Source organism: Streptomyces sp. NPDC088124 (genome assembly GCF_040685895.1).
GTDB lineage: Bacteria > Actinomycetota > Actinomycetes > Streptomycetales > Streptomycetaceae > Streptomyces.
In genome coordinates this window covers 57,672-114,187 of record NZ_JBFBJB010000030.1, presented here as the reverse complement: position 1 = coordinate 114,187, position 56,516 = coordinate 57,672, and the positions used below count along the sequence as shown (strand labels likewise).

Below are 56,516 nucleotides of genomic sequence, written 5' to 3'. Positions count from 1 at the left end.
GCCGTGCCGCGTCAGCTCGAAGCGTCGACGAGGTAGGCCGACTCCAGCAAGATCAATCTCAACGGCACTTTCTGTACCGCAACTACTCACACCCGGAGAACGGCTCTCAGCCCGCGGGTGATTCCTGCACTCGTGGCAAGGCCGGCGAGGACCGCGCCGGTCCGCTCGAAGGCGTCCACCCATCGGGTATGTCCGGCGATCGGGCCCCCGGGGTGGCACAGGGTCATGGTGCTGGCGGTCATGAGCGTGCGCATCGCCGGGACCAGAGTGGCGGTCCCATCCGGGGAGATCGGTCCCGTGGCAGGGCGGAGGGCGGCGTACTTTGCCCAGACGTCGCCCTGCTCGAACCAGTCCAGACCAGCGGCCCGCATCATCGCACTTGCCAGGAGAACGGCAGTCTCCCGGCGGCCGAGGCGACCCGGGCCAGGCGAATATGTGAGCAGGTGCCAGCAGTCGGCGTGAAACAGCTCATGTGCCGCTTCCATGGCGTACTGGCCGCCGAACGCTTCCGTCTCGGGCTCGTAGATGCCGGGCAGCCAGGAGCAGACGACGCCGTCGCCGACCAGATCACTCAGGAGCTGTTCGACGAGCGGTGACGGCTCGGGCGCGCGGTAACGCAGGGGCCAAGGTTGCTTGTTCATGAACCACCAGCCGCTGACCTGTCCAGCTTGTTCGGCCGCGAACAGCGCAGGGCCGAGACGGTCGGTGATGGCGCGCTGTGCGCTCTTGCGGTCCGTGAAGACGACGTTGTGCTGGTGCCAGTCCTGGGGCATGACGCGTCCTTCGGTCGGCGGTGGTCAGTTAATGAGGAGGCAGGCGTCCCATGCGGTGCGCGGCGAAGTCGGGGTAGCGGGCGCCAGGAGCGCAAGGGCGATGCCCGCGGCGCCGTCGAGGAACCCCGGCCCGGGTTCGGTCACCACGGTGGCCGCGGCGGCTGCCGGGTCGGTGCCTGGTGGGCAGATTGCGGCGAGAAGCGCTGGGATGACGGCTTGGAACCGTCCGACGGTTGAGGGGTGGGCGGCGTCGGCGGTCCGGGCGGCGATGTGCGCAAGGCCAGCGAAACCGTGGCACAGGCCCTTGTCCGTGGTGGCCTTGAGCTGTGCGGAGTCGGTGAGGGCGGCTATGAGCCCGTTCTCCGCGGCGATACGACGGGGGCTGTCGCCCAGGGCGAGGGCGGCGAGTTGCTGGGCACGGGCCAGGCCAGCGGTGCCGTAGCACCACGACGGTCTCCGGGGCGCGGACGGGGTGAGTCGGTCGCCGCGAAGTTCAGTCCGGGTGACCCAGTACGGCCAGGCCGGGCCGTGATCGGTCTCCTTCTGCCAGCGGTCCAGCCACGCGAGGATGGTGCGCATCGCGTCGTGGTGTCCGTCAACAACGGTCCCGTGCCGGGCAGCGAGTGCCAGCAGGGCGAGGACGCCGCCGATTATCTTAGGTGCTTGAAAGAGTCTCTGGCACATGAGGCATGTAGGGTGAAGACCAACGTGCCTCACAGATATCATCGGGGTTCAAGTGACGTATGGAGCCATCAGCCCGCCGCCTCGGCCGTTCCGTTCCGAGAAGGCGCTGTCCCCGGACGACGGCTCGCCAATGTGGGTCGTGGTCGATGCCGCCTATGAGTTACACCGGTACTCGTCGGCGTATCTGGCCTCCCTGCGCAGTGCGGAGGACGCGTCGGTGAACACCGAGCGGGCCTACGCTGGCCGTATCGCCCTGTACCTCTGCTACTGCGTGGATCACGGCGTCGACTGGGCTGCGCCTTCGATGCGGCACCTGGCCGGCTTCCTGAACTGGCTGGTGGATGAGCCGCTGCCGCCCAGGGGGCGGGAAGTACGAGTGGAGCCCAAGTACCGGTCCAAGGGCACCGCCAACGCCATCGTGGGCACGGTGTTCCGCTTCCTTCGGTACTGCGCGCTGCTCGACGACAGCCCGGTGTCCGCCGACCTGGCCACGAAGCTGTACGAGCCGAAGCAGCTGCGGTACGCGCCGCCGGGGTACGACCGGGGCGAGGAGGGCCAGTTCTCGACAGTCAACGTCAAGACCATCAAGTTCAAGATCGTGGTCCCTGGCTACGAGTATCTGACGGATGAGGAGATCCGGCAGGTCCTCGACTGCACGGTGCACTCTCGCGACCGCCTGCTGATCGCCCTCCTGGCAGTTACCGGCATCCGCATCGGCGAGGCCCTGGGGCTGCGCCGGGAGGACATGCATCTGCTGGCCAGTTCGAAGGTGCTGGGCTGCGCGGTTGCCGGGCCGCACATCCATGTCAGGCGTCGGCAGAACGCCAACGGAGCCCTGTCCAAGACCCGCAAGACCCGCTGGGTCCCGGTGGGCGAGGACATCGGCAGTCTGTACGCGGACTACCAGTGGGAACGCGACCGGGTGCCGGAAGCGGCGGACTGCGACATGGTGTTCGTCAACCTCTTCGCCGCACCGCTCGGGCAACCGATGAAGTACCCCAGCACGTATGAGCTGTTCCAGCGCCTGGCGAAGAAGGCCGGGTTCACCGCCCGCCCCCACATGCTTCGCCACTCCGCCATCACGCGCTGGCGCCGTGAGGGCAAACCCGACTACCTGATCATGGATATGGCGGGGCACGTGTCGCGGCAGTCCTTGGACCAGTACACGCACGCGAGCGACCAGGAGAAACGCGACGCCGTGAACCACGTCGCCACCCCCGGGAAGGTTCGCCCGTGACCGTCGCAGTCGTTCCGGCCCAGCCCCGGAAACTGAACCGCCGTCCCGACGATGCCCAGGCCGTTGCCGCATGGGCCGAGTGGCTCCGTGGAGGACTCGACCCCGGCTGGCGTCCCGGCGAATGGAATGCGGACGTGCTGCTGTTCGTCGGTGACCCGCACAACCCGCGGACAAGCGTCGCAGTCTGCCGGATCGTCGGCTGCGGGGCGACCATGATGAATCCGGGCTACTGCAAGCCCTGCCGCGACGCCTACCGCGAGAGCGGCATGACCAAAGAGGAGTTCGAGGCGACCTACACACGGACGATCCGTCGCGTCGCCGCGCATCGCAGTCTCGCCACGTGCGCGGTATCCGCGTGCCCCAGGGACGCCTTCGCCCTGGGGTTGTGTCTGACCCACTACCGCGGATGGGCGAAGGCCAAGAAGCGGTCCGAAGCCGACATGCCGGAGTGGGTGGCGCGTCAGAAGCCGTTGGGTGCCGCAGAACGGTGCCGAGTTCCGGGATGTTCAAGGGAGAGGTCCCAGAACAACGGCCTGTGTCGCACACACCACAGGCAGTGGCGGCTCCAGGCCAGCCAGGCCGACCTCGTCGGAGACGGGAGCGCGGCTGCCGCGCGGTGGGCCGAGCGTCAGTCGCCGTTTCTGGCCGCCCACATGTTCTCGCTCGCTCCGCTGTCTGCGGTGGCGCGGCTGGAGATTCTCTACGTTCTCCAGCAGCGTGACGCACGCGGGCAGAATCTCTCTCCGCAGGCGGTAAGGGGCGTCGTCGGCTTGTTGGCCGGCCTGCCGAGCATCGCCCTGGCGGGAGAGACATTCCCGGATCCCTCCCAAGCAGGTTACGAGGGGACAGCGTCGCTCCTGAGCGGGGTGCGGTGGGACATCGCGACCGGCTTCGACCAGTTCCGGGGGGTTGACCCCGCCCGGAAACTGGTCTGGGATCTGCGTACCGTCAGCCAGGCGATCCCCTCCCTCAAGAAGACCCAGAGCGCTCTTCGCAATCCCAGTTCCCTCGACTTCGGTGAGATCCGCCAGGCGTGGTTGCGGGAACTCGTGATGCACTGGGCCCGCACCGCGAACCCCAACAGCAAGGATCTCCGAGAACACCACTGGGCGTGCGTCATCGCCTCACGCGCCCTGGAACTGCGACCGGGCGGCGGCGACGATCCGGGCAAGCTCCAGTTCTCGGACGTGACCGCGATCGTCGACGCGTTCCGGACGGCCCGGGGCAGGCAGGGCAACGTCTATGCCTCCACCACGCTGATCAAGAGAGCCGCCCAGTTCTTCGACCTCCTGGACTTCGGGCGCCGCGAGGGGGTACTGGATGACCTGTCCTCGCGCTTCGTCCGTCATCCGGACCATCACACGATCAAGAAGGTCGACGAGAACGACGAGGAGATCGGCAAGGCCATCCCCGAACCGGTGATCCGCCAGCTCGACCAGCACGTCAACCTGCTCGGCAAGGACTTCCCCTACGGGGAGCTTCCTCCCGAGGCCGTTAACGCGATGCTTCGCACGGCCTATGTGGTCCTGCGGGACACCGGTCGGCGCCCCGCCGAGGTCGCCGGACTCGACCTGGACTGCCTGGAGTTCGACAACGGCGAGTACCAGCTCATCTGGCACAACATGAAAGGCCGACGACGGCGACGGCGCCTGCCGGTCCACCAGCAGACCGTGGACGCCATCAAGGACTGGCAGGAGATCCGGGCCGGGCTGGACCTGCCGGACAACAGCGCGGAACATCTCTTCCCGGCCATCACCAACCGCTACCATCACCTCGACACGGGATACCTCTCGCGGTTCATCCGGTCGTGGGCCGACTCGATTCCGGCGCTGGACTCCGAGGAACTGGGGCGTGACGGTACGCCGTTGCCGTTCGACCGGACCAAGATCTTCCCCTACGCCTTCCGGCATACCTTCTGCCAGCGCTACGCGGACGCCGGTGTCCCCCTTCACGTCCTGCAAGCGCTCATGGACCACAGATCGGCAGATACCACGGCCGCGTATTACCAGGTGTCGAAGAAGATGAAGCGCGAGGCGGTGGACACCCTGCGGGTCCTCGCGATCGACCGGCAGGGCAACTCCGAGCCCATGGGCTCGGCGACAGCATACGAGCTGCGGTCGGTCGCCGTGCTCTGGGGCAACTGCGTCGAGCCGTCCAACGTGAAGGCCGGAGGCAATGCCTGCCCGATCCGCTTCCAGTGCTCCGGCTGCGGCTCCTACCGCCCCGACCCCTCACACCTGCCCGCCATCGAGGACCAGGTCCGCAGCCTGAAGGCCAATCTGGAGCTGGCCCGCGCGATGGGCGCGGCCGACTACACGATCAAGGGCATGGAAGGCGAGATCGCGGACTACCTGAACGTGATCAAGAAGATGAAGGCGAAGATGGAGTCCATGCCCGACGAGGAACGCCACGAGGTCGAAGAGGCCAGCAAGATCTTGCGGCGCCTGCGCGCCGGCTCCGCTGCCTTGGGACCGGTCGCCCTGCCCATGCCCGTCGTCCGCCCTGCCGACGAGGCCGGGGCGTGACCGCCAAGCGCACCCCCGCCGACGTGCTCCGCGAGGCCAGGAAGAAGGACAGCCTGGCCAAACGGGCGAAGGTCCTCGCCGTCATGAACGACATGAAGGCCAAGGGCGAGCCCATCACGTTCCTCGGCGTCGCCAAGGCCGCCCAGGTGTCGAACTGGCTCGTCTACGCCGAGGGCGTGCGCGAGCACATCGAGGCCGCGCGCAAGGCCCAGACCGGAGGCAAGGTTCGGGAGCGCAAGACCGGTGCCGTCGCCAGCTCGGCGAGTATGGCGACCGACCTGGAACTGGCTCGCGCCGAGCTCCGGGCCCTGAGGGAGGAGCGGGACCGGCTCAAGGCCGCCGTTCAGCGCGGCCTTGGACAGCAAGTCGGACAAGCAGGCCAAGCTGAGCTCGTCTCCCGCATCAACGAACTCATTGCGGCCAACCAGGAGCTCGCCTACAAGCTGGCCCGCGCCGAAGCGGACCGAGACGGCCTGCAGTCCTCGCTCACCGAGGCCCAGGACGACCTGATCTCTGCCCGGCAGGCCCTGCGGAACATGATGCGCGAGCAGAACCGCCCCAGCGAGTGACGGCTCGATGCCGGGCGGCGATGGTCAGGATGAAAGTTGCGGCCGGTAGATGTCCTGCTATCCGGTTCTGGGCCGACGGAGCGCGCCAGCGGCGAGTGGCGTCTGCACCAGGGGCGGGATCTCACCTCTTTGCTATTACATCGAGCACGGCCTTAATCACGACACGGCGGGCAAGGAGCGCCTCGGCTGCTTCCGGAGCGCGTTCCCAGGAGTCGCGCCAGCCGATCTGAGGATCGAGTGCCTTGTTTTCGAGGAGGTCCACGAGGTAGGCGAGGTCTGGAACCGAGCTGCCGCAGCACCCGCAGCGCGGTGACACCTGCTGCCGGAAGTGCGCTCGCGGAGGCAAGGTCGACGGAGTCGGGAACAACGGCAAGCTCTGCGGTGCCAGCGGCGCGGCGACCTGGCCGAGTCCCGGGGGACCGGCTCAAGGCGGCCCTTCAGCTGCAGCTCGGCGAGCAACTCGACCAGGTCGGGGCAGCGGATTTGGTGGCGCGGGTGGACGAGCTGACCCGCCAGCACGCGGAACTGACCGCGGAGCGGGACACGCTGCAGCGGGAGAAGACCGAGCTGGAGGAACGTCTGGCCGAGGCTGAGGAAGATCTTGCCGCGGTTCGTTCCAGCCTCCGCAGAATGATCCGTGCGGAAAACGATGGAACGAAATCGACCGCCTGAACCTCAAGTGGGAAACCATGCTGGGGCCCATCCACGCGCCAGTTACTGGCTGCCATCGCCATCTTCGTCGTCAGCAGCTGCCGATCGAAGGAGGGAAATGAGACGCCGGATCTCAGCGTCGTCTTCCGCGCCTGTAATGGTGATTGAAGTGTCACCGACCTGCAGCCGAAATCCGCCCGCCCGCACCCCACCTCTGGAATCAATATAGTTGCGAATTACCTGAAATGTGGCAGGGAGCCCCAGGAGAGTGGTCACGGTCAGAGTCAGCCAGTCAAGGCCGTCCCCCAGCATTCCTTCATCCACTTTTCCATCCCGCCGAACACTCCCCACTTCTCGCATTTCAGGAGCACGCTTAAGGAAAACTCGAAGCCCATCGGGCACTTTTTCCCCGGATGCTCCATAGATTCTGATCTCGGTTGCCATTCTCAAATACCCCACGTCTCAGTCGATCCACGGATTTCGCATCAGCGGGAGTTCAGTGGCGCTCATGTTACTCCGACTGTGCGGAACTGGCTTGCATACCCTTTTAAGGTGTCGAACCAGGGAGTTCGCAGTAAGAAAATCAGGCCCATCGGGGATGCCCTCTGAAAGGGCCCGGATCAGCTGGCCGGTGAAAGTTGTGTACTTCTCGCCCGAGGGTGATCCCGATCCACTGAACGCACCAGACGACGTAATGACGTACGACCCCTCGATCGCCGCAGCCCCAGCCACGTCGCCCTCAGAGAGGTCCTGGATCGCGCTTCCGCTATAGCAGCTATCTAGAATCGCCAGCCGGACTGGGGTATCGGTATCCGCGATCTGGCCACGGATTGCGTCGAATGGAAACTGCGTCCACGAGCGATCCGGGATGGAGTTACTCAACGCAAGCATCAGGTCGAGGTTGCGCTCATGAGTCCATCCATGCCCTGCATAATAGAAGAATAGGCCACCCTTGGCATCGGCGGCCAAACTTGCCGCCCGTTCAATCGCGTCATGAATGATGCGCGGATTGTCTGGGTTTTCAACGGGCACGATGTTCTCGACGGGAACCCCGAAGCGCTCGTTTAGTAGCTGTGAAAGACGCGATACATTGTTGGCAACGGACGGCCTGTTGAGTTCTCGAAGAGTGTACTGAGACACCCCAACCAAGACCGCTGCCCCCCTCTGCCAGATTGGATCGAATCTCGGAACATCGAATCGGCTATGCAATGTCGATCGTGCCACGCTGTTCTGCCCGGGCATCGATTTTCCGAATTCGATTCGGGACCGCGCCTTAGCCTTCGAGCTAACATCGTCCGCCTCCTGCTGGAGGAATTCTTCCTCGGCCTTTTTGATGCGCTTCTTGATTTCTCTGCGCTTGGCGAGTTCCCATGGCAAGGTTCCTTCCAAGTCGGCTTTCAAATGGGCCAACGTATGGAAGGTAATTCTCGACTTGCGATCGTTCGCGTTAGTGGCTGACTCGCTCCGGTCCGCGTTACGTTCGCTCGGATCCGAGTCTTGATGCTCAGGCATGCCCCTCCCCGTCCTCGGTTCTGCCAGAATCATTTTGTCAGAAGTCAGTGGTCGAACGAGGGACGTTCGGCCCTGCGGTTGCGCACCCGCAAACAAGGACGGGGACAGCCGGTGACCGCCGCCAGGACTCCGGCCCAGGTCCGGCCAGAGTCTCGAACTGGCTGGTCTGCTCGGCCGGGATGCGCAAGCACATCGAGGAGGCCCGCAAGAGCCTGCGGGTGGATAGCAACTTTCAGCAGGACCCCACTTTCTACCTCCTCGGCCAGGAGGCGTCCTCCGACATCGGGTTCGTCCTCGCCCCCAAAATCGATCTCCTCAAGAGCCAGGCCAGCAGCGGCAAGGCGTTCCTCCGCGCTCATGCGCGCCGGCTCAGATGGCACAACTCCAACTACGTGCCTAATGTCCCTGTCAGCAATACAGCGCTCTCACCAGTACAGAGACTTGAGAACCCTAGATAACCGCGATGCCGTGGGCCATGCCGAAGTTCCCGTGGCCCCCGGGGTAGTCGGGGCTGACTTCGCCGTTGGGTGCCACACCGGTCCACCACGGCGGGAGTCCGTGCTCCTGGGGGCGGGGTTCGGTCAGGCGTACGAGGTAGGCGAGGACGTCTGCGGTGATCGGGTGGTCTGGGTGGCGTTTGAGGTGGTAGGCGCCCAGCCCCGCCAGGCCGCGGATCACGTCGAATTCCTTCATCGCCGGGGCCTCGCCGCTGTCGATGCGGGTGTGGGCCTGGGTCAGGCGTCGGCGGGTGACGGTGATCGTGGCGTCGTCCAGCTTCTTCAGGGCGCGCTGGTATCGGCCGGAGTCCCCTGCGGCGGCGTTCATGGCGAATGCCAGGGCCGGGGCTCCCATGTAGAGGCTGGCGTTCGCGGCTGCGGTCAGATCACCAGCAGCGGCCGCGGTCAGCCAGGTGTGCACGGTGTCCCAGTCGCCCCGGCCGCAGTGGGCGCGTTCGATGTGGAGCAGGGCGATGCCCGCGGCGCCGCCCGCCAGGGACTGCGGCCACGTCCGCCCGCCCGGCGGTGCCGCGTTCCAGGCGGTGCGCGGATCGGACAACTCTTCGGCCAGCGTATCGGCCAGGGCCAGAGCCTGCGGTATCGGCCGGTCAACGGTCATGTAGTGCCCCCCTGGTTGCGCGGGCGGTCCAGCTGAGGGCCGCGGCGCGGGCCAGGTGTACGCAGCGGCGTTCGGCCTCCATGTCGAGGCCGGCCATACGGGTGTGGTGCAGGTGCAGCAGCTCCGGCAGCACGACCGTTGCCGTGCCCTCTCCCGTGGCCGGGAGGGCACGGCGGTAGGCGGCCAGCGCGTCGCGCCGCCGCGTCCACCGGTCGATGACCTCCCCTCCCCCGGGCTGACTGGCCAGGGCGGCGCGGTCGTAGGGGTTGGCCAGGGTGATCGCCTGGTCGTACCGGCCGCGGCCTGGTGCGGTGCCGGTAGTCCGGGAGCAGTCGATGAGCCACCGCATGGCCTCACCCGGGGTGCTGAAGAAGCCGATGGTGAGATCGAGCATGCTGGCTGCGGTCAGGGCCCGTCGATCGGGCCCGTCCTTGGCCGCGCAGGCGGCCAGTTGTGCGACAGCGGTCTCGGAGTCAGCCTCGAAGTATGCCTCGGCGGCCTCCCACGCCTGGGTGCCTCCGAAGCGGGGGGTCTCGGGGAAGTCGGTGTCCCACTGCACCCGGGCCAGGAGCCCGGCCTGGCGCAGCCGCCTGGTCCAAGATCCCATCGCCGCGGCGGCGTCAGCGTACCGGCCGTCGGGGACGGTCAGGCGCAGACGCAGGTGATCGTCGGAGTCGCGGTAGGGCAGGAACCACCACCGCACCTCGCCGCCCGGCAGGTCGCGCAACCGGTCGAGCAGTTCCGGCAGATGGTGGGTGAGGATGCCGGCGTGGCGGTCGTGGTCCGCGTAGAGCTTGATGAAGAACCGCCCGTCGCAGCCGGGCAGGCGACCGTGCTCGCGCACCGCCACCGGGGCGGTGTGCAGCCAGTACGGCGCCTTGGCAGGGGGGATGGTGGTACTGAGGGGAATGACGACTTCGTGGGAGTGCCCGTCGGCCCACCCCGCGTCGGCTGCACTCTCGGCGCGCAGAACCGCCGTGGCGTCGCGCCGCATCTGAGTGTGCAGCAGGGCCCGGTGTGAGGGTTCGCTCAGATCCAGGCGGAGGCGCTGGTCACCGTCACCCAGGTAGACGGTGCTCGGAACTGCGGCCATCTCGCGCCATGCGGACAGGGACCGGTCCCAATGCCCCCAGTCGGCTGCGGGGTCGGGGAGGTCGGTTGCGGTGAGTCGCCAGCGGGCCGGGGACAGAATCGTGCGCCCGTAGCGCAGGGCAGGCACGAACGGCAGGCTGGCGGCTGCTCCCCAGTCGAAGGTGGTACACGGGACACTCAGCGCGTTGGTGGCTTCGGTGAGGAACCGCACCAGCGGACGGATGCGGCGGGTCGGCTCCACCGCGTTCATGGTCACGAACTGAAGCGGCCGGCGCCGCGAGATCGATATCAAGTACAGGCGGTGGGCGTCCGCAGTGACTGCGATGTCCTCCACGGGCACCAGATCCGTACCGCCGGGGTCGTGGCACTCGCCGAGGCGAACGGCGGCGGGCATCACCTGCGGGGTCCGGGCGACGTTCTCGGTGCTGACATACAGCGGAGGCGCACAGGCCTGGACATTCAGCGCGTTCTCGGTCGCGGTGGATACCGACGCGTACACCGCCGCCATCCGCTCCCGTTCTCCCGGGTCGAGCAGGCTCAGGAATCTGCCGCTCGTCGTCCCGGCGGACCGCGACACCCCGACAACCGCCAGCGTGAACTCCCCCGTGTCCAGAGCCCGTACGCTGCGGGACCCGATGCGTACAGTCAGTTCCGTCGTCGGCTGGATGCGTTTCTCCGGGCCGACCTTCTCGGCGAGGTCGGTGACCATGGTGTCGTCCAGCACGAGTTCGCGGCAGCGGCGCAGGGCCGCGTTCTGCGCGAGCGTCAAGAGCTTGGTGTCCCGCTCGCTCAGTGCGGCGGGGGCCGCGGCGGCTGGGCCGCCGAGGAAACCGGCCGGGTATCCCAGGCCCGTGCCGCTGTCCACAACGTGCATGAGCGGCACTACGGCGCGGGGACCGTAGCGCTCCAGGAAACGGCTGTGCCAGGCCGCCCAGCCGGGGGAGAGCGCGGGACGGCCCGAGAGCCGGACGAGCGCGGTGGCCGCCCGCGCGGCCTCCGCCGCGACCGCGGCGGGGAGCGTCACGTCCGCGTCAAGACGCAGATCGACCGACAGCAGCGGTCCGGCCGCCGGGCTGAAGTCGCGCATCACCGCAGTGATTTCAGCGCGTTCGGCCTGGGCGATCGTCGGGTCGGTGGTGGTGTCGTGCCGCGCCAGCGCGCGGGTGATCTCGCGCAGCTTCACCGCCGGCTCGGCGGCTTCGGCGGTGCCCTCGGTGCCGAGGACCGTCAGCACATGGGCGAGCGGGTCTGTCACCGACATCGCCGGGCGGAGGTTCGTGATGAGAAACCGCTGGGCGATCAGGCCCGCCAGGAGCCGGTTGACGGTCGGGGCGGGAACGTGGGGGAAGTCGGCGGCCAGTTTGGCCGCGAGATCCGCGGTGCCGATGGGGGCACGGGCCGCGTCCAGCGCCGCCTTGACGGGTGTAGTGAGGCGGACCTGCACGTGTGCCGGTGCACCGCCGCCGCTGCCCGCGGGCCGGTGTTCCAGCACCATCTGACCGTCCCGCTCCACCGCGAGCGGATGAGCCTGGACTGTTAAGCGGAGCTGGAGCACCCGGTCGGCTTCCAGCCGTTCGATCACCGTCGCCAGCCAGGTGGCATCCGCTCTGGCGACAGCCTGGTGCCCCGTGCCGACGCGCACTGCCGCCGCGCCGCCGATGCGGGCCGGCGCTACTCCGGCGAAGAGGCCGAAGGGAGTAGCCCGGCTCGAAGCGCGCAGCACATAGCGCATGAGGGCGACCACCACTTTGCGGACGGCCGGCTCCGGCAGCTGCCGTCCCTCACAGATCTGCTGGACGCGGTGTGCCAGCACTGGGCTGGCCTGCTCCACCGCAGCGGCGAAGCCGGGGACCTGCAGGGTCTCCTCCAGCCACGGCCGCCACGATGCCGGGCCGTCGCAGTCGCCGGTCAGGTCGGGCCAGAACCGGATGCGGCGATCCGGTGGCCAGACCGCTGCACGCAGCATGGCCGCATCGATGTACTCGTACACCAGCCACCCCTATCGCCTCGTGGTGCCCGGCCGCCCCGCAGCCGGGCACCACGGATTTCTGAAGCCGGACGGCCTACGGGCAGGTCGCCGGGCAGGCGGACTCGCAGGTCTGACCGCAGCCGTCATCGGTCATCTGAATGAGCCGGTCGGCCTCGGGGCCGGACTCGACGATGGAGACATCCAGGTCCCAGCCGTCGACGCTCCCTTCCAGGCCCTCTGCTGCCACGGGGCCCGTAGCCACTGCTTCCTCGGACTGCACGGACACAACAACCTCCATGAGAGTCGGGTGGTGCACACAGCCCGTCCCCGGGCGGTTTGCCAGGGGCGGGAGCCTATGACCAGGAGACTTCGACGGCCCCGAGCCGCTTCGCCACGACCTGCGCGGCCGGCTCGGCGCCTCCCTCGGACATCGGCACGTAGCGGATGCGGGCGGCACCGCGCCGCCGGTGATCGGACGCCCACCGCCGCAGCAGCTCCACGTATTGTGCGGCGACGGTCTCCGCCTCGGGCCCGTGCGCGAACACCCCGCTCTCGAAGCCGCCGGTCTCCTCATTAGCCCGCTTGGTCCGGTATGCGAAGCTGCCGCCCATCACCAGAGCAGGGACACCGCGCGTCACCGACGGCGCGAGCACACCTTGGTCGACCACGTGCTTGCCGCCGTGCAGCATCACCATCTGCGGTGTGCTGGTCGCCAGGAACAGCTCCAGCTCATCGGGCATGTCGAACGCGGCACCGGACCAGACCTCCAGACGCGGCGCGTGCACAGCGGCGCCCAGGGCCTCGGTGTCGAACTCCTGACGCTGATCGTCGAGCTGAAGAGCGACCCCGTCCGTGATCGGCAGGAGCCGCTCGGTGTAGGCGCCGCTGCCCTGCATCGGCACGAAGCCGCACAGCCGGTAGCTGGCGCTGACGAGCTCTTTGCCGTCGTGGTCGAACGCGAACGACCGGGTGATTCCCCGCATGCGCAGGGGGACGACGATCCTGCCCCGCTCGGACATCTGCTCCCGCCACGCCGGCGGGATATCCCATGCTCCCGCCGTGACGATGATCCGGTCGAACGGTGCGTGCTCGGGCACGCCGCCATCGGCGTCGGCCAGCACCACCTGGACCCGGCCGTAGCCGACCGCGTCCAGGCAAGCGCGGGCGCGCTCCACGATCTCCGCGTCGATGTCGGCGGTGACCACCATGCCCGCCTCCCCGACCAGCTCCGCGATCAGGGCCGCGTTGTAGCCGCCGGATCCCACTTCGAGCACGCGCATCCCCGGCTCAATCTCGGCCTGCTCCAGCATCACCGCCTGGATGTGCGTGGCCGACAGCGAGCTCAGCGCCTGGCCCTGCTCGTCGCGCTTGATCACCAGGGCCTTGTTGGCGGCATACGCCGACTCCAGCGACTCACCCGTCGCGAACAGGTGCCGGGGCACCGTCGCGACAGCGCTCGCGACAGCATCGGACTGGAACACGCCCATCTCATCCAGCTCGCTCACCATCGCCGCGCGGAGCGAGGCCGCCTCATCATCGGTTTCTCGGACCGTACTCATAGCATCACCCTAGACGTCTGTAATCGCGATACCCGACAGTTGGAAGAGCCAGACCCCGACTCATACGGGGCAGCAAATCCGCAGAAGTTGATGCTGCTGCCGACAGGGCTGGTGGTGCAGCCCGACGCCCTACCGGACCCGCGTCGGGGGGCCTCGGCAAACAGGCCGCCCCCGTCCGACCTCGGCGGCTTGGGCAGGCGATGGCTGGCGCTCACTCCACGACCACCACCGCCTCAGCCGGCGCCTCGCGGATGGGGCACTGGCGCTCCGTGCCGTTCTCCAGCCGTGCCCAGACCAAGGCACGGTCCGTGTCCACCCCGGCACAGCCACCGCCGAGCCCGACCACGGCGCCCTCGAACTTCTCCGGCTCCTTCCCTTCCCGCCGCTCGGGCGGCACGCAGGAAATACCTCGTACACGATCACCAACCCGGAAGGTTGCCGCCTCCGGCCCGCTCACGCCGCATCGTCTCCCGCCACTCCCGCTGCCGGGGCGCAGATGCGCTCCAGGTCCACGTAGACCTCGAAGTCCTCGGCGCTCCAACCGGCCGGCAGGCCACGGGTCGCACGGAATTCAACGGCGTCAGCGGCTACCGGAGCTGCGCGCCTCCTGTCCGTCAGGCAGAAGGGCTCCGCTGATCCGATGGAGCTGGAGCGCAAGGACATGCCTCCTCCGAAGTGGTAAGCCGCAATGGGCTGAATGACCTGCCCCCAGCAAGGATGCAGGGCAGGCAGACCTCCTTCATGCCCGTCGGCGTCCAACTTCGCTAATCCGGGGGCCCATTCACCGTGCCCGCAGACAGAGTGGGTCCGCAAGTGAAACCGCACCGAATACGTCACTGCGAGGAAAATGGCACATGCCAAGGCAAGCGCATCGCTGTTTCAGCGGGCACGTGCCGTGCCACACTCCGCACATCACAGCAGAAGCGGACACGTACGCAGGGGAGACAAGCGGGTGCCAGCACGAGCCAGACCAACACCCCGGCGCATCGAACTCGGCTACGAGCTGAAGGAGTTACGCAAGCGGGCCGGCCTCACCTTGGAAGAGGCCGTCCGCGGACTGCCGCTGTCAGACACCAAGCTCTACCGCGTCGAGACCGGACTGCAGGATCTGCGCAACGCAGGTGACCTGCGCAAACTCCTCGGCCGATACGGCGTGACCGAGGAAGAGGACACCGAGCGGCTGCTGGCGATCCAGCGCGCGGCCTCCAGCCGAGAGTGGTGGACCCAGTTCAAAGGATCGATGCCCTCGGGCATGCCGCGCTTCATCGGCATCGAGTCCGCCGCCGTCGAAATACAGGCGTTCCACCCCGTCCTGGTCCTCGGGCTACTGCAGACTGAACGCTATGCACGGGCCCTGTACGAGATCGCCAAACAGGTCGAAGACACCACCAACGAGTTCATCGATCAGGGCGTCACCCTGCGGATGAAGCGCAAGGAGTACCTCACCCGCGACGAGGAACCCGGCAGGCTGTGGGCGATTCTCTACGAGTCGGCCCTGCGCTACCTCGTCGGCGGCCCCGACGTGATGCGCGAGCAGTACAACGAGATCACTAGGCTGGCCGCGCTCGACAACGTGACCGTCCAGGTCCTCCCGCACACCGTGCGCGGGTACGTCGCGGTGAACGACTTCAGCATCCTCCACCTCGGCGACACGCTGCCGACCACAGTCCAGGTAGACAACGCGTGGGGCGCTTCGTCAGTGTCCGACACCCCGCGCGAAGTCGCGAAATTCTCACGAAAGTTCAACGCCCTGGTGGCATCGTCCCTCCCGCCCGAGGACACTCCGAAGTTCCTGCACCAACTATCGCGAGAGATCACGGAATGACCACACAGACCCGCGCGCTCACAGCATCCGACCTGGACTGTGTGGCCACCTGGTTCAGGTCCTCCTACAGCAGCGGCTCAGGCAACAACTGCGTGGAGGTCGCTGACCTGACCCACACCGCCCACCGCGCGATCGCCATCCGCGACTCGAAGACCCCCAGGGGGCCCGTCCTGCTGGTCGGGCCGGAGCGCTTTGCCGCCCTCGTCGACGGCGTACGCGACGGCCACTTCACCACCTGAACAGTCCATCCCGATCCGAGCGGGGCGCGCCGAGCAAGTCGAGTGCACCCGGTCCACGCAGCACCACACCTACTCCTGCCCATCTCCAACCACCTTTCGAGGCGCTTGCCGACGCCGACTGACGCTCCGATTGATCGTCAAGCGTGGGGAAACTCACAGGAGCGAGGTACCTTTACGCCCTGTCACTCACTCCTGACGGCGACATCCGCAGGCACGCCGGGCTGGGTTACGTCTTGCCGGGCAGCCTCACCTCCTCCACCGAGGCGATCGAGGAGACCGCCCGCGACCACACGCGCCTCCACCTGTCCCACCGCGACGCCTTCGGCGCCCACCGGGTCCCAGCCGCTTGAACCACCTGGCCGTCCGGGCGGCTCAGGGGAAAGCGACAGCCCTGTCCGCGGGGCGGCGACAAGCCGCATACGGCAGCGCCCACGGAGCCGAGGCAGTGGCCTACGACCCACCGTGCGGTAAGTGAGGCTCGCCGATCAGTGAGGTTCGCGTTCGCGGAACCGTACCGGGCAGACAGCGAGCATCAAGCCCGGTCGCAGCGCGGGCGCGGCTGACCTCCTCCTGAATGCGGTTGCGCAGTCAGAGCGGCACGTCCACGGGGACACCCTCAACGTCGAAATAGATGCAGAGCTTCCCGCGCATCTCGGCCTGGTAGGGATGGCCGAATGCTTCGACGACCATGCGACCCACCTCGTTGATCTCCTGATGTGGATCATCTGCGTCCGACTGGTCGTAGAACATGCGCAGCCCCGGAACACGAGGCAGGGATCGAGTCACCTTCGGTCCTGCGTCCCCGACAACCCGGCCCTCTGCGTCCCAGTACCGGGTGAAGCGCAGGCGGTACGCGCTAACGACAGCCGCCACCGCAATGTCACTCATGATAACGATCCCGTCACTCAGAGGAGGTTGGAGTCTAGCGACGGGTTCCCAGAAACGGTACATTCCCGCGCTATCCGCGCAGCCCCGTACGCTCGTGCCCACTCCGACCACCAAGGAGCCCGTGCCCCGTGCCGTCGTTCTCCCGTCTTCCCCACGCCGCCCAGCTCGACCTGCTCGAAGGACTGACCCGGGCCGCGCTGACCGAGTACTACGGACTCGACGGCAAGGCCGTACGGATGGAGGTCCAGCAGTACGAAGACAACGCCGTCTGGCGCATCACCCCGCCAGAACGCAGTTCCTTCGTGGCCCGCCTGTCCGTCCGTGACGGCCGCCCCGCCCACCAGCAGCGCAGCGAAATGCGATGGCTGGAGAGCCTGGCCGCGTCCTGCACGGTCTCCGTCCCGGAGCCCGTCACCACCACCGGCGGCCAGTACGTGGTCCCCGTCGAAGTCCCCGGCCACGACGAGCCGTCCACCCTCGCCCTGCTGCACTGGCTTCCCGGCACAGCAGAGCCCCCCTACAGCCAGCCCGGCGTGGCGCAGGAGATGGGCCGCGCGACCGCCCACCTGCACCAGCATGCCGCGACGGTGCCGCTGCCAGAGTTCGACCGGCCGGTCTGGGACGCGGAGACGATCCTCCTCAAGGGGCACACCCTCACCGATCCGGCCGCCCATGAGCAGCTGGGCACCGGAGGCACCGCCGCGCTCCGCAAGGTCGCCGAGTTGATCACCCCAGCCCTCCAAGAGGGCAGCCAGGACGACCGCGGGCGTATCCACGGCGACCTGCACCGAGAGAACGTGATCGCCATGTCCGGCGGCGGCATCGGCATCATCGACTTCGATGACTGCGGCACCGGCCACTACCTGCTCGACATCGCCACCGTGTTCTCGTCCGTCCACCGGATCGCGCAGGAGGAACCGGGCGCCTACGAGGAGTTCGCCCGCGCCTTCCTGGCCGGCTACACGCAGGTGCGGCCCCTGCCGATTAACTGGGCCCGGCTCCTGGAGCCCTACCTGCTGTTGCGCGATGCTTTCATCCTCAACTTCGTCACCATGGCAGCACCGGTCAACGCCGACGTCGCCTCGTGGGGACCGCGCCGCATCGCCGGCATCGTGGAGAACATGCAGGCGTACGTGGAGGGGCGCCCCTACCCGGGCACTCTGACCTCCGAGCAGTCCTGAGCGCCTGCTGGACGCCTGCTGGCAGCAACGCGGGAAAGTGGCCGACCCGTTGTTCGAGCAGCGCCTCGCTTTCCACCGCCTGGTCATCACCCTGTCGTACTTCCTGTACTGGCACGGCCGTGACCCCACCCAGTTCCCTGGGTGCACGGCGGCCCTGCGAACCGAACTGGAGCGAACATGACCGCCAAGGACAACGCCACCACAGCCGCCCCGGCTCCCGCACCGGTCACCGGGCCCGGTGTCCAGGTCGTCGCCGCACTGCTGCGCCGCGACGACCACATCGTCCTCGTCCAGGAACAGCGTGACGGAAAGGAGATGTGGTCCGTCCCCGGCGGCGGCGTCGAGCGCGGCGAACTCCTCAGCGATGCCCTGGTCCGCGAGGTCAAGGAAGAGACCGGCCTCAGCCTGACGACGGTGGGCCCGCTGGCCTACCTGGTCAACACCACGACCGACAGGTACCCCTCCACCGTGGTATTGACCTTCGACTGCACCGAGTGGGACGGCGAGATCGCGGTGCACGACCCGGACGGCAAAGTGACCGGCGCGGTCCTGCTGCCGCTGCCCGAGGCCACGGCCGTCCTGGCGTCCTCTACCGCGGCCCGACCCGAGATTGAACCCCTGCTGGACTACCTCGACAGCCTCAGCGCCGGCCGCGTGTGGTCCTACCGGGACGACCTGCCCATCGAATGACCATGCCCGGGACACCGGGAGCCGGGAGAGGACTTATGACGCTCACCCACGACCTCGAGCGCGTGCCGGACGAGGACGTCGCCGAGACGGTCGACGTGAGCGACGCGCTGGATCGGAAGTGGCAAGCCATCTTGTCGCTCGCAGTGGAGCAGCTCGGGAGCAGCCCCTCCCCGGGATCCTTTCCCGGCGTCCGGCAGCAGGGTGTTACGGCCGGGCGGTCAGCAATTCTTGGATGTCGCGGGCGTGGGAGACGGTCTGGTGGGTGGCTGCTTCATTGGCGAGGTCGCGGTAGCGGCGACGGACGCGGGCGGAGTCGAGTCCGGCCCCGATGGTGACTGCCTGTTCAGCGCTGGTGCGGGCAGCCTCGAAGCGGCCGGTGAAGAGTTGGGCACGGGCCAGGGCGATGGCGTCGAAGGCGCGAGAGCGGACACGGTGTTCGGCGCGGTTGCCGGCGGCGGTGGCCAGCATGCCGATGGCGTCTTTGGCGTGGCGTGGGGTGTCGGTGGTGCGCGCGAGGAAGAGTAGGACTTCGCCAAGGGTGGAGGAGAGTTCGGCTTGGTCGAGGTAGGCGACGAATGCGGGGGCGGGGTCGGGACTGTCCTCGGTGAAGATTTCCTGGGCGAGGTGGATGGCGCGTAGAGCGTCGCGGGGCAGGCCGAGGAGGGCGGCGAAACGGGCGTCGAGTGCGTGGAGTCCGGCACGTAGAACGGGGCTTGCGGTGTTGCGGGTGCCGTAGAGGGCGAGGGCGATGCAGTCGCGGGCGAGTTGGGGGTGTCCGCCGTATCCCCAGACGCGGGCGAGGCATTGAAGGAGGTGGGCGGTGAGGTTGCGGTCCCCGCTCTCGCGGGCGGCGTGGACGGCCAGGGTGAGGTATTTGACGGCTTGGGGGTAGTGGGCGGCGTCGTGGGCGGCCCATCCGACAACGCCGGCGAGGTCGCCGAGTTCGCGGAACAGGGTGCGGCCGGCTTGTTCTGTGTAGGTGCCGCCTTTGATGGCGGTGTTGGTGGTGGCCAGGTGGGCGGTGGCCATGTAGAGCATGCTGGCGCCGCCGTGGGTGTTGTCCAGCTGTCGCAAGGCGCTGGTGTGTGCGGCGATGCGTTCGGCGTCGGTGTGGCTGAGGCGTCCGTCGGCCGCAACGGCGGGCAGGGGGTGGGCGGCGCTCCAGGACCAGGATTCCAGAGCAGTGAGCAGGTGACGGGGCTCCGAACGCTGCTGGTTGTCTTCGTACTCGGCGCGTTCGGGGCGGTGGGGGCCGTGGGCGAGGGTTGCGCTGGTGACACGGTGAAGGTCGGTCAGGATCTCGGTAGGCCCGCGGTAGCGGGCTTCTTCTTCGGTGGGGGCGGCGGCAAGCCCGAGGTCGGCGGCGGACAGGCGGTAGCCGGTGCGCTGGGAGAGGATCTTGGCAATCAGGTCGGGGACCGGGGGCCGGGGTCGCTCACCGTTGTCGATCCAGCGTCGTACGCGTGATCCGTCTGGTCGTACCTGGGTGTGGCCGTTTTCTGTGGCGAGTTCGGTAACGGCGCGGGCGAGTGCGTTCTTGCTCATCCCCGACAGCCGGAACCAGTAGCGCAGGGCCGTCTCGTCGGAGAGACGGGCTTCGACGTCGCCGGTCGCCGGTGGTGGTAATGCCTGGTCGTTGGGCACGGCCGCTGTCCTTCTCGCGGGGCCGGGAGGGATTCCGGCCGTTTGTGGACGGGGCGGACATTATGCGGCCTGGAGCTCAGATCGGTCGAGGAGTCTGGTCCCGGCGATTGCCCTGAGCGTGATCGCCAGTTCCTGCGCCGGGTTTTCGCCGCAGGTTCGCCGTCTTGGAGCGCCCTGTCTGGGTCGCGCCATGGTGGCCTCCTGATGCTTTTCACCAGGAGGACGTTCATGAGTGCTGAGCTCGCTGTCGTGTGGCCGAGGCCGTTACTCGGGCCGGGTATGTCGGATCCCGTACGCCTGCGTGATGTGCTCGCGCATGTCCTTGACCGGCCGGCGGCGTCGGTCGAGCTGACGGTGGCGCCGGCCACCACCAGGGAAGTCCTGGCCCGTCAGCAGCTTGCGGCCGCGATGTGGCTGCCGGGCGGGGCGGTGCCGTCCGAGGCGCTGCGGCGTGCGTTGCTGGGCCGGCACGGAGTCGGTGTGTGGACCGGCCAACTCACGGTCCCGGCACGGGCGTACAGCTTCGGGCCGCTGGCCCTCCGGGCGCATAGCCGGTGCGTGGAGAGCGGGTGTGCCCCGGCGGGGTCGAGCGCGGCAGCAACTGCGCGGCATCTGGTCGCGCGGCACCGGGTTCCGCTCGCCGGGCCGCGACCGGGGCTGGTGCCGTGGCAGGTCGGTGAGCAGCGGGCGCGGCTGCTGCTGGGCGGCAAGGACGTATCGCTGCGGAGGCTGGCACCTCTGTTGGCGGGGGTGCGGGTGGATGAGGGTCTGTCGGTGGGGTGGCGGTGGTGGGAGCGGGACCCCGGTGGGGTGCTGGATGAGGTGGCTGTCCGGTATGCGGGGCGGGGGGTGATCGTCCGGTCCTGTTCGGACGGCGAGGACGGGTGGGAGCGGTCGGGTGCGGGGGCGTACTTGAGCGTGCCCGTTGCGGTGGCGGCGCCTCCGGGGGTACTCGCGGAGGCCGTGCGGGCCGTGTTCGCGTCCTACGGCGCTCAGGGTCCTGACGTCCGGGTTTTCGTGCAGGAATGGCTGCATCCGGTGCAGGCGGCTGGTGTGGTGACCGCCCGGAGCGTGGCGGGTGCGCCGTACTACACGGCTGCGGTGGATCTGGTCTCGGGCCGTACGGACACGGTGACCGCTGGGACCGGGAAGGGGGTGCAGACGTGGTATGTACGGCGCCCGTGCGGGGTCGAGCTCGGGCAGGCCGGTATGCCCTCTGCGGCCCGGCAGTTGCTGGATGCGGCCGTGGAGACGGAACAGTGCGTGGGTACGAGTTGTCTCGATGTGGAGGTCGCGCTGTCCGGGGGTGCGGTGCACCTGCTGCAGGCCCGTCCACTGGCGGCGGCCCGGGCCGTGGCCGACGCTCGTGTGCACAGGGTGGTCGACATGGCCAAGCTGCAGATCGGCGGCTTGGCCGGCCGCACCGGTCGTTTTCCGGGAACCGGGGCGGGGGTGGTGCTGTCGACGATGGCAGACTGGAACCCTGCCGAGATGCTCGGTCGCCGCCCCTCCGCCCTGGCCGCGTCGCTGTACGCCGCGCTGATCACGGAGAGGACATGGGCCCAGCAGCGGGCTGCCTACGGCTACCGGGACCTGCGCGGCACCCCGCTGATGCACGTGGTGGCGGGATCCACGTACATCGACGCGCTCGTGAGCCTCGCCTCGTTCGTACCGGCCGGGATCGACGAGGCGCTGGCGGCCGCCGTGCTCCGGGCGATGGGCGAGCGGCTCGTGGCGGATCCGTTGGCGCACGACAAGATCGAGTTCGAGATCGCAGCGACGTGCTGGACCCCTCGGATCGCGGAGCGGACGGCGTATCTGGCCTCGGCTGGGATCGGCAGCGCGGCGCGGCGGCGGCTGCACGAGCAGCTTCTCACCGTCACGCGCGGCGGGGTGCGTCGCCTCGCGGACGATGTCCGGTGGCTGGAGCGCGCTTCTGCGCCCACGCGGGCGGATGCCGGACCGGAGCGGCTCGCTGCGACGCTGAACGCGGCCCAGGGGGCGGCACTTCGGTTCGCGCACCTGGCCCGGGCGGGCTTCGTGGCCACCGACCTGCTGCGCGTCCTGGAGGCGGAAGGGCTGGCCGACCGGCGGGAGGAGTGGGTACGCACCGTGGGCACCCCGGCGACGGCACTGCGGCGCGACGCCAGCGAGGTTACGGCCGGGCGGCTGGTGTGGGAGGCGTTCGTGGAGCGCTATCGGTGGATCCGTCCGGGCACCTACGACCTGGCCGTGCCCGCGTATGGCGACGACCCGGAGGGCTACCTGCGGCCTCTGCTCGACATCCCGCCGCCCAGACCGCACACGGTAACGGCGCCGTGGAGCGCCCGGAACGCCGCCGCGGTGACCGTGGCGGTGGCGCCCCTGGGACTGGACGCGGCGGAACTGGAGGCGTTCTGCAGGGCCGCGATCACCGGCCGTGAACACGGCAAGGCCTTCTACGCGGGGTGGGTCAGTGCTGTGCTTGAGGGCGTCCGTGCCCGGGGCCGGGCAGGCGGGCTGGCTGACGGGGATGTCCGGTACCTGCGCGTCGGCGAGGTCCTCGGGAGCGAAGCAGGCCGGTGGCCGGGTCTGGTCGCGCGTCGCCGGGCGCACGCCGAGGTGTGTGCGCTCGTTGAACTGCCCGATGTGATCACGGGACCGGATAATCTCGACTGTTTCGTGCGCGCGCCGGGCCGGGCCAACTTTGTCACGGGTCGGCAGGTGTCCGGGCCCGTGCACGCCGACCCGGCCCCGGCATCCCCGCCGCCGCCTGGCGCAGTGATCGTGCTGGAGGCCGCCGACCCGGGATACGACTGGGTCTTCGCCCACGGTCCCGGTGCCCTGGTCACCGCCTACGGCGGCGCCAACTCCCACATGATGATCCGGTGCGCCGAGCTCGGCGTCCCTGCCGCGATCGGCATCGGCCCTCAGGCCCACGCCCTGGTGGCCGCGGCCCGCTCGGTTGCCGTGGACGCGGCGGCCGGCCGTGTGGATGTACTGTCATGACCCGGCCCTGGGTGGCGGTCACGCAGCGCCGGGTGCACTTCGAGCAGCGGGACGAAACGGGCGACTACCTCGACGCGCGGTGGATGCCGCTGCTGGCCGCGCACCGCGTGGTGCCGGTGCCCAACGACCTCGGCGCGGCCCGCCGACTGCTCGCCGGGGTGCCTCTGGCCGCGATCGTCCTGTCCGGAGGCAACGACCTTCCGGGCGCTCCGGGTGCCGCCGACTGTGCACCGGCCCGCGACGAGGTCGAAGACTGGCTCCTGGACCGCGCCGAGCAGCGCCGCACCACTGTTGTCGGGATCTGCCGCGGCGCGCAGGCACTCGCCGTACGGGCCGGTGCCCGCCTCGCGGACGGTGCGCCCCAGCACGCTGGAACCCGCCACGAGGTCCGATCCGTTGCCTCTACCCCGTGGGGCTGGCCTGCCACGTTCGCCGTCGCCTCGCACCACCGCCACGTCCTGCCCGCTGTCGGTCTCCCGCCTGCTCTGCGGGTACTTGCCGTAGCCGATGGCGGCGGCACGGTGGAGGCGCTCGGCTTCCGCCGGCTGCCGTGGTGGGGGCTGATGTGGCATCCCGAACGCGAATCGCCGCCCGGGCCCGCGGCCCGTGCCCTCGCCCACCTCCTTGGGCACACCATCCGCTCCCTCTGACCGACCTGAGAAGGAGAACTCTCCTCGTGCGTGCTGTCATCCTCGCCGCCGGCCGGGGCTCGCGTCTCGGCCCGCTGAGCAACTCGTGCCCCAAGCCGCTGCTGCCGCTGGCCGGCGTTCCGCTGCTCACCCGACTCCTGCACAGCCTCAGTGTCGCCGGGTGCGGACCCATCACACTCGTCACCGGCTACCGTCCCGACACCCTCGCCGCCCACGCGCCCGGCCTGTCCACGGTGCACAACCCGCACTGGGGCACCACCAGCATCGCCGCCAGCCTCCTGGCCGCCGCTGACGCAGGCGCCCTCAAGCACGGCGCGGTCATCACGTACGGGGACATCGTCACCGAACCGAGAGTGTTCGCCGCTCTCCTCGCCGCACCGCCGGCGGATGTGTGCCTGCCGGTGAACACCCAGTGGCTGGAGCTCTGGCAGGCCCGGATGAGTGACCCGCTCGACGACGCCGAGCGGCTTCTGACAGACCAGCACGGACAGTTGGTGGACATCGGCGGCAAGCCGACGGGACTCGACGAGGTCCACGCTCAATTCATGGGAATCGTGCGCCTCAGCCCCGCTGGAGCAGCCGACCTCACCAGCTTCTACCGCCGCGCCCTGGCCAAGACACCGGCCGCTGACCGATGGGACAGCACCACGCTGCTGGCAGCCTGGCTGGAGACCGGAGGCCGCGCCACCACCGTGCCGGTCGACGGCGGCTGGCTGGAGATCGACACCGCCCACGACCGCGATCTCTACCAGCAGTTGCACGTCGACGGCAGGCTGACCGACCTGTGCGACCTGAGCACCACCCAGCCCGCTCACAAAGGAGATACGACCGATGCCTGACACCCTGCGACCGCTCACCGGCCGCCACGCCCACTTCAATGGCCTGGGCGGCAAGGGCATCGCCCCGGCCGCCGTTCTCGCCCACCAGGCCGGGATGCGTGTCACCGGCGACGACCTCGCCGACAACCACCGCACCACCGCGTTCGCCGCCGAGGGCATCAACGTCACCCTCGGCACCAACACCGCTCCCCCGCACGCCGAGTACCTCGTCGCCACCGGTGCCCTCCCCCACCAGCCCGGCGGGCCACGGCGAATGGCCCGGCTGGAGTTCGTCCAGCACCTCCTCGCCGCCCACGACAAGAAGCCGATCGCGGTCGCCGGATCGCTGGGCAAATCCACCGCCGCCGCCCTGCTCCACCGTGTCCTCACCCCGCTGGCCCCCTCCGCCTACATCGGCGCCGACGTCCCCGGCCTGCTGTGCGGCGGCCAGCTCGCGGCCGGTGAGTGGGCGGTCGTCGAGGCGTGCGAGTACCAGGGCGCCTACCGCGCGCTTGTTCCGGAGATCGTCATCGCCCTCAACCTCGTCCAGAACCACGAGGACGACTTCGGGCCCGGCACGGCCGGGTTCGAACGCAGCCTCGCCGGCTTCCTCACCGACCCGCCCACCCCGCCGCGCCTGGCCGTACTGCCCGAAGACGTCGCCGCCCTGCTCGCGCCCCGCCTCGCCGGTCACCGCTCGCTGAGGGTTGAGACGGTCGGGGAGGACGCCGACTGGACCATCGACATCACCACCGCCGACCCCACCGGCACCACCTTCCGCCTCGCACAGCACGGCACCCATGCCGGTTCGTGGACCGTTCCTGCCCCCGGCCGCCACCTTGTCACCGCCGCGGCCTGCGCCCTGGTCACCTCGCTACACCTCGGCGTCACCCCCGCCGACAGCGCCGAGGCGCTCGCCGGGTTCCGGCTGCCGCGCCGCCGGATGAGCACCATGCACCACGACGCCCGGCTTGTCCTCATCGATGACAACGCCCGCCAGCCCGGCCAGGCCGCCGCCCTCCTCCAGGCTCTGCGCCAGGCCCACCCCGACCGTCACCTCGCGATCGCCGTAGCCCCCTGGGGCCGCAAGAACCAGCGCGACCTCGCCGCCTGGGCACTCGGCCTGTCCGAGGCCGACACCGTATGGGTGCTGCCCGTCGGCGGCACCGCCGTCTCCGGCGGAGAAGCCCCCAACGCGGACACCCGGCTCGCCGAGCTCATCCGCCTCGAAGGCACCGCCGCCTACACCGTGCACCCCGGCGGTGACCTCCCGCTCCCGCCCGACCGCCACGCCGACGGCCTGGTCGTCGCCACCGCCGGGTACGACGCGAGCCTGACGACATTCTCCGTCCTGCACGACCAGACCATCGCCGCCTTCGGTGCCAACCCCGCCCCGGCCGCATGAACCGCAGCCCCCAAACCGTCACCCTGCTTGCCGCCCGGACCGACGGCAGCGTCATGACCGGTCCCGATGGCTCGCCACCCACCACCGTGCTCGGGCCCAGAGCCACCCTCGGCACCGCCGCACACGACCTGGAAGACGTCCTCGGCCTCGGCCACGGCGGAACACATCTGGCCGTCACCGACACCACCGGCGAAGGGGGCGTGCACCATGTCGCGTGGCGCGGGCTGCTGCCCGCCTCCTGGACGCCCCCAGGCGCGTGGCGGCCCGTCCCGTTCGGCCGGGCCCTGGCCGCCCTGGAATCAGCAGCCAGGGCCCGGCTCCGTGCGGCCGCCCGCACCGGCCTCCTGGGCGCTTCGGCCGCGCACCTGACCGACGGCCTTCGCCCCGGCGCCCGGCCGGCCAAGTCCGAGCGCACTGCCGCCCGCTTCACCTGGCACGCCCGAACCCCCACCGCCGCGGAAGAGCCGACGGTGCGCCAGGTGTGGGGATGGCTGACCGACCCGTACGGCCGAGTCCTGGTCATCCTCGACGACAACGACTCCCCCGGTCTTCCCGGAGGACAGCCGGAGCCCGGCGAGAACCGGGACGCAACGCTCGCCCGCGAGGCCATGGAAGAAGCTGCCGCACGGCACGGCCGGCCCACCGTGCTCGGGTTCCAGAGGGTCACCGAGCCCGGGCAGGCTCCGTACCTGCAACTGCGCATGCACGCACCTCTCCTGGCACTCGGGCCCGCTGTGCCCGACCCGGACAACGGGGAGATCTACCGGCGCGTCCTCGTTCCCGCCGCCCAAGCCAACCTGCTGCTCGGCTGGGGCCCGGAGGGCGACTCCCAGGCAACCGCCGTCGCCGCCAACGTTCCCCGTACACACGGCTGCGCCCTCCAGCACGTCCCCGAACAAGGGTGGGTACCGAAGATCGCAGAGAGGCCCGGAAGGGTCAGCTGACCAGATCCTCGGCAAGGGCGTTGACGTCGCCGGCTCCGATCAGCATGACGACATCGCCGTCGGCGGCCTCGTCCAGCAGCAGCCGGGCAAGGTCACCCCGCCCAGGCGACATCCGTGTCTGCGGCGCCCGGCCAGCAACGTCTGCGGCGAGCTCCTCGGCGACGTGCGTCCACTCCTCGGGGTTCTCTCGCGCCGGGTAGACCGGCTCGACCCACGCGAGGTCCACCGTGGCGAGCGCATCGAGGAACTCGGTCTGAAACTGGTGGGTCCGGGAAAACAGGTGCGGCTGGAACACCGCCAGGACCCGCCCGCCACGGGCGACCTGGCGGGCGGCGGCCAGGGCCGCGGCCACCTCGACGGGGTGGTGGGCGTAATCGTCGTACACCCGGGCCCCCGTCTTCGTCCGGCCGCGCAGCTCGAACCGGCGTGCCAGACCGGGGAACGACAGCAGCGCGGCCCGGATGTCCCCAGGCACGCAGCCCCGGGCCAGCGCGACCTCGACAACCAGAGCGGCATTGTGGAGCTGGTGCTCGCCCGGCTGATTGACCTCGTAGTCCTCGCCGTGGAGACGGAAACGCATCGGCTCGCCGCCGACCAAGTCCGGTCGTACGACCGTCATCCCCGACAAAAACGGCGCCAGATGCTCGGCGGCCTGGGCCGACACGATCGCGGCCTGGGCGTTGGCGGCGAACTCACCCAGCACTTTCGCCACGTCCGCGATGTCGTGGTACGCGCCGCTGTCCCCGACATGGTCGAGATCGACATTCGTGACGACCGCCGTGTGCACCTGATAGTTCAGCAGACTCTTATCGGACTCGTCCGCCTCGATCACCAGCGTTCCGCCGGCACCGGCCGCCGCGTGAACGCCCGGGGGCCGCAGCAACGCACCGACCACGTAGCTCGGCTCCTTCCCACAGGCGGTCAGGACGTGCGCCAGGAGCGCGGCGGTGGACGACTTGCCGTGCGCGCCACCGACCGCGACCGTTTCGTGCAGCGCCGTGAACTCGGTCAGCAGCTCTGAGCGGTGCAGCTCATCCAGCCCCTTGCGGCGGGCCTCGGCCCGCTCGATGTTCTCCGGCCTGATCGCGCTGGAGAACACCACCTGAGCCGGCGCGTCAGGCACGCTGGCGGCGGTGTGGCCGATGGTCACCCCCGTCACGCCATTGCGCTCCAGAGAATCGGTGTAGATAGTCTGCTTGGCGTCACTGCCGGTCACCTGCGCGCCCAACTCCCGGGCGACAAGGGCCAGCCCGGACATGCCGCACCCTCCGATCCCGATGAAGTGAAAACGACGGCCGACAAGGGGCATACGGGCATCTGGCATGACCAGAGTGTACCGGCGCAACCCCGTGTCCCAGCGGATGCGACACAGAGCCTGGTACGTCACGGCGGCAGGGGTGACGAACCGCTCCATAAGCACTCTGGCCGCCGCATCCACTATCGAACACGGACAGCACTGTTCAGGCGCGCCCCGCCGCTCGGCCCCATGCCGTCGGGGAACGGTAGCTGGCCTACGGTCCGAACAGATTGGTGGGCTCAGCGCCATTAGAGAAGGCGATGTGCGACCTCTGCGGGCAGATCGCCATCAGACTCACCTGCTCGGCCCAGAACGATCTCCTGGATGCGATGTGCAGCACGACGCCACGTGGTGCCCACAACTGCCTCCTGCCCGGGGCCTGAGCTTCACACCACCACGCCGTTCTCCAGGTAGACCGTCTCTCCCCGCTCCCGTGCCGCCATGCATGCCTGGACCCGCCGCGCGAGCAACGGGACCAGCAACTCACGGATCTGTTCCAGACCGACGAACTCGAAGGACCGGATCTCCTCAGCCTGCAGTTGGATCCTGGCGACCTGCTCGGCACCCAGCACGCCACCGTCGAAGACAGCGGCCATGCCCTCGCTACGGCCCGGCCGCGGGCGAACCCAGTCGATCCCGAGCAGTGGGCCCGGCGCGCAGACAAGACCCAGCTCTTCCTTCACCTCGCGCGCAGCGCCGTCGCGAGGTGACTCGTCCCACTCGACGGCACCGCCCGGAATCTCCCACGGAGCCTTATAGACCGGATCAACCAGCATCACGCGGCCGTCCGCGTCGAAGAACAGCACGCCGGCCGCGACGCGCTTCCGCGGCAACGTACGGTCAAAATCGGACAACTGAACTTTAGAAACCTCAAATGCGTCATTCATGCCTAATGAGGCTACTCCTGACAACCACCCCATAGACGGGCGCTCCGTTCTGCCACTCGTCCCTCACGTTGTCCTGCCGGAACCATGAAGCAGGCTTCTCGAGCCCAAGCGGCGACAACCACGCACCCGCACCACGTCTCCGACACACGCGAACTCCTCGACAGAAAATCCGTTCGCCACTCTCCGTCACAGGGAGGGGCTGTGACGCCCGTTCGGGTGAGTTGATGTCACAGGTGTGACGACCGCCACCTCTACGCGCCCCGAGCCCGTGCCTCAGCCCGGGCCGTCGGTCATCTGGGCACCGTCGCCGAGCACCGTGCCGACACCCTCGGCGTCGTCGGCGACCCAGTCGCGTACCCCCTCGCCACTGCCGTGCACCGTAGGCTCGGGCACCGGGACCTCTCTTCCCTGGCCTCAGCGGGCGCACCGCGTGGAGTCAGGGAGGTCAAGCGCCGCCGGCTGAGAACATGCTCAGCGAGGCACACCGGATACTCCCCCAATCTCCGCGGCAGGCGAGCCGTCCTGCTGACCTGCGGCGCTTCCCGGACGCCCATGCCGAAGTGGGGTCGGCCGGTACGATGGCCGCGCCTGGCCGCCGTCCCGGCGACACGAGTGCGTCCAGCAAGGAGACCCCGCAGTGAACCAGCACCACGCCCGTACCGCGGTGTTCTCGGCTGGTTCCTGGGGCACCGCCATGGGCAAAGTCATGGCCGACGCGGGTACCAGCGTGATCATGCACGCCCGCCGCGGCGAGATCGCGGACGCGATCAATACGCAGCACCGTAACCCCGGGTACTTCCCGGACATCGAGCTGCCCCACACGGTGAGGGCCACCACCGATCCGGCCGCCGCACTGGACGGCGCGGACTTCCTCGTGCTGTCCATCCCCGCGCAGTCCCTGCGCGCGAGCCTCACCGCCTGGGCCCCGCACATCGGCCCGGACACTGTGATCGTGTCGCTGATGAAGGGAATCGAGACCGGCAGCGGGCTGCGGGCGAGCCAGATCATCACCGAGGTGACCGGCCTGCCCGCCGAGCGGGTCGCCGTGCTGTCCGGCCCGAACCTCGCGCGTGAGATCATCGCCGGCCAGCCCGCCGCCGCCGCCATCGCCTGCCCCGACGAGGCCGCCGCCCACCGCGTCCAGCGGGCCTGCCTCACCTCTTACTTCCGGCCCTACACGTCCGCCGACGCGGTCGGCTGTGAACTCGGCGGCGCGGTGAAGAACGTCATCGCTCTCGCGGTTGGCATCGCCTCCGGCATGGGCATGGGGCACAACTCCCAGGCCATGCTGATCACCCGTGGCCTGGCGGAGACTAGCCGGCTGGCCACGGCGATGGGCACCCACCCGGCCACCCTCGCCGGACTGGCCGGCCTGGGCGATCTGGTCGCCACCTGCTCCTCCCCGCTCTCCCGCAACCGCACCTTCGGCACCAACATCGGCAAGGGCCTGACCATGGCGGAGGCCACCGCCGCGACCTGCCAAACCACCGAGGGCGTCAAGAGCATCGAGGCGATCCTCGCTCTGGCCAGCAATCATGACGTCGAGATGCCGATTACAAAAGTCGTCTCCGACCTGCTGCACGAGAAGGTCACGCTCGACCAGGCCGCGGCCGCGCTGATGCAGCGACCCCCCAAGCTCGAGCACTGACCCCCGCGGTCATCCCGGCTACGGGGCCCACTGCCCGTCACCTGCGCCCTCCCGGCCCGGAGTCCCCTCACCGATACTCGAATCCGTGCTGTCCGCTGTGTAGACCGCCTTCGCCTCGCCCTCCTCGCGTGGATGATCACCGGCTTCACGCCCCTGCCCGGCCGATGGCCAGCCGAGCTCGCCCTTCAAATGGTCCGCCTCGGCCAGCGAACCACAGATGTCAGCCGACCGAACAAAGGGGGTGTTTCAGACAGTGCCCTGCGGCGTAGGAATGCGAGGCAAGGACGCCGTCGGCTCTGGTCTGCAGCCGGGTGCGTGGCATCCCACCGCGCATCGCCCGCCGCAGTGTCGAGGTGTCGAGCTCTCCATGTCGACGGACCCCTCGGGTCACTCACCCGCCTTATCTCGGACGCGCCTCTGGGCTACGGGCACGGCCCTTCCGAGCGACAGGACAGGTGACCGTAATTCAACGCCCCTCTGTGGGCGGGGGGAGACAGGTCACCTCGCGCTCCACGAAGCCGGTGACGGCTTCACCCGCTTCGTGGAGCGCCCGGATGTAGGTCTCCCACGGGCGATCACGCTCCGGCCGGTGTGCCGGATCGCGCCGTCGGGTACACCGGTGTCGGTGTAGAGGACCTGGTAGAGGGTTTCTCCGCCGAGAATCACGATCTCCGGCAGGAGAGTGCCGTGCTCAGCCTCGGTGTGCTGCACCAGATCGGACTGAGCGTGGATAACCGAGACGGGCACCCCGCACTCCATCTGGAGTTTCAGCGAGTGCAGCTCCCATTGGACGTAGGGGGTGAGTGGTGTTTCGATGACGCGGACGCGGTGGAACGTTGTGGTCCGGCGTACGTCGTCCTGGTGCTCCGCGAGGAGGGCGGGGCGTCTGACTGCGATGAGGCGCAGGGATTCGGCCCAGTCACCGCGGGTCAGTGCGTCACGGCTGGGGTTGTTCAGCTCCTCGAAGTGCTGGCGACGCTCGAGTTTCCAGGAGTCCCGGCCGCGGAGCGCGGCTTCCCTCTCCCTGAATTCGGCGCGGTAGTCGGGGCTGCTCAGAAGTATGCCGGTGCTGGGGTCGAGGGACGGCAAGAGCTGTGCCTGAGACGTTTCGCTGTTCATGACGGTGAGTTCTTTCGCGTGAAGTTTCGCTTCGCCGCGTGTTCGGGGAGCGTGGATCGCAGGGGCTGGGTCATTCCTGTCCGAGGGTGGCGGGGCTTGCGGGTGTCTTCCGAAATGGCATGAGCTGCACCGCAGGGTTGCATCCGCCGGCGTGAGTCTGGTCATTCCCTCGACTGCTCGGCGAACATGCCTGCCCGAGCGCCGGAGCGCTGACTGCTCAGGCACGTGAAGCGGCATCTCCCCTGCGGTTCCGGCGCCGCACAGCGATCTGATCTGCCACGGTAGCGACTGAGCGCGGACAACGCGGCTCACATAGTGCCGGACAGCTCGATGGGGCATGTTCAGCGTGTTCGGTGGACCTTGGAATCCCGTACTGGGCTCCGTTCAGATGACGGCTCGCCAGTACCAGGGGCGTGGTCCGTGGTGTCCTTGCAGACAGGAGAGGCGGTAAGTGGCTTCGTCGTGGGCCGGGAGGTGTTGGTCGGCGGTTTGAAGGGCGAACGTGGTGAGTCGGAGTTCTCGGATGGCCCGCAGGGTGGTGTAGCCGGGGTAGGTGCGTACGTCGTATCCGTATTCGTTGCAGTATTTGGCGTATTCGTAGGGAGTGAGGGTGCCGAAGGTGTCTGCGGCGACCGCGGTGGAGGTGAGGTCCCATTCCGGTGGGCCGAGGGAGGCTCGTTCGAAGTCGAGGAGGTAGCGGCGGCCGTCGGGGGTGACGGCGACGTTTCCTCCCCATGCGTCTCCGTGGATGACGCAGCTGGGCTTTCCGGGTGGGAGGTTCTGCCACGCGTTGCGCAGGTCCTTGAGGCGGTTGTGGAGGAACGCGCGGTCGCTGGCGCTGATCATCCGTGCTGCGTTGATGCGGTCGGCTATGCGCACGAAGGGGTCGACTGGCGGGAGTGGCAGGTGGTCGGGTGCGGGCAGGGTGTGGAGTTGGAGTAGGAGGGGGGCGAGGTCGTGGGGCTTCCCGGCGTGGTGGGCGGGTAGTTCTTCCCAGAAGGTTGCTGATCGCCCGGCCGCCTGGACCGGTTGGTCCATGTCAAGGGGAATTACGGCGGGGAGTTGGTGGTCGGCGAGCCATCGAGTGAGGGCGACTTCGCGGGCTGCTGCCTGGTCCTGGCCGGCTCGGGCAATGCGTACGACGATGCCGCCGTGGGCGGGGAGGCGCCACAGGTCGTTCTCGGCGAGTCTGATGACCTCAGCTCCGTGGGCGGGCAGGTGTGCGGCTTCGGTGATCTGCTGCAGCAGGGCGAGGGATTCGGGGGGCGGGGTGGGGGTCATGCCTGAACGGTCCGGGTGATCCGTTTGCGCAGCGCGGCGATCTGGGGGTTCCGTCGGTAGGGGGTCGCGGCACGGGCGAGGTCCTGGATGTCGTCGATGGCTCGTTTGGAGCGGAGCTGGCCGACTTCGTTGAGGGCGTGGTCGGCGATGGCCAGGGCTTCGTCCGGGTCGCCGGTAGCCATAGTGAGGGTGGCGAGTTTCGTGCCGGACAGGGCACGGGAGCGGAGGTATGCGGGAGTGTGGCCGATCATGGCCGTCTGGAGGCGTTCGATGGCCGCCTGGGTGGACTGGCCGGGCAGGAGGGCAATGTCGAAGAGTGCGTGTCCGGTGTCGCCGTGGTGCTGAGCATGGTCATAGTAGGACATCCAGGGTGGGTCTTCACCGTGCTGGGCGTTGCTGAAGACGTCGTCTGAGGTACCGATCGCGATGAGCGTTTGCTGGCGGTGGTGCATCTTGGCCCAGGCTCGCGCGCGGGCGTTGTGGAGCATGGCTTGTTCGCGGGGGGTCAGGCGGTCTGCTCGGACCAGTCCTTGGTCGGCGAAGGTGAGTCCGTCCTGTGGCTGGCCGCACCAGATGGCCTGCCTGGCGCTCCAGTTGAGGGCGTTGGCGCGTAGGTGCCAGTTATCGGCGGCTTCCGCGCAGTAGACGCCGAGGGAGAGGAGACGGCGGGCGTCGTCGTGCTCGTAAGCGTCGAAGGCGCTGGCCCCCATACCGATGGCGAGGCGGCCGACGGCGGTGAACAGCTCGTTTCTGAGGGCTGGTGGGCAGGCGACGTCGAGGAGGCTGGTGGCCCATTTGAGCTGGCTGATGGATGCCTCGCGGACGAATCCGCCGCCGCCGTAGCGGTTGGCCCAGTCAGAGTGTGTGGTGGACGCGAGACGGACTTGCTCAATGTCTTCGGGACGCACCGTCTTGGGTGGGTCTGCTGGACGGCTCAGCGGCAAGAGGGCGGCGATGCCGCTGGTGGTGAGGAAGGTGCGGCGGTGCACGGGCGGGCTCCCGTCCGGTCGGGTGAGCGGGTCGCGGTGGAGCATGCCCTTCCGATGCTGGTCTGAGGCTGTCTCGGGGAGGCTGGACCGGACGTTGTCCGCATCGCCGGCTGGGGAATCCGTCTCTTCCTGGACCCGACGCCAGAGTCTGCGCAGCGCTCCGCCGGCATCGAGTGCCTCGTCGAGCCGGCCGGCGAGGTCCGGGTTGCACGAGCGTTCTGCCTTCTCGATACGTTCAATGGTGCTGCCGCTGATCTGGGCTTTTGCTGCGAGTGCGCCCGTGGAAAGTCCTCGTGTGGTGCGCCAGTTGCGCAGTTCGACTCCGAACCACGCTCGGAGGGAGGTGGTGTCGTCAAGAGGCTTCGGTTTCTGCGGCACGCGGTGTCCCCCTTGGCACGTGATGCGGACAGAGATCTCTGTATCTGATTGTCCGCATCACCAACTGATTTTGCCGTGGTTGGTGAAAGTGGGCGTTCTCCTTGTTCGGGTATCCCCCCATCGGTTATAGGGAGTGGTACGGGCCCTGGGATAAAGCCTGGGCCCCGGGGCCCTTGGCTGACGGCGTCGCCGAAAGCGGGTGTCAGGAGGTGCCGTGGAGAGCGGTGGTGAACTTGCGCCACGCGGAGACCGAGAAGGTGGCCAGTCCTCTGCCTGGGTCCTTGGAGTCGCGTATCAGGATGCTCTGTTCGCTGCGGGCGCATTCCACGCACTCGTTGTTGGGGGCGCCGCTGTAGCTGCTCTTGAACCACACGGGGTCTTGGGGCACGGGAGATTCCTCGCTAGGACTGGTGTCGCAGGTGTTCTTGGCGGGCCTCGGCCATGAGGACGGTCGAGGAGTTGGTGTCGAGCGCTTCCCGGCGCAGGTAGGTGAAGGCGGCGCCGTATTCGTTCCGGGCGCCTTCCGTGTCCAGGATCAGTGAGCCGGCGGGGTTCTCGATGAAGACGACGTCGAGGTCCGGGTTGGCGCCGCAGAAGACGATGAACGTGGTGAGGGCATCACTGTGGGCCCCTTCGGCGAAGGGGAGGACCTGGAGGGTGATGTTTGGTTCACCAGCGCGTTTGATGAGGTGCTCAATCTGGGCGGCCATGATCCGCGCGTCACCGACCTGTCGGCGCAGGACCGCTTCGTCGAGAACTACGTGGTAGACGGGTGCTGAGGGGCGGTCGAGGATCTTCTGCCGCAGCATGCGCAGTGACAGGTGATCTTCGATGTCGCCGGCGGGGAGGCTCGCCGGTCGGGTTTTGATCGCCGCGGCGTATTCCGGTGTCTGGAGCAGGCCGGGCACGACGCCGACGCTGTGGTGATGGATACGAGATGCCTCGTCCTCCAGGGCGACCAGGACGCGCATTGGATCGGACAGCTTCTCAGCGAAGGGCACCCACCACGCGTCGGTGACCTTGCTTCCCTTGGCCAGTTGGACCAGTTCCTCCCGCTCTGGGTCCGGCGCGGCGTAGGCCCGGCAGAGCTGGTCGACGTAGTTCCAGCGGACATTGCCCTTGCCGCGCTCGTATCGGCTCACCGTGGCTTTGGAGATCCCGGCCAGGTTGCCGGCGTCCTCGCCCGTCAGCCCGGCGCGGGACCGCAGTTCCAGAAGCCGCTGACCCAGGTACCTGCGCCGCGCGGTGGGGCCGGTGTCCTCGGCGAGTTCGTTCGGTTCAGCCGGATTGGTTGGCTCTTCCATGGCTGGTGCCCTTTCGGATGAGTAGAGCCCGAGTGCCGTTGTCGTCTGATGCGGTCGGCAGAAACGCTACACGGGTGGAACGCTCACGAGGCAACGGCCTTGGTGAAACCCTCATGCGGACACTTCCCCGATGAAAGTTACATGCGGAGAGTTCCCGGTGTAATACTCCACCTCGTTCACTACCAGAGGCATCCGAGCCAGTGCTCCATGTGACCTCAAACGAGTGCGTATCGCCCCACGACGAGGACCTCTGCCATGGCCTTGCACAGCGAGTCGACATTCCGGTACCCGGGCCCCACAGCCCTGCCGAGCACCGCCTCTCCGTTCTTCGCCGCGCTCACGACGGGTCCCGCATTGCGGCTGAGCCCACGGAGCGCTCAGGGCAGCAGCCAGACAACTGGCAATGAGCCGCCACGTGACCAAAACCGAACGGAGGAGACCGTGAGGAGCAATATGACGTGCAGGGCCTCCGGCGTGTTCCCCGCACACGACCACCGGGCTGTCGATGTCCGCCGGATGCTCCTCGCGGAACTCAGAAGCCGGCACGCCAATCTCGCCGACGACGCAGTTCTGGCCGCTCACGAACTCTTCAGCAACGCCGTGCGCCACGGTTCACACAGCCCCACCGACACCATCACTGTCACCGTCGAATGCTCCGGTGACACGCTGCGGATCGGAGTACGGGACGGTTCACCGCACCTGCCACGCCCCCGAGCCGCCGGTTCCGAGGACACCGACGGCCGCGGACTACGCCTGGTGGAAGCCCTGACCACTGTGTGGGGAACCGTGCACCACGGCCAAGGCAAAACCGTGTGGTTCACGATAGCTCACACCTCTCATGCCTCACCCGCAACAGACGGCACCGGGACGCCTCCGAGCCGGCAGGGCATCCACCTGCGAAAGGCGCAGACGTGATCTACCAAACCTACGAAGCTTGTATCGCCGACGACTTGCTCAGGAGAGTCCGCAACCTGCGCGAGGACGCCGACAACTTGTCCCGGAGTCGCGGAGCGCACTACGACGAGGTCTTCGGCCGCGGGATGCGAGAGAACGTGGACGCTCTGCGGGAACTCGTCGAGAACGGGTGGCCCTGCGAGGCCGTGTTCGGGCCGGCCGTGGCGCGAGCGGCCCTGCTCCTGGCAGTCGTGAGCGTGTCGCCGGACCTTCAGGAGCACTGCCTCCAGCTGGTCCGTCGATCCGTACAGCTCGGGCAGTCCCCGGCCGAGCATCTTCAAGTCCTGGAGACGGTCTGCTGTCTCAACCAACCGGGACAGATTCTGGGATCTCGGGACCCGGCTCACGCGAACGGCTTCGCACCCCAGCCGCAGTCGGCCTGGGCGCGAACCGCCAGCTGATCCGTCGGACCCGCCGTTTCCCTTCGGTATCCGTCCCTCACGTACGCCAGCCGCTCGATCCGAAAGATCTCGTGACCCGAAGCCTGAGCGCCCGGCTGTCCGCCTCTGAGCCGAAGCCTCACCTGACCACGCCATGACAGAACGCCCGACCGGACGGCGCAGCGCCGAACGCGTGAAGAGGCAGCAACCCAGGCGGACAGTCCCTGTCGTCGCACCTCAGTATTGGACACACGAATGGACTCTCCGCTTGAGGAGCTCCTCGCCCGTGCCCGCCTTTATGCGGCGCCGTACGCCCAGGGTGACATCGACGCCGCCGAAAGGCGGCTGGCCGCCCGAATGAGCGCCGCCACGGAGGACCCGTCCGTCCTCCCGTCTGCCTGGACGACCGAGCGCGGAGATCCGGTGCGGGAGCTGGGATACGCGGAGGTGGTGGCCGGATTCGACGTCTGCCGTATGAGGGAAGCGGTTGAGGCGGCTCGGGAGTGGCACCTTCGTGGCAAGACCTCGCCGACCTGCTCGGCCGCACGGCTGGCCCTCGTCCTCAGAGGGTATGCCGGGGCGCTGCTGCAGTTGGTGACGTGGACGTCCGAGGCCGTGGAGGCCGGCGGTGTGTGCTGGGAGCGGTACCGCGAGGGGATCGTGCGCGCCCAGGAGGCGGTCGATGCGGCCGGGGATGAGGACACGCCGGCGACCGTCCGTGCATATCGGCTGGCGGGCGCGGTGAACGCGCTGCTGGACCTGGCTGCGGGTCCCCCTGCTGCCCAGGAATGACGGCGTTCCGCTGGGCGTATCCGGTCTCGCCTGGTGCCGGGGTTTCTCTTCAGATCGTTCGACGGGAATTTTGGGATGTTATGGGCAAGATAGGTTCGTCTGTGGCTGTGAACAGGGCGCTGGCGACGGTGCTGGCGGAGGCTGGATGCTCGAACGCGGCGCTGGCGCGTGGGGTGAACGAGTTGTCCCGGGTTCATGGTGAGGGGAAGCGGTACACGAAGGCGTCGGTGACCCGGTGGCTGCAGGGTATGAGTCCGCGGGACCGTACGCCGGAGTTCGTCGCGTTGGTCCTGTCCGGGTATCTGGAGCGGACGGTCGGGGCGGCCGATCTCGGATTCGCGGTGCCGGGGGCTCGTCGGGTCGCGGGGCGGGCGCTGGCCTACCGGGAGGATTTGAGCGCGACGCTGGGTGTGGTCTCGGAGCTGGGCGCGGCGGATCTGTCGCCGCGTGGCGGGGTGCGGGATGCGGTGTGTGTTGCGGGGGCGTTGCTGGATCCGCAGCGTCAGTGGCTGTTGTGGTGCGCGGAGCGCGGTCCGGACGCCGCTGCTGAGGTGGAGGCGGTGGCCGTCGCGGAGTTGGAGGGGGTGGAGCGGGTGGAGGCGGTGGTGGCGGCCTACGACGAGGTGGACAACCGCTTCGGTGGGGTGGGGGTGCGTAGCGCGGTGGTGCGCTACTTGACGGTTGAGGTGGTGCCGTTGTTGCGGGCGTGCGGGGCGGGGGATCCGTCGCGGTCGCGGCTGTTCACGGCCGCCGCGAAGCTGACGGCTGTGGCGGGCTGGAGTTCGTACGACGCGGGGCTGGTCGGGCTGGGGCAGCGGTATCTGGTTCAGGCGCTGCGGTTGTCCGCGGAGGGGGGTGATCGGGTGGTGGGCGGTCAGGTTCTGGCGGGGTTGTCGCATCTGGCGACGGAGGCGGGGGCGCCGGGTGAGGGGGTGGATCTGGCGCGGGCGGGTCTGGCTTCGTCACGGGGGTGCGGCAGTGCGCTGGGGGTGATGCGTCTGCACGCGATGGAGGCGCGCGGGTACGCGGCGCTGGGCCGGCGCCGTGAGGCGACGACGGCGTTGCGTGCCGCGGAGACGGTGCTGGAGGGGGCCGCGGGCGGGGAGGACGGGGCGCGGTGGGTGCGGTTCTTGGACCGGCATTATCTTCAGGCCGAGGCCGCGGTGTGTTTCAGGGATCTGGGGGTGGCGGTCGAGGCGGAGCGGATGGCTGTCGGGTCGGTACTGGCGAATACGGAGCGGCGGCGGAGGCAGTCGATCAGCCGGTCGGTGCTGGCGAGCGTGCAGCTGGCTCAGGGGCGGCTCGACGAGGCGCTGGGAACGGCCGGTGAGGCGCTGGAGCAGCTGGCTGGTGTGCGCTCGGAGCGGGCCGTTCGCGCGCTGGAGGACTTCCGTGGGCGGCTGGAGCCGCACGCGCGCGAGCGGGCGGTGCGGGACTTCGAGCGGCGGGCCGAGGCGTTGACCGGCGGCCCGCCTGCGGCGCGAGCTGGCCGGTAGGAAGCAGGGCGGGGTCGTGCTGCGTACGGCACTGGGGTGAGGGCTGTGGGGCGGGATGTGCACCAGCCTACGATGCGTTCATGATTCGTGCAGTCGTATTTGATGTCGGTGAGTGTCTCGTGGACGAGACCCGGGAGTACGGGACGTGGGCGGACTGGCTCGGAGTGCCACGCCATACTTTTGCCGCGATGTTCGGGGCGGTGGTCGCGCAGGGGCGGGACTACCGGGAGGTGTTCCAGGAGTTCGCTCCCGGTTTCGACCTGGGGCAGCAGCGCCAGGCGCGGGCGGATGCGGGCCGGCCCGAACACTTCGACGAGGACGACCTGTACGGGGATGTGCGGCCCGCGCTGGCCGCTCTGCGCGCGGACGGCTTGTGGCTGGGGATCGCGGGCAATCAGACGGTACGGGCCGGTGGCATTCTGCGTGGCCTGTTCACCGATGACGTCGATCTCATCGGTACGTCCGACGACTGGGGCGCCAGCAAGCCGGATCCCGAGTTCTTCGTCCGTGTCGCGCGGGCGGTGCCGTTCGCGGCGCACGAGATCCTCTACGTCGGGGACCGTGTCGACAACGACATCCGGCCCGCGGTCGCCGCGGGTATGCCGACCGCGCTCATCCGGCGCGGCCCCTGGGCCACCATCCAGTGGACCAGCGAGGAAGCGGTGAGCCTTCCGTCCATGCGTATCGAAAAGCTCACCGAACTGCCTGCGGAGATCAGCGCGTTCACCGCGCGAGAGCGCTGACCGTATTGTTCCATCCGAAGTTCACTTCGTCGAAGTCGCGTACGCAGGGCTGGTCCTGGTGCGGGACGAGCGCCCGGCGCACGTCCCGCACCCGCTGTCTTCCGGCCGCGTACGGGGTGATCTCCAGCTGGGCCAGCGCTTTCCTCAGGTGGTCGCACGCCTCCTGGATACGCCCGTCCGCGGCCTCTACGGCGGCGAGATCACCGTAGATGACGGAGCGCTGCTTGCCCTCTTCCTCCGGCAGGTCGTCGAGCGCGGTGAGCAGGGTGGCGCGGGCCTGCGGGAGATGTCCGGCCCGCAGCTGCGCGTTGCCCTTGAAGCCGGCCAGGCGTACGGGGCTGAACCAGTCCATCCATGCGGGCCGCGCATGCGCGGGTCCGGTGTCGAGTGTCTCCTCGGCGCGCGTGATCAGCTGGAGTGCGGCCGGCATGTTCCCGCAGTGTGTCTCGCATTCGGCCTCCACGGCGTCGAGCCATGCCCAGAACTCCGCTCCCGCGGTCGCGCGGCGGGCGTACGCGCGGGCGGCCGCCATCGTTTCGAGGGCGTCCTCTCGCTGTCCGGCCCATCCGGGGATGAACGCGGTGTGAGCGAGGATCGCCGATCCCATCAGGTCGTCCTGGGCCTCGGAGGCCGCCTGCAGGGCGCGTTGCAGCGTCGCACGGGCTTGCTCCGGTTTGTTCAGGTCGAAGAACTCGATGCGCCCGGCCAGCAGCCACGTCTCGGCGAGTGCGGTGGCCACGGACCGGTGGGTCTGACCGTCGGTCTCCGCGAGGAACGCGCAGCCCAGTGTGGCGTGAGCGATCACCGCCGGATGGAGGGCGGCCGGGGCCAACGACCAGTACAGGTGCCGGTGGGCATGGGTGACCGCGCGGAAGTCGACGGCCACGGAGGCCGGTTGGGTGGCGGCGCCCGGGCGGATGGGGACCGCGGCGAGGCCGGCTGTGGCGATCGCAGCGGCTCCGGCCCCGCGAAGGCCGCTGTCGGGGTCAGTGAACCCGAGCTGCTCCATGGTCTGTCCGAGCAGCGCGGTGAGCGCTGCTCGCTGGTCCGGCTGGGGCCATGGTGGGTCATCGCGTTCCCACCGGGAGACCTGGCGCGTGCCGATGCGCAGTGCATCGGCGAGCGCAGACTGTGAGGAGAAGCCAGCCTTCACTCTGGCCGCTTTGAGATGAATGTTCCCTGGGGTCCGTGTCGTCATGCTGCGCCTCCGGATTGAGTACCCGAAGCAGTGTGCCAGAAAGTCTCTTTTCGTACGCGCCTCCCCTCGATCGCGACTCAAAGTCGCATTATTTGCACGAAGAGTCTGTTGAAAGTCGTAGATTTTGGCGTTGCGTGCCGTCAGTCTTGACGCACCGAATCCACGCGGGACTTTCGGTGGAGGTGCCGTGCACACCCTTGGTGCACGTATTGCAACCGCTGTGTGTACTTCCGCGCGGGTGGCCCGGTCCGGTTGTCTGGAGCGGGCGCGGTTGACGCTGCAGGCCACTGCCGTGGTGCCGGTCGCCTGTCCGGAGGCCGCGTGTCTCGCCAGGCGGTTCGTCCTCCTTGACCCGGAGGGCTCCCGTTGTTGCATGAAAGGTGCCGATGTCTTCTCCGTCCGAACAGGAAGCCCTGACGTGGCTGCTGTTGCTGGTCTTTCTCGCGTTGGCGGGGGCCCTGTCCGCGTTGCTCCGCCAGCGCCGCCGGCTTCGGGCGGGGACTGCCCGTGTCCACGAACTCACCCGCGCGCTCGGTGACCGTGACGAAGCGCGAGCCGGGCTGGAGAGGAAGCACGCTGCCCTGGTGCGGAACCTCCATCAGGATCTGGATCGCTCGGAGACCGAGCGGTCGGCGGCACAGGCTCTGCACGGCCGCCGGGTTCGGGAACTGGAGAAAGCTGTGAGCCGCTTGGAGGCGGAAGGGTCGGCGGCACGGGCCGAGCACGAGAACAGGGTTCGGGGGCTGCAGAAGGCGTACGAGCGTACGCGGGACATGCTGGAGGCAGAGTTCGCGCATCTGGTCGATCAGCAACTTCCCTCTCTGCAGCGTGGGTTGTGGCAGGGCCAGCCGGAGGTGATGCCCGCTCCCTTGTTTCCTGAGCTGGAGGGAACCGCGTTCTCCGCATCACGTGACGCGGTGCTGAAGTTGTTCGTGGACGTGACGGTGCAGGCGTCCGAACGCGCGGAGAACGCGACCCGGGCGACGGTGGCCTCGATGGCCAGGTCGATGCAGACACTGGTGCGGGACACCGAGATCGCGGTCGATGAAATGTTGGACCAACATCATGAACCGTCCGTCCTTGAGGGCGTGACGAGGATCGATCACACCAGCAACCAGCTGGTCCGAAGGCTCCAGGGGCTGCTCGCGATCGCGGGAGCATGGCCTGGACGCAAGCGGCCGGTCTCACCCCTGCTCGACGTGGTGCGCAGCGGTGTTTCGAAGATCCGTGACTACCGGCGGGTGGAGATCACTGGGAACCCCGCGTATGCGGTGGTGGGTCAGGTGGTCGAGCCGCTGGCGCTGGCGCTGGCGGAGCTGCTGGACAACGCTGCTCGGCAGTCGACGCCGAAGTCTCCGGTGCGGGTGGGGTTCACGGTCGGCCACAACGGTGTGACGGTCACGATCGACGACTCGGGGACGGGTCTGAGCCCGGAGGTGCGTGCGGCCGCTCCGGACCGGTTGTCTGCGGCCCGGCCGGTTCTGCTGACTCAGATGGGCAGCCTGCCCGAGTTCGGGTTCGCCGTGATCGGTACCCACGCTGCCCGGTACGGCTTCCGGGTCAGTGTGGACGAGCAGTCGATCTACGGCGGGGTACGGGCCGCGCTGTTCCTGCCCGAGTCCTTGCTCACCAAGCCGGAGGAGCCCGCTTCCATGCCCGCAGGCCTCCCCGCCGCCGAGCCGTCCGCGTCACGCCCGGTATCCGCCCCGCGAGGCGGTACGGATACAGCCGACGGACCGGGCTCGGCGCACGAGACGGCCGCCTCGTTGCCGCAGCGCCGCCGGCGCTCCCAGCAGTTGCCCCAGCAGCACGTGGTTGAGCCGCCCAGCGGTACCGCCGCAACGCTCGGAGCTCTGGCTCGCGGCCGGCGTGCCGCCCAGGAAGATCAGCGACGTGTTGACGAGAGGAACAGCGAGTCATGAGTACGACCACAGGCGATCTCACCTTCATCCTGGACGAGCTGGTGCGCACACCGCACACGCTGCGTGCGGTCCTGCTGACGGCGGACGGCATGCGCACCGCGGCGACGAACTGTGACAAGGACCTCGGGGACACGATCTCCGCGGGTGTGTCCGGGCTGCAGTCTCTTGTGCGCGGCGCCGCGCCGTTTGCCGACTGCGAGGGACCGGGGAACCTGACGCTGGTGCAGTATCCGCAGGGCGGGATGATTCTGGTCATGGCCGCCGGCCAGGGCTCTCATCTGGCTGTCTCCGCGAGCGGGGAGGCGGATGTCGCCGAGGTGTCCTACGCGATGGAGACCACCGTGCAGCGCCTCGGCTCGCACCTGGACGTCGCGCCTCGGACCGAGAGCGGAGTATGAGCGGGGCCCGGCACGTCCGGGACAGCTCGCTGGTCCGCCCCTACGTGGTGACGGGCGGGCGGTCTGCCCCCAGTCGCAACACGTTCAACCAGATCACTCTCATACGGCTCTACCAGCGTGATCTGCCGCGCGCCGCGCTGGCACCGGAGGCCCGCGGGGTCCTGGACCTGTGCGCGACCGGGGCTCTGTCGGTGGCGGAGATCGCCAGCGGGCTGAAACTGCCGGTCAGCGTGCTGCGCATCGTGCTGGCCGACCTGATGGAGAGCGGCTACATCACCACCGGCCCGAACATGCTGCAGGTCGCCACGCCGGACCGAGGACTTCTGGAGGCCGTCCTTGCTGGACTCGAAAGGCTCTGACGTACGCACCGTTCCGCGGGTGCTGCGCGGCACGGAGCAGACCGCCAAGATCCTCATTGTCGGCCCGTTCGCGGTGGGCAAGACGACCCTGGTCAAGACGATGTCGGACATCCGGCCCCTGCTCACCGAAGAGCTGATGACGGCCGCCAGCGTCACCACTGACGACACGACCGGAGCCCCGGACAAGTCGACGACCACCGTGGCGATGGACTTCGGCCGGCTGCACCTGTCCGACGAACTGGTCCTCTACCTGTTCGGCGCTCCGGGCCAGACCCGGTTCCACCACATTTTCGAGGACTTCGCCCGCGGCGCGCTGGGCGCCCTGGTCCTGGTCGACACCCGCCGCCTGGAGGACTCGTTCACCCCCATCGACATGCTGGAGAAGCACGGCGTGCCGTACACGGTGGCCGTGAACGACTTCGACGACGCGCCCGACCACAACGACACGGCGCTGCGCGACGCGCTGGACCTGCTGCCGCAGACGCCACTGGTGCACTGCGACGCCCGCAGCCATGCCAGCGTCAAACACGCACTGGTCACTCTTGTCCGCTACCTCCTCGCCCGCACACCGGATCCGGAGCCCGCCGTATGAACGACCCCTGGAACCCGGTCAGCAGCAGCCGGTCCACCTGCCCGTACGCCGGCGCCGGAGCCGAAGTCGGCCACGAGGCCGCGGTACCCCGGCCCTCGCCGGTCTCGGGCAGCGGGCTGATCCCCATTCACGGCCCGGACTTCAGCGCGGACCCGCAGGCCACCTACACCCTGCTGCGCGAGACCGTCGGGCCGATCGCGCCCGTGGAGATCGACCACGGCCTGACCGGTTACCTCACCACCACCTACGACGCCGCCCGCTACTTGCTGCTCAACACACCGAGCATCTTCGCGAAGGACCCCCGGCACTGGACGGCTCTGCAGACCGGAGAGGTCTCGCTGGACATCCCGGCGGTCAGTATGATGATGCCCCGGGACAACGCGCTGTGGATGGACGGCATCCCCCACCAGCGCCTGCGCGGAGCGATCACCGACAGCCTGAACCTGGTAGACACCCACGCCCTCGCCTCCACCGTCACCCGCATCGCCGACCGCCTCATCGACCGGTTCGAGCACCGAGGACACTTCGACGCCATCGCGGAGTACGCCACCCCTCTGCCGCTCCAGGTCCTGACCGAGATCTTCGGCTGCGGCGAAGAACTCGGTCACCACATCATCACTGCGCTGGCAGCCCTGTTCGACACCAGCCATGAAGCGCGCCAGGCCAACGCCAGGCTGGAGGCATCCTGTCTCGAGCTCACCACGCTCAAACGGCGCCACCCCGGCCCGGACATCGCCTCCTGGCTGGTCGCCCACCCAGCCCGCCTCAGCGACAAGGAAATGGGCCAGCAGCTCCTGCTGCCCATCGGAGCCGGCGGGACCCCGTGCAGCAACCTCATCGGCAGCACCCTGCGTTACACCGTCCGCGAGCCAGGGAACACCACGACGGTCTTCGACGGTTCCCAATCCGTCGGCGAAGCCATCGACGCCGTGCTGTGGAAGGAGCCGCCCGTTCCCAACTACAGCCCCCTCTATGCCCGTCAGGCCCACGCCTACGAGGGTGTGCCCATCGAGCCCGGGAAGCCGATCATGGTGAGCTTCGCCGCAGCCAACAGCGACCCGGCCCACGCGCCCCTGCCCCACGAGCGCGCCGGGAACCGGGCCCACCTCGCGTTCTCCGCCGGCGCGCACGGATGCCCTGCTCCCGCACTGGGCAGGATCATCGCCCAGACCGCCGTCGAGCGCATCCTCGACCGCCTTCCCGACCTCCAACTCGCCTGCCCGCCAGAGGACCTCGTGCGACGGCCCGGCACCTTCAGCACCGGATGGGCCGCCCTGCCCCTGACCACCACCACACCAGGAGCACGCCCGTGAAGCAGCAGTCTTGCCCCTACCGCATCGACATGGCCGCCACCGACATCCACGGCGAGAACCGCGAACTGCGCGAACACGGCGCGGCCGCTCCCATTGAGCTGCCCGACGCAGTGACCGGCTGGTCCATCCTCGACCAGGGCCTCGCCAAGCGGCTGATGATGAGCCCGGATGTCTCGAAGAACCCCCGCCTGCACTGGGACGACTACCGCCATGGCCGTATCCCGGCCACCTGGCCCCTGCGTGCCTGGCCCGACGCCGACAACGCCCTCACTGCCGAGGGCGAGGACCACCAGCGCCAGCGCCGCCCCATCGCCAGCGCGTTCTCGGCGCGCCGGGTCCGCAAGCTCACCCAGGACATCCGCCGCATCGTCGACGACCTTCTCACCAGACTGGAACATCACACTGACGAGGACGGAGTGGTCGACTTCCGTACTCATTTCGCATGGCAACTGCCGCTCCGCGTCGCCAACTCCCTGCTCGGTGTGCCGTCGCACCTCCATGACGAGTTCCGCGATCTGGTCGGCGGGATCTTCGCCACCAACGTCACCGGCGAACAAGCTGCCACGACACGGGACGAGATGAGCCGACTGCTCGAAGAACTCATCGTCTACAAGCGGCAATACCCCGGTGACGACATCACCAGTGACCTCATCGCCGCCCACGACGACCCCAACGGCGCGCTCCGAAGTGCTCTCGAGCTCCTGGGCAGTTTTCTCCTGCTGATCGGCGCCGCCCACGAGACCACCGTCAACCTGATCCACCACCTCGTCCTCGCGCTCCTGCGCGACCGCGATCAGCTTGAGCACATATTCTCCGGTCGAGCGATCTGGTCGGACGCCATCGAGGAGACGCTGGGATTCCAGGCTCCCATCGCGAACATCATTCCCCGCGCCGCCGTCAAGGACATCCACGACGAGGAGACCGGCGTCCGTATCGGCAAGGGCGAGCTGATCGTCATCAACTTCGCCGCCGCCGGCCGTGACCCCCAAGCCATGGACCGCCCCGACGAATTCGACGTCACCCGCGAGCCGAAGCGGCCTCACATCAGCTTCGGTCACGGCGTCCACCGGTGTCCCGGCGAAACCCTCGCCCGCCTCGAAGCAGAGATCGCGGTCGAAGCCCTCCTCACCCGCTTCCCCGACATCGCCCTCGCCGAAGAACCCCAGCAGCTGACGCCCGTGGCCTCCATCTTCGGCAACGGACACACCACCCTCCCCGTCCGCCTCAACGTCCCCACCACGGCCGCCTGACACCCACTTCGCCCCGGCCCTGGTCCCGTCACGCGCCTCAGCGGACCCAGGGCCGGACGGGGCCACCTGTCCACAGCACCTGCCGCCTGCCCTACGCCCGGAGACACCGCCATGTCCGACCACAACGACCCGCCACCCGCCAAGGCGCGGCGCCTCACCACGCACGCCAGTCCCGCAGGCACCTACAACCAGTACCTCGGCGGGAAGGACTCGTACCCTGTCGACGAAGAGGTCGAGCGGCGGATGGAAGCGCTCGGTGTGGAACCGCAGCTGATCGCCGGCCAGAACCGGGAGTTCCACCAGCGGGCTGTGCGCATCGTCGCCGACCAACTGGGGATCAATCAGATTCTCGACATCGGCCCGGGCAAGCCCGACGACTCCCCCAGCACGCACGAGATCGCCCAGCAGTTCCTTCCCGCCGCAGAGGTACTGTATGTGGACAACGATCCGATCGTCGTCCGTCACGCGGAGGCCCGGCTGCGCAGCGGCCACCACGGCGCCACGCACTACGCCGAGATCGACGCCTGCGAGCCGCAGAAGCTCCTCGCCGCCGCAGCCAAGTACCTGGATCTGCAACGTCCCGTCGCAGTGCTCATGATCGCTCTCCTGCATTTCGTGGAGGACAGCGACCAGGACCCCCGCCACATCGTCCGGACCGTCATGGAGGCGATGGCACCCGGCAGCTGTCTGGTCCTCACCCACTTGGTCGACGACCACTCCCCCGAGACCTGGCGTGCCGTGGAGGCGGTCTACCGGGAGGAGGGAATGCCGGCCCAGATCCGCCCGTACGACCGTGTCCATGCCCTCTTCGAGGGGCTGGACCTCCTGGATCCCGGGCTCGTCCCGGTCACCCAGTGGCACCCCGCCCCAGATGACATCAGCATCGCCATCAAACCCGCCCGGGTGCCGCTCTACGGAGCGATCGCCGTCAAGCTGTGACGGCCGCCCTCGTTCAGTCCCGCTCGGCGCGGTGACGACACCCTCCGGTATGTGCCTCGCCTCTTCCCTCTCCTCAGCACGGAGTCCAGCCCGTATGAACGCTCTTGTTCCCGATCAGCCCCCAGCGGTTTGGGACGCCGGCCGGTCGTCCGACCTGGGGCGATATGTCACCGAGCCCGTGCTGCGGGAATGGTCCTGGCCCGACACCGTGCGGCACAACGTCGCTCAGAGTCCGGATCTGCGGTGCCCCCATCCTCGCTCCCCCGGTGCTCCGCCGGCCCTGCTGTACTCCCTGGCACGGGTCAGGCAGTGGCATGAGACCAGCGGCCTCCCCGCCTTCGCCGACGCGTCCGCGACGCTGCCCGCGTGCCCGCGCGGACACCGGCACAGCGCGAATGTTTCCTGCTGCGACCACGCGCGGCGGCTGCTGAGGACCGCCGAGACCGAGGGGATCTGGGCGGAGGCCGCTGCGGACGCGAACATTGCGGAGCTGACCGCGCAGGCCCGCCGCCTCGGCCATACCTCGACCTCGCACGGCCCGGACTCCGCCGCCCGGGCCTGGGCGCTGAACCAACTGCTGCGGGAGACCCGCCACGAGGATGTCCTCGCCGGGCTGACCGGCCCGGGTGCCGTCGAGGCGGGGCTACGGTGGCAGGGCCGCTGCGCCTACACTCTCGCGGCCCGGTATCCGGAACTCACCGGTGCCGCCTCGGGTTACGTGATGCGCGCCGAGGCCGAGGCCGAGCAGGCACGGTCCTCAAGGCGAGGCATCCACCCCCGGCATGTACCGCAGGCCCGCCCCGCGGATCCTTCCCTGGATCCCGGCGCTCGTTCGCTGTCCGAGCCGGATCCGGACCCGCGGGGGAATGCGTGGACGCCATGGTGCACCGCGCACCCCGGACCTCGGCAACCTTCATCACCGCGAGCGGCTCGGTGAACGGCGCAGCGTGACCTCACCGTCGGCCCTGCGGCTACGGCCGGTCAGCGGTACGGACACCCGGCCTACCTACTGATCCACGACTCGTCCTCACACTCCGTCCCCTGCGCCGCCCGCACGGCGCCCCGGGCCCGGTTCCGGCAACCGGGCCGTTCATCAGATCGGAACCGTCAGCACATGCCCCTCCCCGACCGCCCTCTGATCCCGCCGACTGGACGCCCGGCAAGCCTGCTCCTCCACGGCGCCTCCCTCACCGTGCTGCGCGAGGGCCGGGAAATGAGTCCCTCCGCAGCGGCCGACAAGATCGGCCGCACCGAGGCAGTACTGCGCCGCTGGGAACGCGGCACCCACGTCCCCAGCGGCACCGAGGTACGCACCCTGATGGACGTGTACGGGGTGGTGGACTGTGAAGGAACGATGCGCCGTCTGCGCGGGCTGCGGTACGCGGCCGATCGTCATGCGGTACGTGACTCGGCGGACGGCTGGCTGTATCGGATGTGGCGGGTCGCGGAACAGGCTCACCACAGGACCGTCCTGGCCGTCCCCCGGAACGCGCCCCGCCTCGTGAGGGACCTCGCCTCCCCTTCCGGCACGGACGGACAACAGGTGACTCTGGTCCTGCCCGACAGCATCCTCCATCCCTCCGAGACCTCCTCCGTCACCGCCGGGCATCTGCTCCGCCTCGCCGATGACCCCCTGATCGAATGCCGTCTTTACCCCACCGCCATGGCCGTCACCTGCGAGGGACAGGGGCTCCTGAGCAGGTTCGCGCTGCCGGGCGGGCACGCGGTGTGGGTGGACCAGGACCCCGCTCCGACCTATCGCACCGGCCCCCGGAGTGCCGAGCCGACCGCCCGCCTCGCTAGCGTAACCGCGAGCGCATGGTCGCCCGCGTCCAGCGCCCGCAGGCTCACCGAAGCCGCGCACCGTATGGAACACGTGTACAGCGCGGGAAGGGCCGCGTCATGAGTGCCGGCATACCAGCCCGCCCGGAGCCGTACGTGATGCGGGAGGCCACCGAGAAGGACCGGCTGCCGATCGAGGTGATGCTGCGAAAGCGCTCCGCCTGGGCCACAGCCCGGAACCTCCCTGCCTCCGCCACGGTGCCTTTCGTGCTCGAGATGATCGGGCGGACCACCCCCGACGGTGCCCGGCTGATGGTGCTCACAGAGGATGCCCACCTGCTCGGCTGCGTCGTAGTGACACGACGAGCGCCCGTCACGGATGGCTGGTCCGGACCCGAGATGGCAGAGCCCGCGCTCTACCTGACCGCCGCCTGCACCCGCCACGACACCCCTGACCCCCGCGGCCGGCTCAGCTCCTTGATGACTCTGTGGACCCGCGATCACGCCGCCCGTCTCGGCCTTCCCCAACTGCGCTGCTCGGTGCGCGCCCCACAGGTGGCTGATCTGCTGGTGGCAAGTGGCTGGAAGAAACTGCGCGAGGGCGAGAACGCAGTCCTGACACCGGTCTCCCTCCTGTGGTTGACCGCCCAGAGCCAACCCGGCCTTCACCGTTTCATCGCCGATGCCGACACCGCGGCCCCCGAAGACGGCCTCCACAACGCCGACCACCTCGTGCCGTAATCGCCACCGCTACCCCTCACACCAGGAAGTTGACATGCCGGACACATCTCCAGGCCACGAACTGTCAGCAGCGGCCCGATCCCTGAACCTGCCCAGGCTTGATCCCGGACAACGACTCGCCGCCCCGGAGAGGGCCGTTCTGCTCCCGAAGTTCGAGTCCCGGTACGACGAAGGGTCGTCGATCCGACTGGCCGGCGAGGCGCTCGGCCGCTCCTGCGGCGGAACCCACAGACTCCTGACCGGCATCGGCATCGAACTGCGGCCCAAGAGCAAAACGAAGGGACAGACCGGCACTGTGAGGAAGAGGTCATGACGATCTGCCGCGTGGCCGACATCTGGAGCCGATGGTCCCGGGCCCTGAAAGCGCCGAGCCGTCCCGCCTCTCCCGTCAACGGCGCGAAGGTGCCGCCCCTGATCCCGCACCGTCTGCCGGCCGGGCCCACCACCCGTCCCGGACCGTAAACAGGGGAGATACCCGTCAACACCGATCCTTCGGACCTGTCCGGCCCCGAACTACCGGTTCTGAAGCCGGTGGAGGTCAACCTGCTTGCCCGTCTGGCAGCCGGAGACACCTCCCGGCAGGCCGCCACCGCCCTCAAGATCACCGTCCGTACTCTGCTGGAGATCCACCTCCGCGTGTGCCGCCAACAGCTCGGCGTGCGCGAACGTGAGTGGCCCGTCTTGATTCACACCGCCTACACCACCGCGATCCTCCCTCACCCCGGACCGGCGGCCCATCCACTCACCGTCTGTGCGGACGAGCGGCGTTTGTGGCTGCTCGTGGCCACGACGCGCCCTGCGGACATCGCCCCCGTGCTCGGCGTGTCGACCGCGACTGTGCGCAACCGGATCAACCGGCTGCGCACGCGCGTCGGCGCGCGCAGCGACGCACACCTGGTCAGCCTCGGACATCTCCACGGTCTCCTGGGCTGCGCGGACATCTGTGCGGCGGCCCCGGGGACGGCGCTCGCCTACAGCCGGCTCACCGAGCCCGCCGCCGCTCTGCTGCGGCAGTTGGCGGGGCTGCCCGACGAATGCGTCGTCGAGCCTGGACTTGCCGCCGCTCTGCCCGCCGCGCTGCGTGACGACGCGCTTAGCATCGCCAGAAGGCTGCTGAAGGTCCTCGCAGAGGAGGATCTACTCACCGAACACACCCTGCCCCGCCCGTCGAACGGTGTCGTCTACCGGCTCACCGGGGCCTCGCGGGCGTACGCGCGCGCTCGCAGCGCAGCGCTCCCGTCCGGGTCCGATAGCGGGAACAACGTGCTGTGGCGGGCTTGCGACTGGTATGCCACCGGGATTCTCGCCGCTCATCGCCGCCTGGTCCCCGACCGCCTCAGCCGCCGGGATCTCCTCTTCCCGCCCCCGCAGCCGGTCACGCTCGACGACTGCACGGAGGCCAGAGCCTGGCTGCTGACTCATAGGGACGCTCTCGCAGCAGTCTTCGTTGCGGCCGGCGAACGGGGACGGTACGAGGTGGTGTGGACGATGGCGGAAGCCCTCACGCCGTTGTTCGCGCCGTACGACGACGGTGTCTGGACACGGGTGCACCAGCCAGGTCTTGACTCAGCCCGGAAGGCCGGCGACAGCGCCGCGGTCCGCAGGATGCTGCACTGCGCCGCGCTCGGTCACAGCGCGGCCGGACAGATCGACGACGCATACGACTGGTACCTCCAGCTGCTGGAGGCAGCCGCCGCGGCTGGCGACCCGCGCGACCAGGGCCAAGCACTGTGGGGGCGGGGCCTCTGCCAACTCCGGTCCCACCGGCCCGGAGACGCCGAAGCATCACTGCAGCAGGCCCGAAAGGTCTGGATCCGCTCCGGCCACCTGGCGCTGGAGCAAGTCGCGCGCCTGGCCCTCGCCGAGACCGCCCTCGCCGCCGGAGACATTCCGTGCGCCGTTCGCATACTCTCCGGCCTGATCGCCGAGCCAGGGGACCATAACCCGGCCGTGCGAGCCCGGGCACGCGCTCTGCGGGGACTCGCGCACGCGCTTCGCGGAAACACTGATGCCGGGGCACGCGATCTGCTGGCCGCCCTAACCTTTTTCGAAACCGTGGGCGACATCCCCGGCCAGGCCCGCGTCCACGCCCTCATCAGCGCCATCGCCCCACGGACCGTCTGGCCGCTGTCCGCTGTGCGGTATGCCCGCCGCGCCACCAGCTTCCGCGCACTCGTCAGCCCGCCCCCTTCCACCGGCACCACGCGGCCGGACAGCCTTACGCCGATCGATCTGCAGGGTCTTCCCCGCTCCGGCTGGCCGTAGAAGAACATCCCTCCGACCACAAGCACCGCTCTTCTGTTCGTTCGCCTCACCGCAGCAGGACACAGTCAATGACCAATGACGGCTCTCCGACGATGGCTTCCTTGAACGGTGGAACGCCACCGGGACGGTGCCATGCCCCGGCACTTGCATCGGAGGGCGGCCTATTGACGACATCGCCGCACATCAATGCTCCGGGCAAGGACGCACGCGATCAGCGCGCGGTTCCCGCCCCGCTCCCGATCGAGAGCGCGGGACCCGGGATCTCAGTGGGCCTCTCCGCGAGCGACCCACCCGGCACCGACACCGTCGAGAAGATCGCTGCGGGCATTCGCCGTCGGATCGCCGAGGGCGTCTACCAGCCCGGCGAGGTTCTGCAACGCGTCACGTTCCAGAAGGAGTTCGGAGCTCCTACCTGGGTCATCGACCGTGTCATGGGCCGCCTCGCGGAAGAAGGGCTCCTTATTAGGCGAAGAGATCAAGCGACTCTACATCGAAGAACAAATATCCATCAGCAAGATAGCTACCAGGAACGGATATTCATCCGGTTTCGTGCGCTCCAGGCTGGTGGACCAGGGTGTTCAGCTGCGGAAACGGGGAAAGGTGGCGGCGTCTGCCTCTTCATCCGAAGTGTTCGACGTACTGCGGATGGCCGCAGACGGACATACCGACCAGGAGATCACAGAAAGTCTGCGCATGTCCACGGGCGTGGCGTATCGACACCTGAGCCGCTTCATGAAGCAGCACGACCTTCGAAACCGTACCCACGCCGTGACGTACGCCACACGGAATGAACTGATCCGACTGCAGTTCAGGCCTCGGTTCGACATTTCATCTCGCATGGAAATATCAACGGAATGAGTCGGTGCACACGCCCAACGCTGGACAGGCCATCCTGCCGGGAGTTTCACCGTGAAGCGGAACTGGCCGGTTGGGATACCCGGTTCCTATACCGGCTCGACCACTGCGATCCCCACCAGTCCCGGCGGGTCCCCGCTTACTTGGCGCCCCTGGTCCAGTACGGCCGCCGCCTCGGACCGGAAAGTCCAACGCACCGTCCACGGAGTAGAAGCATGGCAAAGAAATTCTTCAGAGTGACCGCGCAGATACGAAGCCTGAATAAGCCTGCGGTGGCGAAGTGCGTCACAGTCAAGGCTGACAACGAGGACGACGCCAGGAAGCAGGCCAAGAACGAGATCCACAAGCAGTATCCCCAGGGCACCGTGACAATCGGCACGGTCCGTGATCCCAAACCGTGAACAGTCGATATTTACTCCTCCAGCCGACGGGCCAAGCCCGCCTGGACGAGCCTGGCCGATCACCGCAGAGGATAAGGAGCATGGTGTGCAGGTGAACGAGATCGGCGGCTCGGCCCAGCTGACCGGGCTGGCAGTGCAGGCCCATACGGTCTTCGGCGGCATCCACCATCACGTCCCGGCTGCACCGCTGCCCCTTCCACGGCAGCTTCCCTTTTTAGTAAGGCATTTCACCGATCGCGACGAGGACCGGCTCCTCCTGGACGTTGCCCGGGCTTCGGGGGCCTGCCTCTTCGTCATCAGCGGGATCGGCGGCGTCGGCAAGAGCACGCTCGCCGCCCAGTGGCTGTCCCAACAGGGCCATCACGATGGTGAGTTCTACGCCGACCTGTCCGGTCCGCTGAAGCCGGTCACGCCGGCGGTGGTCCTTCGCCGGTGGCTGCGGGCCGTCGGCATCGACCGGCAGCCGGCGGACCTCGCGGAACTGACCGGACTGTGGCGCTCGGTCACCGCCGCGCGGACGGTGGCTGTTCTGATCGACGGGGCCGACGATCCCGCGCAGGTCCGGCCGCTCCTCCCGGCCGGCGCCGCCAGTTCAACCGTCGTCACCAGCAGGTCCGGGCTGCGGGACCTGGCTGTCGACGGCGCCGTCCTCCACCCACTCAGGGCTTTCTCTCTGCCCGCCGCCGTTCAACTCCTCGCCCGCATGGCGGGCGACCACCCGATCGCCTCAGCACCCGAGGCCGCCGCCCTGCTGGCCGAGGCCTGTCCACCGGCTCCCGCTTCCGCTGGTCCTGGCCGGCGCCCGCTTGGCCGCACGCCCCCAGCACTCCGTCGACGCCGTCGCCGGCGCTCTGACCCGCTCGTCCTCCGCCCCCGCCCCTGCGAACCCTGAGGAACCCATGATGCTCACCAACGCGGCACTCGACGAGACCTACCAGGACCTGGAGGCAGAGCATCAGGACATCTACCGCGTGCTCGGTCTGCTCCCGGTCACCGACATCGACCCGGACATGGTCGCGGTCGTGTGCCGGACGTCGCACGGCCATGCCGAGTGGGGCTTGGAGATCCTCGATGAGCAGCAGTTGTTGGAGCCGCTCCCGCAACGCGGGTCCCGCGTCCGGTATCGGCTGCTCCCCGTCGCACGCGAGCATGCCCGAGCCCTGGCCGTCCGCCACGACCCGGACCCGGATCGTCGTCTCGTGCTGCGCCGGTTCTGTGAGTGGATCCTGGCGATCTCCACGCACGCCCAGTTCCGCCTCACACCCGCCCAGGCCACGCTCCGGCGTTCGATGACCGTCGCCGCTCCGGCCGTCGCGGCGCCCTTCGACGACGACACCGGCGCTCTGGCGTGGCTGGAGTCGCTCGAGGTCAGCCTCCTGGACGTCCTGGACGCGGCGGAAGCGGCCGGATGGGACGACCTCGTCTGGCAGCTCGTCGACAGTTTCTGGCCGCTGTTCCTTCGCCGACACCCCTACGAGCTGTGGATCGCCGCTCACGAGATCGGGTTGGAAGCCGCGCGCCGGACCGGCGACACGGCGGCCGTACGGCAGATGCTCGCCTCCGGCGCGATCGGCCTGAGCTCCGCGCGACGCCTCGACGAGGCCATCGACTGGTACGGGCAGGCCCTCGACGCGGCCCGCGACCAGCACGATGCCCGGGACGAGGGCCAGGCCCTGCTCGGCCTGGGAGCGTGCCATCACGACGCCGGCCGCCCGGACCAGGCCCGTCCGCTCCTGGCCCAGGCCATCACCCTGTGGGAGCAGTGCCGCTATCCCCGCGGGGTCGCCCTGGCGACGATCGTGGTCGGCGAGATCGCCCTCGCCGACGAGCCCCGCCGGGCACTGGACCTGTTCGACCGGGCACGCACCATGCTGCTGGAGGCCGACGACCCGTACGACGCCGCCCGCGCGCTGGTCCTCCAGGGCCACGCCCGTGTCCTCGCCCGCGACAGCGACGCCGGCGTCGGGGAGATGGAAGAGGGCCTCGCGGTGCTCACCGCGGCGGGGAGCACGCGGTGGCAGGCCCGCGGCCTGGACCTGCTCGGCCGGGCGCGCCAAGACCGCGGCGAACGCGAAGCCGCACGCGCGTGTTTCCAGAAGGCCGCGGAGCTGTACGCGGGCATCAGCCCGGCCGACGCCGAGCGGCTTCGCGCCCTGGCGGATGCCCTGTGACCGCCGCCCATCCCGCAGGGGGCGGCGGCGCCCCACCGCCGTTGCTTGTGCCCGTGCCGGGTCCGGGCACCCATAACCGGGTCTCGGACAGCACGCTCTACGG

The 56,516-nt window shown here is 68.8% G+C and carries 55 protein-coding genes and 2 pseudogenes (1 of these 57 only partly in view); 38 read left to right on the top strand and 19 right to left on the bottom strand.

Annotation, left to right across the window (positions count from 1 at the left end; genetic code table 11):
• Positions 1-95: 95 nt before the first annotated feature.
• A pseudogene (locus tag AB0P17_RS24745) lies at positions 96-773 on the bottom strand (thiopeptide-type bacteriocin biosynthesis protein); the annotation flags it as partial.
• 24 nt (positions 774-797) lie between these two features.
• Positions 798-1,424, bottom strand: a pseudogene (locus tag AB0P17_RS24740) (lanthionine synthetase LanC family protein); the annotation flags it as partial.
• Positions 1,425-1,509: 85 nt separating this feature from the next.
• Here AB0P17_RS24740 and AB0P17_RS24735 point away from each other — a divergent pair.
• From AB0P17_RS24735 to AB0P17_RS24720, 4 genes are all read left to right on the top strand, one after another.
• Positions 1,510-2,694 carry a tyrosine-type recombinase/integrase gene (locus AB0P17_RS24735; RefSeq protein WP_365814086.1) on the top strand — a complete coding sequence of 395 codons (1,185 nt, stop codon included), beginning with the start codon at positions 1,510-1,512 and terminating at the stop codon, positions 2,692-2,694.
• A complete protein-coding gene (locus AB0P17_RS24730; protein ID WP_365814085.1) occupies positions 2,691-5,219 on the top strand; it encodes a tyrosine-type recombinase/integrase in 2,529 nt (842 codons plus the stop codon). The genes AB0P17_RS24735 and AB0P17_RS24730 overlap by 4 nt, the downstream gene beginning before the upstream one ends.
• Positions 5,216-5,788 (top strand): DUF6262 family protein, encoded by a 573-nt coding sequence (locus tag AB0P17_RS24725; RefSeq protein ID WP_365814084.1) that lies wholly within the window; start codon positions 5,216-5,218, stop codon positions 5,786-5,788. The genes AB0P17_RS24730 and AB0P17_RS24725 overlap by 4 nt, the downstream gene beginning before the upstream one ends.
• Positions 5,789-6,283: 495 nt before the next feature.
• Positions 6,284-6,460: a hypothetical protein gene (locus AB0P17_RS24720; protein WP_365814083.1), complete on the top strand. Its 177-nt coding sequence runs from the start codon at positions 6,284-6,286 to the stop codon at positions 6,458-6,460.
• Between the two features lie 42 nt (positions 6,461-6,502).
• Here the strand turns inward: AB0P17_RS24720 and AB0P17_RS24715 are convergent, their stop codons facing one another.
• The 7 genes from AB0P17_RS24715 to AB0P17_RS24685 all read right to left on the bottom strand — a co-directional run bounded on the left by AB0P17_RS24715 (position 6,503) and on the right by AB0P17_RS24685 (position 14,084).
• On the bottom strand, positions 6,503-6,883 hold the full coding sequence (locus AB0P17_RS24715) for a hypothetical protein (protein WP_365814082.1): 381 nt from the start codon (positions 6,881-6,883) through the stop codon (positions 6,503-6,505).
• 18 nt (positions 6,884-6,901) lie between these two features.
• Positions 6,902-7,951, bottom strand: a complete 1,050-nt coding sequence (locus tag AB0P17_RS24710; RefSeq protein WP_365814081.1) for a caspase family protein — start codon at positions 7,949-7,951, stop codon at positions 6,902-6,904.
• Between the two features lie 450 nt (positions 7,952-8,401).
• Positions 8,402-9,067, bottom strand: coding sequence for a lanthionine synthetase LanC family protein (locus tag AB0P17_RS24705; RefSeq protein ID WP_365814080.1), 666 nt, complete (start codon positions 9,065-9,067; stop codon positions 8,402-8,404).
• On the bottom strand, positions 9,057-12,125 hold the full coding sequence (locus tag AB0P17_RS24700; RefSeq protein ID WP_365814079.1) for a lantibiotic dehydratase: 3,069 nt from the start codon (positions 12,123-12,125) through the stop codon (positions 9,057-9,059). Before AB0P17_RS24700 ends, AB0P17_RS24705 begins: the two co-directional genes overlap by 11 nt.
• Before the next feature lie 97 nt (positions 12,126-12,222).
• Positions 12,223-12,408: an FxLD family lanthipeptide gene (locus tag AB0P17_RS24695; protein ID WP_365814088.1), complete on the bottom strand. Its 186-nt coding sequence runs from the start codon at positions 12,406-12,408 to the stop codon at positions 12,223-12,225.
• Between the two features lie 73 nt (positions 12,409-12,481).
• Positions 12,482-13,687 carry a methyltransferase, FxLD system gene (fxlM, locus tag AB0P17_RS24690; protein WP_365814078.1) on the bottom strand — a complete coding sequence of 402 codons (1,206 nt, stop codon included), beginning with the start codon at positions 13,685-13,687 and terminating at the stop codon, positions 12,482-12,484.
• A 211-nt stretch (positions 13,688-13,898) separates the two neighbouring features.
• Entirely contained in the window at positions 13,899-14,084 is a 186-nt protein-coding gene (locus AB0P17_RS24685; protein ID WP_365814077.1) for a hypothetical protein, read from the bottom strand.
• Positions 14,085-14,639: 555 nt separating this feature from the next.
• On the opposite strand from AB0P17_RS24685, the gene AB0P17_RS24680 reads away from it, so the two are divergent.
• The 3 genes from AB0P17_RS24680 (at position 14,640) to AB0P17_RS24670 (ending at position 16,101) form a co-directional block, all read left to right on the top strand.
• On the top strand, positions 14,640-15,512 hold the full coding sequence (locus tag AB0P17_RS24680) for a helix-turn-helix transcriptional regulator (protein WP_365814076.1): 873 nt from the start codon (positions 14,640-14,642) through the stop codon (positions 15,510-15,512).
• On the top strand, positions 15,509-15,751 hold the full coding sequence (locus tag AB0P17_RS24675; protein ID WP_365814075.1) for a DUF397 domain-containing protein: 243 nt from the start codon (positions 15,509-15,511) through the stop codon (positions 15,749-15,751). Before AB0P17_RS24680 ends, AB0P17_RS24675 begins: the two co-directional genes overlap by 4 nt.
• A 143-nt stretch (positions 15,752-15,894) precedes the next feature.
• Positions 15,895-16,101 (top strand): hypothetical protein, encoded by a 207-nt coding sequence (locus AB0P17_RS24670; protein WP_365814074.1) that lies wholly within the window; start codon positions 15,895-15,897, stop codon positions 16,099-16,101.
• A 238-nt stretch (positions 16,102-16,339) separates the two neighbouring features.
• Here the strand turns inward: AB0P17_RS24670 and AB0P17_RS24665 are convergent, their stop codons facing one another.
• A complete protein-coding gene (locus AB0P17_RS24665) occupies positions 16,340-16,639 on the bottom strand; it encodes a hypothetical protein (RefSeq protein WP_365814073.1) in 300 nt (99 codons plus the stop codon).
• Positions 16,640-16,767: 128 nt separating this feature from the next.
• Here AB0P17_RS24665 and AB0P17_RS24660 point away from each other — a divergent pair, with 128 nt between their 5' ends.
• The 3 genes from AB0P17_RS24660 to AB0P17_RS24650 are packed head-to-tail and all read left to right on the top strand — an operon-like array spanning position 16,768 to position 18,510.
• Positions 16,768-17,820 carry a phosphotransferase gene (locus AB0P17_RS24660; RefSeq protein WP_365814072.1) on the top strand — a complete coding sequence of 351 codons (1,053 nt, stop codon included), beginning with the start codon at positions 16,768-16,770 and terminating at the stop codon, positions 17,818-17,820.
• Between the two features lie 37 nt (positions 17,821-17,857).
• Positions 17,858-18,001, top strand: a complete 144-nt coding sequence (locus AB0P17_RS24655; RefSeq protein WP_365814071.1) for a hypothetical protein — start codon at positions 17,858-17,860, stop codon at positions 17,999-18,001.
• Positions 17,998-18,510 (top strand): NUDIX hydrolase, encoded by a 513-nt coding sequence (locus AB0P17_RS24650; protein WP_365814070.1) that lies wholly within the window; start codon positions 17,998-18,000, stop codon positions 18,508-18,510. The genes AB0P17_RS24655 and AB0P17_RS24650 overlap by 4 nt, the downstream gene beginning before the upstream one ends.
• Before the next feature lie 204 nt (positions 18,511-18,714).
• On the opposite strand, the gene AB0P17_RS24645 is transcribed toward AB0P17_RS24650, so the two are convergent.
• The gene (locus AB0P17_RS24645; protein WP_365814069.1) at positions 18,715-20,154 is read right to left on the bottom strand and encodes a transcriptional regulator; all 1,440 of its coding nucleotides are present in this window, start codon (positions 20,152-20,154) and stop codon (positions 18,715-18,717) included.
• 228 nt (positions 20,155-20,382) lie between these two features.
• Between AB0P17_RS24645 and AB0P17_RS24640 the strand changes: the two genes are divergently transcribed.
• From AB0P17_RS24640 to AB0P17_RS24620, 5 genes are read left to right on the top strand one after another with little or no spacing between them, the layout of a single operon-like run.
• On the top strand, positions 20,383-23,142 hold the full coding sequence (locus AB0P17_RS24640) for a PEP-utilizing enzyme (RefSeq protein WP_365814068.1): 2,760 nt from the start codon (positions 20,383-20,385) through the stop codon (positions 23,140-23,142).
• Positions 23,139-23,792, top strand: coding sequence for a gamma-glutamyl-gamma-aminobutyrate hydrolase family protein (locus AB0P17_RS24635; RefSeq protein WP_365814067.1), 654 nt, complete (start codon positions 23,139-23,141; stop codon positions 23,790-23,792). Before AB0P17_RS24640 ends, AB0P17_RS24635 begins: the two co-directional genes overlap by 4 nt.
• A 26-nt stretch (positions 23,793-23,818) precedes the next feature.
• The gene (locus tag AB0P17_RS24630) at positions 23,819-24,631 is read left to right on the top strand and encodes an NTP transferase domain-containing protein (protein ID WP_365814065.1); all 813 of its coding nucleotides are present in this window, start codon (positions 23,819-23,821) and stop codon (positions 24,629-24,631) included.
• On the top strand, positions 24,624-26,015 hold the full coding sequence (locus tag AB0P17_RS24625) for a Mur ligase domain-containing protein (protein ID WP_365814064.1): 1,392 nt from the start codon (positions 24,624-24,626) through the stop codon (positions 26,013-26,015). Before AB0P17_RS24630 ends, AB0P17_RS24625 begins: the two co-directional genes overlap by 8 nt.
• A gap of 53 nt (positions 26,016-26,068) precedes the next feature.
• Positions 26,069-26,959: an NUDIX domain-containing protein gene (locus tag AB0P17_RS24620; protein WP_365814063.1), complete on the top strand. Its 891-nt coding sequence runs from the start codon at positions 26,069-26,071 to the stop codon at positions 26,957-26,959.
• Here AB0P17_RS24620 and murC read toward each other — a convergent pair.
• Both murC and AB0P17_RS24610 read right to left on the bottom strand, forming a co-directional pair.
• Positions 26,952-28,283 carry a UDP-N-acetylmuramate--L-alanine ligase gene (murC, locus tag AB0P17_RS24615; protein WP_365814062.1) on the bottom strand — a complete coding sequence of 444 codons (1,332 nt, stop codon included), beginning with the start codon at positions 28,281-28,283 and terminating at the stop codon, positions 26,952-26,954. The genes AB0P17_RS24620 and murC overlap by 8 nt on opposite strands.
• Before the next feature lie 359 nt (positions 28,284-28,642).
• Positions 28,643-29,143, bottom strand: a complete 501-nt coding sequence (locus AB0P17_RS24610; protein WP_365814061.1) for an NUDIX hydrolase — start codon at positions 29,141-29,143, stop codon at positions 28,643-28,645.
• A gap of 637 nt (positions 29,144-29,780) precedes the next feature.
• Here AB0P17_RS24610 and AB0P17_RS24605 point away from each other — a divergent pair.
• Complete coding sequence (locus AB0P17_RS24605; RefSeq protein ID WP_365814060.1) at positions 29,781-30,791, top strand: NAD(P)H-dependent glycerol-3-phosphate dehydrogenase; 1,011 nt, start codon at positions 29,781-29,783, stop codon at positions 30,789-30,791.
• A gap of 498 nt (positions 30,792-31,289) precedes the next feature.
• Here AB0P17_RS24605 and AB0P17_RS24600 read toward each other — a convergent pair whose 3' ends face one another.
• The 5 genes from AB0P17_RS24600 to AB0P17_RS24580 all read right to left on the bottom strand — a co-directional run bounded on the left by AB0P17_RS24600 (position 31,290) and on the right by AB0P17_RS24580 (position 35,862).
• Positions 31,290-31,910, bottom strand: coding sequence for a DUF6879 family protein (locus AB0P17_RS24600; RefSeq protein ID WP_365814059.1), 621 nt, complete (start codon positions 31,908-31,910; stop codon positions 31,290-31,292).
• Between the two features lie 384 nt (positions 31,911-32,294).
• The gene (locus tag AB0P17_RS24595; protein ID WP_365814058.1) at positions 32,295-33,191 is read right to left on the bottom strand and encodes an aminoglycoside phosphotransferase family protein; all 897 of its coding nucleotides are present in this window, start codon (positions 33,189-33,191) and stop codon (positions 32,295-32,297) included.
• The gene (locus AB0P17_RS24590) at positions 33,188-34,558 is read right to left on the bottom strand and encodes a helix-turn-helix transcriptional regulator (RefSeq protein WP_365814057.1); all 1,371 of its coding nucleotides are present in this window, start codon (positions 34,556-34,558) and stop codon (positions 33,188-33,190) included. The genes AB0P17_RS24595 and AB0P17_RS24590 overlap by 4 nt, the downstream gene beginning before the upstream one ends.
• A 202-nt stretch (positions 34,559-34,760) precedes the next feature.
• The gene (locus AB0P17_RS24585; RefSeq protein ID WP_365814056.1) at positions 34,761-34,946 is read right to left on the bottom strand and encodes a DUF397 domain-containing protein; all 186 of its coding nucleotides are present in this window, start codon (positions 34,944-34,946) and stop codon (positions 34,761-34,763) included.
• Between the two features lie 13 nt (positions 34,947-34,959).
• Positions 34,960-35,862 (bottom strand): helix-turn-helix transcriptional regulator, encoded by a 903-nt coding sequence (locus tag AB0P17_RS24580; RefSeq protein ID WP_365814055.1) that lies wholly within the window; start codon positions 35,860-35,862, stop codon positions 34,960-34,962.
• Positions 35,863-36,117: 255 nt separating this feature from the next.
• Here AB0P17_RS24580 and AB0P17_RS24575 point away from each other — a divergent pair, with 255 nt between their 5' ends.
• The 5 genes from AB0P17_RS24575 (at position 36,118) to AB0P17_RS24555 (ending at position 40,227) form a co-directional block, all read left to right on the top strand.
• Positions 36,118-36,777: an ATP-binding protein gene (locus AB0P17_RS24575; RefSeq protein WP_365814054.1), complete on the top strand. Its 660-nt coding sequence runs from the start codon at positions 36,118-36,120 to the stop codon at positions 36,775-36,777.
• A complete protein-coding gene (locus tag AB0P17_RS24570; RefSeq protein WP_365814053.1) occupies positions 36,774-37,217 on the top strand; it encodes a hypothetical protein in 444 nt (147 codons plus the stop codon). The genes AB0P17_RS24575 and AB0P17_RS24570 overlap by 4 nt, the downstream gene beginning before the upstream one ends.
• Before the next feature lie 234 nt (positions 37,218-37,451).
• Complete coding sequence (locus tag AB0P17_RS24565; protein WP_365814052.1) at positions 37,452-37,988, top strand: hypothetical protein; 537 nt, start codon at positions 37,452-37,454, stop codon at positions 37,986-37,988.
• 107 nt (positions 37,989-38,095) lie between these two features.
• Positions 38,096-39,484, top strand: coding sequence for a hypothetical protein (locus AB0P17_RS24560; RefSeq protein ID WP_365814051.1), 1,389 nt, complete (start codon positions 38,096-38,098; stop codon positions 39,482-39,484).
• 80 nt (positions 39,485-39,564) lie between these two features.
• Positions 39,565-40,227, top strand: coding sequence for an HAD family hydrolase (locus AB0P17_RS24555; RefSeq protein ID WP_365814050.1), 663 nt, complete (start codon positions 39,565-39,567; stop codon positions 40,225-40,227).
• Here the strand turns inward: AB0P17_RS24555 and AB0P17_RS24550 are convergent.
• On the bottom strand, positions 40,208-41,425 hold the full coding sequence (locus tag AB0P17_RS24550) for a helix-turn-helix domain-containing protein (RefSeq protein WP_365814049.1): 1,218 nt from the start codon (positions 41,423-41,425) through the stop codon (positions 40,208-40,210). The two genes, AB0P17_RS24555 and AB0P17_RS24550, sit on opposite strands and share 20 nt — an antisense overlap.
• A 773-nt stretch (positions 41,426-42,198) precedes the next feature.
• Here AB0P17_RS24550 and AB0P17_RS24545 point away from each other — a divergent pair.
• From AB0P17_RS24545 to AB0P17_RS24465, 17 genes are all read left to right on the top strand, one after another.
• A complete protein-coding gene (locus AB0P17_RS24545; RefSeq protein ID WP_365814048.1) occupies positions 42,199-43,347 on the top strand; it encodes an ATP-binding protein in 1,149 nt (382 codons plus the stop codon).
• Entirely contained in the window at positions 43,344-43,745 is a 402-nt protein-coding gene (locus AB0P17_RS24540; RefSeq protein ID WP_365814047.1) for a roadblock/LC7 domain-containing protein, read from the top strand. Before AB0P17_RS24545 ends, AB0P17_RS24540 begins: the two co-directional genes overlap by 4 nt.
• Entirely contained in the window at positions 43,742-44,104 is a 363-nt protein-coding gene (locus AB0P17_RS24535; RefSeq protein ID WP_365814046.1) for a DUF742 domain-containing protein, read from the top strand. Before AB0P17_RS24540 ends, AB0P17_RS24535 begins: the two co-directional genes overlap by 4 nt.
• A complete protein-coding gene (locus AB0P17_RS24530) occupies positions 44,082-44,696 on the top strand; it encodes an ATP/GTP-binding protein (protein ID WP_365814045.1) in 615 nt (204 codons plus the stop codon). Before AB0P17_RS24535 ends, AB0P17_RS24530 begins: the two co-directional genes overlap by 23 nt.
• Positions 44,693-46,009: a cytochrome P450 gene (locus AB0P17_RS24525; RefSeq protein WP_365814044.1), complete on the top strand. Its 1,317-nt coding sequence runs from the start codon at positions 44,693-44,695 to the stop codon at positions 46,007-46,009. Before AB0P17_RS24530 ends, AB0P17_RS24525 begins: the two co-directional genes overlap by 4 nt.
• Positions 46,006-47,259 carry a cytochrome P450 gene (locus AB0P17_RS24520; RefSeq protein ID WP_365814043.1) on the top strand — a complete coding sequence of 418 codons (1,254 nt, stop codon included), beginning with the start codon at positions 46,006-46,008 and terminating at the stop codon, positions 47,257-47,259. Before AB0P17_RS24525 ends, AB0P17_RS24520 begins: the two co-directional genes overlap by 4 nt.
• A gap of 111 nt (positions 47,260-47,370) precedes the next feature.
• A complete protein-coding gene (locus AB0P17_RS24515; RefSeq protein ID WP_365814042.1) occupies positions 47,371-48,198 on the top strand; it encodes an SAM-dependent methyltransferase in 828 nt (275 codons plus the stop codon).
• A 94-nt stretch (positions 48,199-48,292) separates the two neighbouring features.
• Positions 48,293-49,135: a hypothetical protein gene (locus AB0P17_RS24510; protein ID WP_365814041.1), complete on the top strand. Its 843-nt coding sequence runs from the start codon at positions 48,293-48,295 to the stop codon at positions 49,133-49,135.
• 177 nt (positions 49,136-49,312) lie between these two features.
• On the top strand, positions 49,313-50,104 hold the full coding sequence (locus AB0P17_RS24505; RefSeq protein WP_365814040.1) for a helix-turn-helix transcriptional regulator: 792 nt from the start codon (positions 49,313-49,315) through the stop codon (positions 50,102-50,104).
• Complete coding sequence (locus AB0P17_RS24500; protein ID WP_365814039.1) at positions 50,101-50,721, top strand: hypothetical protein; 621 nt, start codon at positions 50,101-50,103, stop codon at positions 50,719-50,721. The genes AB0P17_RS24505 and AB0P17_RS24500 overlap by 4 nt, the downstream gene beginning before the upstream one ends.
• 34 nt (positions 50,722-50,755) lie before the next feature.
• On the top strand, positions 50,756-51,034 hold the full coding sequence (locus tag AB0P17_RS24495) for a helix-turn-helix domain-containing protein (RefSeq protein ID WP_365814038.1): 279 nt from the start codon (positions 50,756-50,758) through the stop codon (positions 51,032-51,034).
• Between the two features lie 218 nt (positions 51,035-51,252).
• Positions 51,253-52,986, top strand: a complete 1,734-nt coding sequence (locus tag AB0P17_RS24490; protein WP_365814037.1) for a hypothetical protein — start codon at positions 51,253-51,255, stop codon at positions 52,984-52,986.
• Positions 52,987-53,054: 68 nt separating this feature from the next.
• Positions 53,055-53,777 (top strand): GntR family transcriptional regulator, encoded by a 723-nt coding sequence (locus AB0P17_RS24485; RefSeq protein WP_365814036.1) that lies wholly within the window; start codon positions 53,055-53,057, stop codon positions 53,775-53,777.
• Positions 53,778-54,056: 279 nt separating this feature from the next.
• Complete coding sequence (locus AB0P17_RS24480) at positions 54,057-54,242, top strand: hypothetical protein (protein ID WP_365814035.1); 186 nt, start codon at positions 54,057-54,059, stop codon at positions 54,240-54,242.
• An 85-nt stretch (positions 54,243-54,327) separates the two neighbouring features.
• Positions 54,328-55,134, top strand: coding sequence for a hypothetical protein (locus AB0P17_RS24475; protein WP_365814034.1), 807 nt, complete (start codon positions 54,328-54,330; stop codon positions 55,132-55,134).
• A 7-nt stretch (positions 55,135-55,141) separates the two neighbouring features.
• On the top strand, positions 55,142-56,413 hold the full coding sequence (locus AB0P17_RS24470; protein WP_365814033.1) for a tetratricopeptide repeat protein: 1,272 nt from the start codon (positions 55,142-55,144) through the stop codon (positions 56,411-56,413).
• A gap of 53 nt (positions 56,414-56,466) precedes the next feature.
• Positions 56,467-56,516 carry the 5' end (the start) of an ATP-binding protein gene (locus tag AB0P17_RS24465; protein ID WP_365814032.1) on the top strand. It continues 2,128 nt past the right edge of the window, so 50 of the gene's 2,178 nt are visible here — the first part of the coding sequence; the start codon lies at positions 56,467-56,469; its stop codon lies beyond the right edge, outside the window.

Excerpts from the sequence above, each read along its gene's own strand:
- AB0P17_RS24600 (WP_365814059.1), bottom strand. The coding sequence starts at position 31,910 with ATGAACAGCGAAACGTCTCAGGCACAGCTCTTGCCGTCCCTCGACCCC.
- AB0P17_RS24650 (WP_365814070.1), top strand. The coding sequence starts at position 17,998 with ATGACCGCCAAGGACAACGCCACCACAGCCGCCCCGGCTCCCGCACCG.
- AB0P17_RS24550 (WP_365814049.1), bottom strand. The coding sequence starts at position 41,425 with ATGACGACACGGACCCCAGGGAACATTCATCTCAAAGCGGCCAGAGTG.
- AB0P17_RS24525 (WP_365814044.1), top strand. The coding sequence starts at position 44,693 with ATGAACGACCCCTGGAACCCGGTCAGCAGCAGCCGGTCCACCTGCCCG.
- AB0P17_RS24495 (WP_365814038.1), top strand. The coding sequence starts at position 50,756 with ATGCCGGACACATCTCCAGGCCACGAACTGTCAGCAGCGGCCCGATCC.
- AB0P17_RS24485 (WP_365814036.1), top strand. The coding sequence starts at position 53,055 with ATGACCAATGACGGCTCTCCGACGATGGCTTCCTTGAACGGTGGAACG.
- AB0P17_RS24545 (WP_365814048.1), top strand. The coding sequence starts at position 42,199 with ATGCTGGAGGCAGAGTTCGCGCATCTGGTCGATCAGCAACTTCCCTCT.
- AB0P17_RS24535 (WP_365814046.1), top strand. The coding sequence starts at position 43,742 with ATGAGCGGGGCCCGGCACGTCCGGGACAGCTCGCTGGTCCGCCCCTAC.
- AB0P17_RS24470 (WP_365814033.1), top strand. The coding sequence starts at position 55,142 with ATGATGCTCACCAACGCGGCACTCGACGAGACCTACCAGGACCTGGAG.
- AB0P17_RS24565 (WP_365814052.1), top strand. The coding sequence starts at position 37,452 with ATGGACTCTCCGCTTGAGGAGCTCCTCGCCCGTGCCCGCCTTTATGCG.
- AB0P17_RS24700 (WP_365814079.1), bottom strand. The coding sequence starts at position 12,125 with ATGCTGCGTGCAGCGGTCTGGCCACCGGATCGCCGCATCCGGTTCTGG.
- AB0P17_RS24540 (WP_365814047.1), top strand. The coding sequence starts at position 43,344 with ATGAGTACGACCACAGGCGATCTCACCTTCATCCTGGACGAGCTGGTG.
- AB0P17_RS24510 (WP_365814041.1), top strand. The coding sequence starts at position 48,293 with ATGAACGCTCTTGTTCCCGATCAGCCCCCAGCGGTTTGGGACGCCGGC.
- murC (WP_365814062.1), bottom strand. The coding sequence starts at position 28,283 with ATGCCAGATGCCCGTATGCCCCTTGTCGGCCGTCGTTTTCACTTCATC.
- AB0P17_RS24715 (WP_365814082.1), bottom strand. The coding sequence starts at position 6,883 with ATGGCAACCGAGATCAGAATCTATGGAGCATCCGGGGAAAAAGTGCCC.
- AB0P17_RS24640 (WP_365814068.1), top strand. The coding sequence starts at position 20,383 with ATGAGTGCTGAGCTCGCTGTCGTGTGGCCGAGGCCGTTACTCGGGCCG.
- AB0P17_RS24505 (WP_365814040.1), top strand. The coding sequence starts at position 49,313 with ATGCCCCTCCCCGACCGCCCTCTGATCCCGCCGACTGGACGCCCGGCA.
- AB0P17_RS24625 (WP_365814064.1), top strand. The coding sequence starts at position 24,624 with ATGCCTGACACCCTGCGACCGCTCACCGGCCGCCACGCCCACTTCAAT.
- AB0P17_RS24675 (WP_365814075.1), top strand. The coding sequence starts at position 15,509 with ATGACCACACAGACCCGCGCGCTCACAGCATCCGACCTGGACTGTGTG.
- AB0P17_RS24665 (WP_365814073.1), bottom strand. The coding sequence starts at position 16,639 with ATGAGTGACATTGCGGTGGCGGCTGTCGTTAGCGCGTACCGCCTGCGC.
- AB0P17_RS24580 (WP_365814055.1), bottom strand. The coding sequence starts at position 35,862 with ATGGAAGAGCCAACCAATCCGGCTGAACCGAACGAACTCGCCGAGGAC.
- AB0P17_RS24480 (WP_365814035.1), top strand. The coding sequence starts at position 54,057 with ATGGCAAAGAAATTCTTCAGAGTGACCGCGCAGATACGAAGCCTGAAT.
- AB0P17_RS24575 (WP_365814054.1), top strand. The coding sequence starts at position 36,118 with ATGGCCTTGCACAGCGAGTCGACATTCCGGTACCCGGGCCCCACAGCC.
- AB0P17_RS24500 (WP_365814039.1), top strand. The coding sequence starts at position 50,101 with ATGAGTGCCGGCATACCAGCCCGCCCGGAGCCGTACGTGATGCGGGAG.
- AB0P17_RS24595 (WP_365814058.1), bottom strand. The coding sequence starts at position 33,191 with ATGACCCCCACCCCGCCCCCCGAATCCCTCGCCCTGCTGCAGCAGATC.
- AB0P17_RS24620 (WP_365814063.1), top strand. The coding sequence starts at position 26,069 with ATGACCGGTCCCGATGGCTCGCCACCCACCACCGTGCTCGGGCCCAGA.
- AB0P17_RS24705 (WP_365814080.1), bottom strand. The coding sequence starts at position 9,067 with ATGACCGTTGACCGGCCGATACCGCAGGCTCTGGCCCTGGCCGATACG.
- AB0P17_RS24635 (WP_365814067.1), top strand. The coding sequence starts at position 23,139 with ATGACCCGGCCCTGGGTGGCGGTCACGCAGCGCCGGGTGCACTTCGAG.
- AB0P17_RS24555 (WP_365814050.1), top strand. The coding sequence starts at position 39,565 with ATGATTCGTGCAGTCGTATTTGATGTCGGTGAGTGTCTCGTGGACGAG.
- AB0P17_RS24710 (WP_365814081.1), bottom strand. The coding sequence starts at position 7,951 with ATGCCTGAGCATCAAGACTCGGATCCGAGCGAACGTAACGCGGACCGG.
- AB0P17_RS24515 (WP_365814042.1), top strand. The coding sequence starts at position 47,371 with ATGTCCGACCACAACGACCCGCCACCCGCCAAGGCGCGGCGCCTCACC.
- fxlM (WP_365814078.1), bottom strand. The coding sequence starts at position 13,687 with ATGAGTACGGTCCGAGAAACCGATGATGAGGCGGCCTCGCTCCGCGCG.
- AB0P17_RS24610 (WP_365814061.1), bottom strand. The coding sequence starts at position 29,143 with ATGAATGACGCATTTGAGGTTTCTAAAGTTCAGTTGTCCGATTTTGAC.